We start from the raw sequence: 56,789 nt of genomic DNA on the forward strand, positions 1-56,789 counted from the left end.
CCCCGCGATCTCAATCGTCCCGCCATTCGTCGACGTTCCCTGCTGCGCCAAGCCGGTCGGCGCGACCGAACCCACAATTGCCGTCGCCGCCGTCGAAGCCGTGCTCGTCTGCGTCCCGTCCGCGCTCGTGTCCGTCGCCGTCAGATGATACGTCCCATCCGCAAACGTCGCCGTCGTCGCAAAGTCAAACGCCCCGCCCGCTCCCGCGACGCCGGAGCCAACCAGGGTCGCGCCGTTGTAAAGCTTGATCGTATCGCCGGACGCATCCCCCATTCCCGCGATCTCAATCGTCCCGCCATTCGTCGACGTTCCCTGCTGCGCAAGGCCCGTCGGCGCGAGCGAACCCACAATCGCCGTCGCCGCCGTCGAAGCCGTGCTCGTCTCCGTCCCGTCCGCGCTCGTGTCGACCGCCGTCACGCTATACGAGCCATCCACGAAAGGCCCAGGCGCCGTGATGTCGAACGTCCCGCCAACCCCCGCAGTCCCGCTGACCGTGGCGACCGTCGTCGCCCCGCTCTTGAACACAAGCGTGATCGTATCCCCGGACGCATCGCCCGTCCCCGCGATCTCAATCGTCCCGCCGTTGGTCGAGGTTCCCTGCTGCGCAAGACCCGTCGGCGCTACTGAGCCGACAGCGACCGAAAACGCCAGCGAGGCGGGGATTGTCGGATTCGATGAATTCGTCTCCATCGCCGTGAATGTATGCGCCCCGTCGGCAAAGTCGGCCGTCGTCGTGATGTCGAAAGTGTCGCCCGCGGTGACGATACCGGTTCCGACGATCGTCGTCGTGCTGCCGTCCGCGTAAAGGTTGATGGTGTCGCCCGAGGTCAATCCCGTTCCATCGAGCCGCACCGCGCCGCCGTTGACCGGCGTGCCGACCAAAGTCGTGATCTGCGGCCCGAACGCGGCGTCGACATTGGTGGTGAAAGAATTGCTATCGTTCGTATTCCCGCCAGCATCGTCGTTGAACGACCAAGTCAGGGTGCGCGCACCGTTGTTGGGGCTCACAGCCTTGAATTGCACTTCGTCGAGCGCATTCTGAAACTGCGCGGCGGTGGCGCCGCTGGCGCCTGTCAGCGTCAGCGTCGCGGTTTCATTGCCTGTGACAGTGATGGTCGTTCCCAGGATTGTGCTGCCCGACAGATCGGCGGAAGGGATAAAGAGCTCGTCGCCAGACAGCGATCCGCTGCTGATCGTCACCGTCGCGACCGGAGCGCCGCCGAGGGTGTTGTTATCGGCTACGGTCAGGCTGGAATCGGCTGTGACCGGGCCGCTGGTCGAGGTCACGGTCGGGGCAGGCGTGACCGCCCCGGCAAGCACGGCCGTCATAAACACGTCGAGCGCGCTGGCGCTGCCGGCGGCGCTCATTTGGCCGTTGGCGTCGATCACCGACCACGCGACGGTGCGGGTCTTGTCGGCGCCGAGATTGGTCGGATCGCCGGCGAAGCTATAGGTGACGCTCTGAAGCGCCGTCTGGTAATCGGCCGCAGTGGCGGGGCCGGACAGCGTCAGCGTGTCGCCGCTTTGCGTAGCGGTGATAGTGTCGCCGCCAAAGATCTGGGTGTCCGTGCCATTGTGGAAGGTCAGCGTGTCGCCGGAGAGGTAGCCCGAGCTAATGGTCACCGTGGCGCTGTTGATGTCGGCGCCGGCCGGATCTGTGACCGTGATGCCGCCGTCGAGCGTCGCCGCGGCGCCGCCCTGGTAGAAGTCGACGGCGCCGCCGGTACCGCCGATGACCGGCCCCTTGACCAGGCCGATATCGAGCGTGCCGGTGGTGTCGTCGCCAGGATAGCCGGCAACGGTCGGATGCGGGCTGTCATAAGCGATGACGATGGGATTGGTGACGACAAAGCCGCCCGACAACTGGCCGTAATTGCGGCCGCCCAGATAATCGTCAGGCGTGGCGTCGACCACCGACGATGCATTGGAATAACCGCTCGGCAGAGCGTTGATCCGCACATAATAGCTTCCGGCCGCGAGGCCCGTGAGGTCGTAAACGCCGCTGCCGTTGGTCGTAACGGTTCCCATCAGGGTGTTGGTCGCGCTGGCGAACACCGAGACAGAGACGCCGCTGATCGCACTGTCGCCGGCGTCGAGCAGGCCATCGGCGTTGGAATCGTCGAAAATCTCGCCGCTCAGCGTCAGAGAGTCGAGCGTGACGGTCGTCGTTGGGATTGTGACGGTCGTGAAGTTCCCGGTTACGCTGCCATTGGTATAGGTCGGGTTCACAATGAGCTGATCGCTCTGGGCGTTGACCGTGGCCTCCCAGCTTACGGTGACCGCGTCGCCGACCGGTATCGCGCTGATCTCGACGTTGGACAGGCTCTGCGCGAGGGCCGCGACCGTCCCGGTCGCGCCGCTGGTCTCGCTGACGTTGCCGCCATGCGGGTCGGTCGCGGTGGCGACGACATCCAGCGTGTCGCCGACGTCGGCCGCCGTCGCCCGATAGGTCTGGCCGGTGGCGCCGGAAATGTTCACGCCGTCGCGCTGCCACTGATAGGTGATCGTGGCGTCGCTGTTATCGGTGGTGGGAGTCGTCGCCGTAAGAACTTGGCCGACCTGGGCCGTCCCGCTGACGCCCGGCGGCGTCACGGTGAGATTATCGGCGACCGCTGCCGCGGTCGCGGCGCTCGCCACGGTGTCGACCAGGCCGTCGCTGTAGACCGACGTCTCGACGACGCGGAGCGTGGCGCCGATCTGGGCCTCGGTCAGCGTGAAGCTGGACGAGTTGGCGCCGGAGATATCGACCCATTCCCCGTTCGAGAAGGCTTCCTGCCACTGGAAGGCGGCGCTGGCGCCAAGCGCGGACGCGGACAGCGTAGCGCCTTCCGTGTCGGCGCCGAGGACGGTGGGCGTGCCGAAGGTCGGCCCGGTCGTCGGCGCCGTCGCGGACGGCGACGCGTCGCCGTAACCATTGCCGGTGACGGCAAGCGCAAAGTAGCCGCCTGTGTTGCTGGGTGTACTGTTGTTGTTTGCCAGAAAGGTCTCGACTTGCTGGCCGCTATCATCGCCCGGGCCGCCGTAGAGGCTGAGCACGCCGGCGGTCCCCGTCTCCGCGGTGAGATTTATTGCATCCGGCGTATGCGTATCCTCGTCTTGGGTTATTTCGATGTCGTCGCCGTTGGTACTGTTTATCTCGCTCTGAGGAACACTGATTGTATTCTGTTGGCTAGCGACGCTGCCGCCTATCGTCAGATCGAATGCATAGGAGTTGACCGCGCTATGGTTGGGGCCGGGTTCGACGTAGATGCCGACCTGCAAGGCCCCTTTTAGTGCGGCCGCGCTGCTTGGATCCTCGATGGTGTTACCGATCACGGTCGCATTCAAGGTACCGGCCGCGTTGCCAGTGGCGGCCAGGCCGCCTTGGAACTCGATGCCGTTGGTGGCAAATTCATAAATGTCATTGTTGGCCACCGTGGCGTTCATCGTGCCGCCGTTGAACTGGACCCAGAGCCCTATGCCACCCGAGGAGCCAAAGCCGTCTGTTGTCGAGGGGTTGTGAGTTCCCGCCGCGGCGCCGATCGTGTTGCCGCTGAAAGTGAGGTTGAGTGTCGCGGTGGTGGTGGGGGAACCGGCTTCGTCGTTGGCGACGATCACGGCGCTGCCGTTGGCGCCGGTGAATGCGTTGTTCTCGATGTCGAAGGTGCTGGTGGTATTGGAGACCGAACTGGCGATCGCCTCGACAATGCCCGAGCCGCCGTCGCCGCCCGATCCGCCGAGATCGTCGCCAACGGTATTGCCGGTGAACGTGAGATTGGAGCCGACCGCGGCAGTGCTGTTGACGTCGAAATAGAAATTGCTGCCGCTGGCGACCCCGGTCCAGGTGCTGTTGGTCACCGTGGCGTTGATGATCGAGATGCCGTCCGGATCGATGTAGACATTCTGATCGCCGGTCGTCGCATTGTTGTCGCGGAACGTGTCGCTGTTCAGCGTCAGGTCCAGCGAGCCGCTCCAATCGAACACGTCGACGTTGTCGTAATAGCCGCCGCTGATGGTCGAGTTGGTGATCGAGGCGACGCCGGTAATGCCGTTGACGACGCTTTGCCCAGTATATTCGCCGCTGCCGAAGACAACGCTGCCTTCGCCGACTGCGCTGCCGTTGGCGCCGTTGACCACCGTGTGGTCCATACTGAAATTGGTGACGATCGTACCATAGATGCCGTCGTAGGCCAGACCGTTGAGCTGCATATAGGCGATCGACACATCGGCCGTATCGTTCAGATAGATGCCGGCGCCGCTGGTCGCGCTGCTGCCGGTCTTGTTCTCGATGGTCCCGCCTGAGCCGGCGGTCGAGCCGTCGCCGGTGACGGTCAGGCCGCCGCTAAAGCCGGTGCTGTCGAGGATGATGCCGTCGCCGGAACTGCCAGTGCCCGTGCCGTCCGAGATAGATTTGAACGTCACACCGCTCGAGCCGATGGTGGTATTGGCGATGTCGAGCGCCGTGCCCGACGTTGTATCGAGGGTGTTGCTGGCGCCGGTGATGTTCACCGTGCCGCCATCGGTCAACAAGATGCCTGTTCCCGAGCCGGTGCTGACGACGATGTTGGACATCGTCAGCGTACCAACAGTGCCATCAGCAACGATGCCGTCGCCCGAACCAGTGTCGGTGATATTGATGCCGCTGATCGTGTTGCCCAAATAAGTTGGCGAGTTGCTGGTGTTCAGCGCCACCGCGTTGCCGCTTGACACCGTAAAAGTCGTGCTGCCGCTGCCAGCGCCGATCAGCTGTTCGCCGCTCGCCAGCGTGATGCCGCTGCCCGAATAGGTCCCGGCAGCGACCGTGATCGTGTTGTCGACGCCGGCCGACGAATCGGCCGCGGCGGTGGTGACAGCTTTCTCGATCGTTTTGAACGGGCTTGCGGCCGTGCCGGTTCCGGCAGTGTCGCTGCCGGTGGCGCCGTTGACGTACCAGTCCGGCGCGCTCACGGTCAGCGTCACGGTCGCGGTCTGATCGCTGTTCCCTGCCGCGTCATGCGCGGTATAGGTGAACGTCGCCGTGCCGGAATATCCGGTGTCGGGCGTGTAGGTGAAGCTGCCGTCGCTGTTGAGCACGACCGTGCCGTGCGTCGCGGCGTCGCTTTGCACCAGATTGGTCGCGGTCAGCGTATCGCCGTTGAACTCGATGTCATTGGCCAGCACGCCATGGACGGCGCTCTCCGTAATCGGCGTATTGCCAACAAGCGCATAGGAATCGCTGACCGCGATCGGCGTGATCTCCACCGAATTCGCGACCACCGTCAGACCGTTGGCGGTCTCGCTGAACGCAACGCCGCTGGCCGCGCTAGCGCCCGTATTGGTGAGGGTGACCTCGCTCGTCACCGTATCGCCCGGGCTGACGCCGCCGTCGCTGTCGGCGTCGAATGTCAGCGTGGTGGTGATCGACGACGCCGTCACCGTCGTATTGGCGAGCAATCCGTCATAATTGGCCAGCGCGGCGGCGGTGAACGGCGTGTCCGCGTCAATCGCGCCGGTCGAGGCGTCGAGCGTCCAATTCTCGAAAGTCCCGTTGGTCGTGTGCAGCGTCCCGATATCTTGGCTCGACGCCGCGACATGGGCGCCGCCGGCATAGGCGGAGAGATCGGCAATGAATTGCTGGCCCCCGGCGCCCCCGGCGGTATCGCAACCATAGAGAAGAATATCGCCGCTCGGCGCCAGCGATTTGCCGATCGCCGCGAGATATTGCGCCTCGCCGGCGAGGTTGGAATCGGTGAGATTCAAGGAGCCGACCGTGAACTCGCCCTGCTGGCCGTGGCCGACGATCGAGATCGACGAGAGATGGGTGAGATCGTTGGCGGCGAGGATGTCGGCGATCTGCTGCAGGCCGTCCTGGTTAGAATTGAGGACGTAGACCTGTTCGCCGGCCTTGACGCCGCTGAGGAGGTCCTGCAGGTCCGGAACCTGCGCGTCGATGAAAACGACCTCGTGGATGGGCGAATCGTTCTTCGGAGCGGGGCTCGCTGTCGCGGCGTCGAAATTTGCATGATTGCCGCCAAAGACCGGCTGGACCGGCGCGGCTACGGACGTCGCGGGCTGATAGCCGAGCCACGCCTGGTGATTTTGTCCCGCGGTCGGATTCGAATGATCGCCGCCGAGCCCATCGTGATGATGGTGAGCCGCCGCCGCGGTGGCGGCTGCCGCGCCGTCGTACATGATGCGCGGCTCAAGCGGCATGAAGCCCACCGCGCGTCGAGCGCGGCGGCGCGGCGGCTTATACCCCCCATCATTGAAGATGCTCAAGTCCCTGCCCCCGCCACTGCGAACCCGCCGCCCCCCCGGTTGGCTCGCTTCTCATTCGTTCGACGACTTTATTTAAGCTTCATGGGACGGAGGTGAGGTCGCCTTCCCGCGTTGGCCTCACTTTTTTAACCTACCATCCCCCGCCGCGAATACAAGAAGGGGTTAAAAAGTGGTAAATAATACTCGCAGAGAGCGGAAAATCGTAGCGTATTGAGGCTCGCTAAAATTCAGGATTCGACGCCGAATTCATTCAGGAGCGGTCCGAGCTGGCCAGCGTGGGCGCGCCAGCCGCCGACCGAATCGCGATAGATTGGCCGGCGCACCTGAGGTCGTGACGGCTCGGCGCGTTTCGTAAAAGGCGCTGCAGCGCTCGTCCCATTCGAGACCGCAATAGGCGACGAGGCGGCGCGCCTCAGCCGGGAAATCCGCGACCGGCGCCTCGTATTGGACCTCGAGCATCGCGCCCTCGGGAAGCACGGAACGCCAATGGGCCATGAGTTCGGCATAGGCCCGGTAATAGCGGCCGAGCTCGGCAAGGTCGCAAGCAAAAGGCAGATCGCCGCCAAAATACCTGAAAAAGCACGACAGACAGGCGCCGGCCGGGTTCCGCCGCACATGGACGATGCGCGCGTTCGGCAGCGCGGGACGGCTAGGACAACGAATCGCGGCCAGACGCTTCTGGACACGAGATTCACCAGGCTGGCGCATGACCTGGTCTCGCAGTTTCGAATTGTGTGCGAGAGATTTTTAAGGCCGCTAAGCGCTGTTCCAAAGGAGCGGGCTTTACAATTTGAGCCTGGGACAATTTTGACGCAAACATTGAGGTCATCGGGGAGCCTCGGCGTCCCGATTGTCACAAAACTTAATATCATCGGGCGCGACGATTGATGCGCACCTCTGATATTGAATTGCCGTCGCGATGATAGCCCCCCAGCCCGTCGCGGCCTGGGCCGCCGCGGACAATCAGTACGTGGCGGCCCGCCTGCGCCTGCGCCATCGATAAGCCCGGCGCTACGAATACGAGGGCCCCCCTGCGACTCAAGGAGGCGACGAGATGACCATTGCGCCTGCGCGGATCAAGGCCGCGCGCGGCGTCTTGGGCTGGACTCAAGCCGAGTTAGCCCGCCGATCCAACGCACCCAGTTCCGTCATCGCGCTTCTTGAAACCCGCAAGCGGTTGCCGGCCCCAGCAGTTCTTGATGACCTCAGGAGCCCTTTGGACTCCTTCGGAATCAAGTTCGTCGAAGGCGAATCCGACGTGAAATTACCGAGGGGCGATCATGAGAATGCGGCCCCGGCGGTCTGACCAAGAGCGCCAAAGCGCGACGACATTCTATCTCTGCCTCGTCGTCGTCGCATTGAGCAGCTTGCTCGCTGTCGCTTTGGCTCAGCGTTTTTGGTGATGGCTGAATATGCGTGCTCGAGCGATCCGAATGCCGATTTGAATCGACCAGCCTCTCAGGACCAAGACAGCTCGCAGAGCCGGCAAACCGCTACGTGCGCTGGCGAAAGCAAATTGCGAGCCAACGCGCACAAGCCAGATCGCGCACCGCACCGCTTACGCTGGGATTGGCCTATCGTACGCGATTTAGTCGCGCTGTAATCGAGAGCGGCTAAGCGTTTCTAACTAGAAATGCAGCGTAATTTTTTTCCATTGATCGAATTGCGCCACATATTGGGGCGGTACGTGAAGGGGGTTGCATTTTGTCACTGCGCGCACCGCGCTATCGGCGTAGGGGCGCCATACGGGATCTATCGGAGGATTCACGAGCCGGGGCGCCGTTGCGAGCGAGCCGTCGACTTTATGGACGACCCTAATTTCTGCGCCATATTTTTCGCCTGAAGGGAGGTTCGCCGGCGGCGTCCAGCATCTCAGATATGAGGCGATGAACCAATTCTCGAGCGCCGGGTCCCGCGCCGCCGAGATCGACCTCGCCAAGGCGACATTCGTCGGAGTGGTCGACGCTTTGTTGTCCTTGTCCGGGCTTGGCGGCGCTGAGGCGACCGCCTGATTTTGGCGGGGACTTTGGGTCTCCGATTGCGCCACAGCAGTCTGCCCCGCCTGCGCGAGCGCTGTGGGGTCAATGTGATGCGCCCCCGACCCACCGGACCCGAAATAGCCAAATAGACAGAAACCGATCAAGGCTGCAACGGGCAACGCGACAAACAGCCCAGCGTATCTCGGACTGCGCGCGATCAATGTCGCGAAGGCCGCGATGGGGCCAAGTGAGATCAGAAGTTTGGCCGGCGAAGCTTTCTTGCGCGATCTGAAGCCGGAATTCGGCGGATGACGTGCAGCCAATTCGCATTTCCTTTCTCAACCAGGCATTGAGTCGCTCTCGCCGCGCTCATGCGAACGCAGGCCGCTCAGAACTTGGCGCTCCGGCGGGCTCGGAACGTTCCGGATGCGAGTTTCATCCGGAGAATTTGGACTCCATTCGTTTAAAAATTGGCGCCTAAGATCGAGCGAAGGCGTTCTCGGGCATTTTCATCGAACGGCGACACCGACAAATTCGCGAACATCGATCACGATGTCTTCCATACGGGCGCGCCGGCGCTCAGCGACGGCCTGACCTGGTTTGACTGCACGGTACATCGGGTCGACGCGGGAGACCCCATGGTTCTCTTCGGACGCGTCGAAGCTTTTGCTGCAACCTCGCTAAAGCCGCTCGCATTTTGCCGGGGGCAGTATGCCGAAGTGAAGGCTCCGCGGCCCTCACTTCGCACTGTCAAAGGTTGACGATGCAACATCCGCAACGGCGATCGCCGGCATTGAACTCATGCATCGGATCAAAAAGAGTCAGTTCAAACTCGGCCAGCTTCGCGCCAAGAGCAAAACCGCACCTGAGATTTGGAATGCGGCGCTCACCGCGTGATCGCCGATGACTTCCAAGCCGCGGATCGGCTCGACCTCCAACGTTTGCGCCACAACCTCGGATCCCGCGATGGTCGCCATGCGGTCGCTCGTGGCGACATCACGTCGCAGCGTCAATCAAATTATATCGTATCTATTTGATTTTGCTGGTGCCGCAAGAGGGATTCGAACCCCCGACCCCCTCATTACGAATGAGGTGCTCTACCAGCTGAGCTATTGCGGCATTCCAATGGGTTAGCTTCTTTTGGAGCTATGCCCAGGCGCTTCATAGGCGCCGACCTTAATTAAGGCGACGCGGACGCGGCCTTATAGGACAATGCTGGACGGGTCGGCAAGCCTTCAAACGCCGCTCGGCGCTGCGATCTCCGCTTGGTATGGAAGAAACGATTGACGCAGGACGCCTGCCGCCGCTTAGAGCCCGATCGTGCTGGCGGCGGAAAGGACTCCGCCGGCCGTAATCGGCAGAACCCCAGAACCCTCCGCCCTGCCCCACTAAGACTACTGGAACAGTTTCAAGATAAGCTGGCTGCTCTGGTTGGCGATCGACAGCGACTGGACGCCGAGCTGCTGCTGCGTCTGCAGGGCCTGCAGGCGGGTTGAGGCCTGGTTCATGTCGGCGTCGACGAGGGCGCCGATGCCGGTCGTGTAATTGTCCGACAGCGCGGAATTGAAAGTCGCCGCATTGGTCAGGGTGTTGGTGATGGAGCCGATGATCGAGGAATAGCTCGTGATCGCCGTCAACGCCGCGCTGACATCCGTCATCTGCTGAGCCGCCGCCGTCGTGCTCGTGACGATATTCGTCAGGTTAGTCGTGCCCTGGGTGAACAGACCAGCCGCTGGCGTCGTCGTGACGCTGACGCTGAGCGAGCCGCCGCCCGTTCCCGCAAGAGCGATCGTGGTCGCATTGCCGTTGGCGTCGAGACCGCTGTAGGTGGTGGTGGTGGTCACGCCGGAGAGGCTCTTGGAGGAGACCGTGGTGGAATCCGCGGTTGTCGTGATCGCGTCGACGCCATAGCTGGCGGTGTAGGTATTGGCGACGAGAGCCGCGATGCCGGCGATGGTGGTGGCGTTGGTCACATTGGGTTGCACGGTCGTCGATGCGACGCCGCCGGTACCGGTCAGAGCCTGCGCCGCCAACGAAATGGTGTCGAAGCTGGCGACGCCGGCGCCGCTCACATTATAGCCGGAGACAAAGCTCAGCGCGCCTGTCTGGCTACCGTCGAGCAAGTTGACGCCGCTGTACGAGGCGCTGTTGACCGCCGAGGTCAACTGCTGGCCGAGCGACTGCAGGGTGGTGTTGAGCGTGGCGATCGTGGCGCTGTCCGAACTCGGATTTTCCGCTTCGCCAAGAACGGTCTGGATGCTCTGGATGGTGGTGATGACATTGTTGATCGCCGCTGTCGCGGCGCCCAGGATCGACTGGCTCTGGGCGATCGAATCATTGACCGCGCCAAGGACGCCGGTGTCGGACGACATGCTCTGGGCGATCGACCAATAGGCCGCGTTGTCCGACGCGCTAGCGACCTTCAAGCCGGTGGAAATCTGATTCTGGGTCGTCGCCAGATTCTGCTGCGTCATATTGAGCGACTGCAATGCCGTAAGGGCGGCTGAATTTGTAAGAAGTGAAGACATGGATGGCTTCCCCAGACCCTGAATGACTCGCGCTGGCGCCGCGAATCGGCTTGACGATCTAAAATCCCGGCTCTTCGTTTTTCCTGACGTTCGCACGGCCCGATCCGGCGCGCGGCGTCAATGTGTCGATCCGGCACACCTGTTATTGGTTATTAACCTTAATACTTGGTTAATTTGGGGTTTTTGCCGTAACGCGCCGCAACATTTCTGCGCTCGGACCGATTGGGGCGCCCATCGCCGTCGCCCGCCGGGGACGGAGCGAGAGGAAGCGGCATTTTCATTTCTGAAAATAGGAATTTATGCTAATCTTCTTGTCTCTATTTCCAAAGCGCGCTTCCATGGAGGAACGGTTTGATCGGCCCGTCCCATTCACCAGAAAGCTTGATCGTCTGGTCAAGGCGCACGGCTCACGCCAATGCCGCCCCGGCGGCGCCGATGGGCGCGCTGCAAGGCGCGTCGCGCCTGTTCCACGCCCCGAAAACGCGATGGGGAAGGCAAAACGGGCTTAACCCATTGATATCGCTCGTTTCGCGGATGGAAATGCGCTTCCGCGCCGGCGAGAATCAAGGACTTAGCGAGGATTTTGTTGGGTCCTTCGAGCGCCCCGGCTATTCCCCGGCTATTCCATCGCCAGTCTCTGCGCCGTTCCGCTCTGGAGGCGATGGCGCGCCTGAGGCCCGGCGACGAAGCGCCTGCCGCTTCATGAAAAAAGCCGGAATCCGCTTCGTTTGGCAGCGGCCGGCGGCGCGCCGGGGTCGTCCGGCGGTTTGGGGGGGATATCGGGAAGCGCGGGGGCGTCGACTTTCGGGCTGACGGGGATCGGCGCGGCGTCGACGACCAACGGCGCCAAAATCGTGGTCGCGATCGCCGGAACCGGCTCGACGATATCCTCCGCCTCCCTGGAGGGCCCGACAAGCGCCGGGGCCGCGGCGACTGGCAAAGGCGCGTCCGGCGCGCTCAGGCGCTCCTCGGGGGTGCGCCAGACGAAGGCGTCGAGCTTGCCGGCCGGCGAGACGGGCGCCCAGAGGTCGCTGACAAAACCGTCGGCGATCCAGGCGCGATCGCGCGGCGCGCGCGCGGCGCGCGCCAGCCATTCGCGCACGGCGCCGGGCGCGCCCTGCGTCTCCTCGAGATCGGCCATCAGCAGGCACGCGCGGACGCTGGGCCGTCCCGACGCGGCCTCCGGATCGAGCAGGGGCGCGACGGCCGCGCGCGCGCTGTCAAAATCGCGCGCCTCGAGCGCGGCGCGCGCGATCGTCAACCGGCTTTCGGGATCATTGGGGGCGAGGCGCGCGAGACCGCGCGCGCGCGTCAGGCGGTCGGCGGCCGAATCGCCGGGCCGCATCCGCAAATAGGCGGCGGCGAGGTCGGGATGCGGCGTCTTTTCGTAGGCCGTCTCGAGGATCCTGGCGGCGCGGCGGTAATCGCCGGCGGCGGCGGTCAGGCGCCCGTTCAGCGCCGCGGCGGGGACGAGGCCCGGCGCCAGACGCGTCGCCTCCTGCGCGAGCGCCAGCGCGGCCTGCGGCTCGCGCTCCGCGCGCTCCTGCGCGATCGCGGTCTTGAGCACCGCCCGCAGGCGATTGGCGGCAGGCTTGTCGATCAGCTTGGCCGCGGCGTTGGTCTCGACCGCCGCCAGCGCGCCCGCCCAATCGCCGCGCGCCGCGCGGTCGTCGAGAACCGCCTGGCCCGCCCAGGGAAGAGCCGCGTGTTTGTGCGCCTGGGCCGCATAATCGAGAGCGGCCTCATGGTCGCCGCGCCGGCGCGCCTCCACATGCAGGCCGCGCAAGCCGAGCGCATGCGTGTGGCTGCCGTCCAGCATGTCCTTGAACGCCAACTCGGCGCCCGCGCGGTCGCCGGCCAGTTGCGCCGCTTGCGCGCGCAAGAGACGCGTCAACGGCTCCGCGCCGATCAGCCGGTGCGCTTCGGCCGCATGGCGGCTCGCCGCGCGCGCATCGCCCGAGCCGACCGCCACCATGCCGCGCGACAAGGCTGCAAAGCCCTTCTCACGGCGGCGCGCCCTTTTGGCCAGCGAGACCAACGAGGGAATGCGGAAAACAAACCGGATGATCCCCCAGAGGAATGCGATGACGATCGCCAGCACAACCACAGCCAACGTCGCATAAAAAAGCGACGTTTCCACGTGATATCGCGGCAAATTGAGCGTAACCAGCCCGGGCTGATCGGCGAACCACGCCAGACCGAGACCAGCCAGACAGAGCAGCGCGAGAAACACCAACAGGCGAACCATATCTTCTCCGCTTACAGATCAGCTTTATGCCGCGCGCCGGCCAATGGGGAAGCAAGCAAAGAGCTCGCCAAAGTCAAAGCCAATCGGACGTTTCAATTCTTCGTCGAGGCGAGCAGCCCCATCGCATCGTCAAGAACGCTCTGCGCCGCCTTGTCGGCGTCAAGCCGGGATTGGGCTGCGCTCGCCCATTCCTGCGAAGCCTGCCGAGCGGATTCGGGCAAGCGCGCCCAGGCCGCGACAGCCGGCGCGATCTCGCCGCGCCCGAGCGCCGCGCGAATCTGCGAAACCAGCGCCGCTGGATCATCGCCCGCGACCTCGCCGACTGGCGTCACGCGCACCACCTTGCTCATATTGGCGAGCAGCCGATCCACCACGCCGCCAGAGCTTTGCGGAGCCGTCGCCGCCAGAATGGCGGGCGCTATCTTTCCGAAATCGATCGCCAGGACGCTCGCCGTCGGCGCGCCTTTTTCGGCCAACGGCTTCAAAATCGCCAGTTTGGCGGGATCGGCGCCCAAATGCTCCAGCGCCGTTTGCTCCAACGCGAAGGGAGCGCCGGCGCCAAGACGATCGATCAAAGCTTGCGCGACCACGGCCAGACCCGCGCCATCGCGGCGCGGGGCGGCGGGTTCGGCGGGGACGCGGTTCTCGCTCTTGGGCGCGGCGAGCGCGCTCTCAAGCTTATCGAGTCTCTGATTGAGCGGCGTAAGATCGACGGGGGGATGATCGAGCGCGCCCAGACCCGCTTCCAGCTTGCCGACGCGGCCTTCGAGCCCGCTGGCGTCCGCGCTTGGCTGAATAGCCGGCGCGGCGGCGCCCGCGGCTCCATTCGCGCTATTGGCGGCTGCGGTCGCCAGCGCGAGCGCCTTGGCCGCATCGTCGCGGGCTGCTTGCGCCGCGGCAAGCGCATCTTTGTTGGTGTCCGCTGCGGCCTTGGCGCTGAGCGCCGCCGATTCCAACGCCGCGATGCGTTGCCCATAGGCGGCCGTCGCGGCTTTGGCGGGCGCGCCGCTCAACGTCGCTTCAAGCGCGCCGACGCGCTTGTCCAGCGCAGCGAGCGCCGGGGGCGGATTTCGCTCGAGATTTTCGAGCCGCGAAACGACATCGGGGTCGGCGGCGGACCGTTGCCCGAGAAACCACAGCCCGGCGGCGGCGACAACGGCGCCGACAATGGCGCCAATCGCCGCCGACAGGATCGGACGCGCTCCGGCGGGCGGCGGTTCAGCAGGCGGCGGTTCGGCGGGCGGCTCCCCGGCAGGCTCCCGATCGACAGCCATCGCCTCAACGACAGGAGGCGCTTCGACGCTCTCCGGCGTCTCAACGGCCTCGCCCTCGATAACGACCGGCGGCTCCGGCCGCCGGTCGCGATTGGGAGTCGCGGCGCCGTCAAGATCGGGGGGCTGGTCCTGGCTCGTCTCGTCCGCCATGCGCTCGTTTCCTTGCTCGCCCCATCCTATAAGGGAGGCGGCAAGGGAAGGAAACCCGCGCCGGACGCGCCCTTTGGACGCGCCGAATCAGGCCGAGAGTTTCGCCGCGATCTGCGCGACATGAGCGCCCTGAAAACGCGCCGCCTCAAGCTCGACCGCCGAAGGCTGACGAGAGCCGTCGGGGCCGGCGATCGTCGAGGCGCCATAGGGCGAGGCGCCCTTGACCTCTTCATGGCCGAATTGCCCGCTGAATGTATAAGGCAGTCCGACATAGATCATGCCGAGATGAAGAATTGTCGGGATGAACGTCAGGATCGTCGATTCCTGGCCGCCATGCTGCGTCGCCGACGACGTGAAAACCGAAGCGACCTTGCCCACAAGCTTGTTCTGGAACCAGAGGCCGCCGGCCTGATCGAGGAAATTGCGCATCTGCGCCGCCATATTGCCAAAGCGTGTCGGCGTCCCGAAGATGATCGCGTCATAATTGGCGAGTTCGTCGATGGTGGCGAGCGGGGCCGCCTGATCGATCTTGAAATGCGAGGATTTCGCAACTTCGGGAGGCACGAGTTCGGGGACGCGCTTGACATCGACCTGCGCCCCGGCGCCGCGCGCGCCTTCGGCCGCCGCATGGGCCATCGTCTCGATATGGCCATAGCTCGAATAATAGAGGACGAGAACTTTCGTCATGATCTGCTCCTAAGAAATTCTGGTCGCTAAGCTCAGCGCATCGATCAGCAGGGATTCCTGTGCGCCAGCCGCGACGACAATCCGCTTTGCGCCGATCGAGCGCAATGGCTCGGCCGCATCCTTCGATATGCAGCCATGCAATGTCGCGCGCAGGCCTTCGCCAAGGCCGGCGCGTTCGGCCAATGCAATGGTCAGTTCAGCGCTGCGGCGCGAATAATGCAACGCCGCAGCGCAGGAGGCGAACGTCTGCGTCTCACTGGCGCTCCATGCGGGCCGCGCCTCGGCGGCATAGACTTCGATGGCGACGACGCCGTGCCCGGCGGCGCAGAGGACTGATTCGATGTCGCTTTTGCGATCGCGCGCGGCCAGGTAAAGAAAGCGCGACGGGCGCGGCCGCGCGGCCAGCAGCGCCGCCAGCGAGCGCGCGTCGGCGGCGATCTCATCGGTCCCGGCGAATCCGGCGGCCAGCGCGGCCGCGGCTGTCCGTTCGCCCGCGACATAGAGCCTGAGCTTGGCCAAACGGTCGCGCGCCTCCGCCGAAAGGAAGGCGAAGGCGTTGGCGCTTGTCGCGATGACGGCGTCGAAATTCTCGTCGGGCGGCTCGGCGCCCGTCGCCACAATTTGCATGACAGGCGCAAAAGCCGGCTCGAACCCCCGCGCGCGCAACAGCGTCGCGCTTCGTTCAGCGGCGGCGATCGGCCGCATCAGGGCGACGCGAAGGCTCAACGCGGGGCCATGACAAGCGGCGCCAGGGGCTGCGATCGCGCGGGCGGCCGCGACAAGTTTTGGATCAGGGGTCGCAATCGCGCTCCAACTGGACTATTCGCCTTAAGATGCAGGGCTGCAATGATTATAGGATGCGACCGCGCGGCGCGAAAGCGAAGCGCCTCGCCATGGAGTTTGCGGAACCAAAATGCGCGTTCTGGGCATAGAGACGACTTGCGACGAAACCGCCGCGGCGGTTGTCAGGCTCCGTCCCGAAGGGGGCGGAGAAATTCTCAGCGACGAGGTGATGAGCCAGATCGCCGCCCATGCCGCCTATGGCGGCGTCGTGCCGGAGATCGCGGCGCGCGCGCATATCGACGCCATCGACCATCTGGTCGCGCGGGCGCTGAAAAGGGCGAAACTTGAGGTCAAGGATCTCGACGGGATCGCCGCGGCGGCCGGCCCCGGCCTCATCGGCGGCGTGCTGGTCGGGCTGATGACGGGCAAAGGCCTCGCTCTGGCGGCGCGCAAACCCTTTGTGGCGGTCAATCATCTGGAGGCTCATGCGCTGACCGCGCGCCTCACCGACAATGTCGCGTTCCCTTATCTGCTGTTGCTCGCCTCGGGCGGACACACCCAGATTCTGGGCGTAAGAGGCGTGGGCGACTTCGACCGGCTCGGGACGACGATGGATGACGCCATAGGCGAAGCGTTCGACAAGACGGCCAAAATGCTCGGCCTGCCCTATCCCGGCGGACCCGCGATAGAAGCGAGCGCGAGGGCGGGCGACCCGACGCGCTTTGCCCTGCCGCGCCCGCTGCTTGGCCGCCCCAACGCGGATTTTTCGCTGTCCGGCCTGAAAACCGCGACGCGCCTCGCCGCCGAGAGCGTTGCGCCGCTGCGGCCGCAAGATATCGCCGATCTCTGCGCGTCTTTCCAGGCGGCCGTCGTCGACGTGATCGAAGACAGGATGCGGGTCGGCCTCAAACTGTTCCAGGAAAGAGCGGGCGCGCCGCACGCCTTGGTGATTGCCGGGGGCGTAGCGGCCAACGGGGCGATTCGCGAGGCGCTCGCGCGTTTCTGCGCCCAAGCGGGCATCAGACTGGTCGCTCCCCCGCAGAATCTATGCACGGACAATGGCGCGATGATCGCTTGGGCGGGAATCGAGCGCCTCCGGCTCGGCCTTAAAGACGATCTTGGCGTCGCGGCCCGCCCACGCTGGCCGCTCGACCCCAAGGTCGAACGATCGCTCAACGGCAAGGCGTGAGGGCCACGGTGGAGGCGGCGTTTTGAATCCCATTTCGACGATTGGCGTCGCCGGCGCCGGCGCATGGGGCGTCGCATTAGCCAATGTCGCGGCGGGCGCCGGGCGGCGCGTGATCCTTTGGGGGCGCGGCGCGGACGCGATGCGGGGCCTCGTTCAAACCCGTCAGAGCGCGCATTTGCCGAGCGCCGCCCTCGCGAGCAGCGTTGTCGTCAGCGCGGACATCGGCGCCCTCGCGCAATGCGAGGCGGCGCTCGTCGTCGTTCCAGCTCAGGCCACGCGCCTTGTCGCCGATCAATTGGCCCGTATCCTGCCAAGCGGCGCGCCGCTGGTGGCATGCGCGAAAGGCATCGAACTTGGCTCCGACCTGTTCATGACGGAGGTTCTCGCGCAGGCGGCGCCGGGCCGCCCCGCCGCGATTCTTTCCGGACCGAGCTTCGCCAGCGACGTCGCCGCCGGCTTGCCCACGGCCGTGACGCTCGCCTGCGCGGACGAGCCGCGGGCGCGCGCGCTCGCGCTGGCCCTGAATAGCCCTAGCTTCCGGCTCTATCACTCGACCGATGTGCGCGGCGTCGAGATCGGCGGCGCCGCGAAGAATGTTCTCGCGATCGCCTGCGGCATCGCTTCCGGCCTCGGACTGGGACCGAGCGCGGGCGCGGCGTTGATCGCGCGCGGTTTTGCGGAACTGTCGCGTTTTGGCGCCGCCTTCGGGGCGCGGCCGCAAACGCTGATGGGTCTGTCGGGTCTTGGCGACCTTGTGCTGACCTGCACATCGCCGCAATCGCGCAATTTTGCATTTGGCGTGGCGTTGGGGCGCGGGAAAAGCGCAGCGGAAGCCTCCGCCGGCAAGCTCGCCGAGGGCGCGACAACCGCCCGCGCGCTGCTGGAAATGGCCCGCGCGCGCGGCGTCGAAATGCCGATCGCCGCCAGCGTGGAGGCGGTGATGAAAGGCGAGCAGGATGTGCGCGCGGCCGTCGGCGCGCTGCTTGCGCGGCCGGCCAGAGCGGAAGACTGAACTTGAACTTTACGGGCGAGCGACGTTCCAATAGCCTGCGCCGCGAACGGGAAACGCCTATGGCTCACTGGCTCTTCAAAAGCGAACCTTCCGCCTGGTCTTTCGCGCAGCAGATTGAAGCAGGCGCCAAGGGCACGACCTGGAACGGCGTGCGCAATCATGCGGCCAAGCTGAATATGATGGCGATGAAGCTCGGCGAACAGGGGTTCTTCTATCATTCCAACGAAGGCAAGGCGGTCGTCGGCATCGTCGAGGTCATCAAGCTCTATCATCCCGATCCCACCGACGAGACGGGCAAATTCGGCATGGTCGACATCCGCGCGGTCCGCGCCCTGCCCCATGAAGTGACGCTTGAGGCCGTCAAGGCTGAAAAGCGCCTCGCCGAAATGGCGCTGGTGAAACTTTCCCGCCTTTCCGTCCAGCCGGTGACGGAGGTGGAGTGGAAGATTGTTTGCAAGATGGGCGGATTGTGAAGGTCGACGAGCGGGTGCTGCGATCGATCCATGGGTTAGACCAAAGGATCATGAGGCGCCGCTTGTCGCAAATCAGCCATCTTTGACATAATAGCTGAAGCAGCGAGCAAGACGCGCACGAAGCGCGACGCCCAGGGAGGTGCAGATTGTCCGGCAAGGTGTATGACGTTCCCGCGCAATGGGAGAAGCGCGCCTGGGTCGACGAGGCGAGTTATCAGGAGCTTTACGCCCGCTCGATCAAGGACCCCGATGGGTTCTGGGGCGAGCAAGGCAAGCGCATCGACTGGTTCAAGCCCTTCGCCAAAGTCAAGCGCACGTCGTTCGACTCCAAGAACGTCTCGATCAAATGGTACGAAGACGGGCTGACCAACGTCGCCCATAATTGCATCGATCGTCATCTGCCCAAGCGCGCGCAACAAACCGCTATTCTGTGGGAAGGCGACGATCCCGCCGAGTCGAGGCGCATCACCTACGCGGAGTTGCACGTCCAGGTCTCGCGCCTCGCCAATGTGTTGCGCGCGCACGACGTCAAAAAAGGCGACCGCGTCACAATCTATATGCCGATGATCCCCGAAGCCGCCTACGCCATGCTGGCTTGCGCGCGGATCGGCGCGATCCATTCCGTCGTGTTCGGCGGTTTTTCACCCGATGCGCTCGCCGGCCGCATTCAAGGCGCGGAATCCGCCGTGGTGATCACGGCGGACGAGGGCCTGCGCGGGGGCCGCAAGGTGCCGCTCAAGGCCAATGTCGATATCGCGGCTGACAAGGCCGGCTGCGTCAAACATGTGCTGGTCGTTAAGCGCACCGGCGACGAGGTCGCCTGGAATCCCGTTCGCGACGTGTGGCTCAACGAGGCGATGGAGCGCGCCTCGGACGATTGCCCGCCCGAACATATGGGCGCCGAAGATCCGCTGTTCATCCTCTACACCTCTGGATCGACCGGCGCGCCCAAGGGCGTCGTGCATACGACCGGCGGCTATCTCGTGTTCGCCTCGATGACCCATCAATATGTCTTCGACTATCACGAAGGCGACATTTACTGGTGCACGGCCGATGTCGGCTGGGTGACAGGGCACAGCTATATCGTCTATGGCCCGCTCGCCAATGGCGCGACGACGCTGATGTTCGAGGGCATTCCCAATTACCCGACGACCAGCCGTTTCTGGGAAGTCGTCGACAAGCACAAGGTCAACATATTTTATACCGCGCCGACCGCCATCCGGGCGTTGATGGGTGGAGGCGAAGCGCCCGTCAGAAAGACCAGCCGCGCCTCTTTGCGTCTGCTCGGCTCGGTCGGCGAGCCGATCAACCCTGAAGCGTGGGAATGGTATCACCGCGTTGTCGGCGACAACCGCTGCCCGATCGTCGACACCTGGTGGCAGACCGAGACCGGCGGCATTCTCATCACGCCACTGCCCGGCGCGACGAAGCTGAAGCCGGGTTCCGCGACGCTACCGTTCTTTGGCGTGCAGCCGCAAATCGTCGACGCTGACGGCGTCGTGCTCAACGGCGCCGCCGAAGGCAATCTTGTCATCGCCGATTCCTGGCCCGGCCAGATGCGCACGGTCTATGGCGACCACGAGCGCTTCGTGCAGACCTATTTCAAGACCTATCCCGGCAAATATTTCACCGGCGACGGCTGCCGGCGCGATGAGGACGGTTATTACTGGATCACCGGCCGCGTCGACGACGTCATCAATGTCTCGGGCCATCGCATGGGCACGGCGGAAGTCGAGAGCGCGCTGGTCGCGCACGCCCAGGTGTCGGAAGCCGCGGTCGTCGGCTATCCCCACGACATCAAGGGCCAGGGGATCTACGCCTATGTCACATTGATGGCGGGCACGGAGCCCACCGAAGCTTTGCGTAAAGAGCTGATCGGCTGGGTGCGCAAGGAAATCGGCCCCATCGCCTCGCCCGACCTCATCCAGTTCGCTCCGGGCTTGCCCAAGACGCGCTCGGGCAAGATCATGCGCCGCATCCTGCGCAAGATCGCCGAAAACGAATATGGCGCGCTCGGCGACACCTCGACTCTCGCCGACCCCGGCGTGGTGACCGACCTGATCGACAACAGGCAGAACAGAGGGAAGAGTTAGATCGCTGCGCGGGGCGCTATGCGCCGCGCCGATCCTCCAATTGCGCGATATAAGCGGACAACGAGGCGGGCAGGCCGACGGAAGTCTTGGCGGCGGGCCGCTTGAACGAGCCGAGGGGCGCCTTGCGGGGCGCCAGCGCGATCAGCGCTTCGGCCTGTTTAACCGCCGCGGCGATGGGATCGATGATCGGCGCGGGAATTCTCTCACGCACTTTCCGCGCAAGCCCGGCGAGCGGTGCACCGGCAAAAATAATCGAGTCGGCGTCCTGAGCCTCGATGGCGCCCTTGGCGAGCGCCACCAGCGCCTCAAGATTCTCATCCTGAACATCGGCGATCGACGTGAAAGACTGGTCGAGACCATAAATTCCGGCGCAGCGCCCAGTCAGGCCGTGCATCTCGACGCAATCGCGATACCAGCCGTTGAAAGCCGTCGAAAGAGCGACAAGAGCAAAGCGCTGGCCGAGCATGCAAGCCGTCAGCATCGCGGCTTCCGATATCCCAATTACCGGTATGTCAAACAATTCGCGCGCACCAAGCAAGCCTGGATCGCCGTAAGCGGCGATAACGACCGCATCGACGCTGCGATGCGCCTCGGCGATCATTTCGAGCACGATCGCGCCGCCGATCTGCGCTTCGGCGCGCGTCGAAATATACGGCAGGCCACGTTTTGCAGTCATGGGAACCAGTTCCGTCCCCGCGGCCGCCACGGATTGGCTAGCCTCAATCATCAAGGCCGTGACCGATTCGGTGGTGTTGGGATTCAAAACCAAAATGCGCAAAGGCGCCTCCGCTTGAATGTTTACCGCTTTCGTGTGGCGTATCGAGAGGACCGAATGGCCATCCTTTGTTGCGGCGCTATGAGGAGCCTTCCCAAGCGCGCTCGAGCCATGCCGCCGCTTTCAGGAGACGCGCATCCTGGCGCGTTCCGGCGACGAGTTGGACGCCGAGCGGCAGGCCCCCGGCGCCTTTCAATAGCGGCAGCGTGATGGCGGGCGCGCCGATCAGCGTCCAGATTGTCGCGAAAATCGGGTCGCCGGTTCCCTCCGAGACAAACGGCGCGACGCCGCAAGCGGCGGGCGTCAGGACGGCGTCATAGGCAGCCGCGAGTGCGTCGAACAAACGCCTCAGCTCTTCACGGGCGGCAAACGCATCGAGCAATTCGACGGCGGAAATGCTTCGCCCATGCTCGATGATGCGCACCAGCACATCCGCCATCAGCGAGCGTGCGCTGGCGAAATCCTCGCGATAAGCACGGGCGATGCCGGAATCCATGATGACGCCCAAAATTTCCACCGCGCTATCGAAGGCGGACGGCAAATCGACAACATCGACCTCAGCATCCAACTGACTCGCGAAGGCCTCGTAAGCGTCGCGCGTCTGCGAATCGGCGCGGCGCCAATATGGACCGCGCACGAAGGCGAAGCGCGGGCGAGGCCCTTTCTGGAGCGCCGCCTCCAGCAATCCGGCCGCCGATGAACCCAAAGTCTGCTCGTCGCCGGTCTCTTCGCCGCCGATCGTCTCGACGACCAGAGCGGCGTCCGCGACGTTGCGCGCGACGATCCCGGGATGGTCGAGAAGAGTCGATTGTTTCAATATTCCGGTGCGGGGCAGCAAGCCGAGACCGGGTTTATAGCCAACAACGCCGCAGAATGACGCCGGCCGGATTATCGAACCGTTCGTCTGCGTCGCGAGCGCGACCGGCGCCATTCCAGCGGCGACGGCGGCGGCCGAACCGCTTGAAGATCCCCCTGGCGTGCGCGCGATATCCAGTGGATTGCGCGTCGGCCCCGCTACATACACCGCATGCTCCGACGTGACCGTCTTGCCGAGGATGATCGCCCCGGCGGATCTGAGCCGAGCGACGATCGTCGCATCGGCTTTGGGCCGTCGCCCCTTATGGATCGGCGTGCCGTATTCGGTCGGCATATCGGCCGTGTCGATGATGTCTTTGACGCCGATCGGCAAGCCATGCAGCGATCCAAGAGTGGCCCCGCTCGCACGGAATTTGTCCGCCCGCGCCGCATCGGACATCGCCTTGTCGCGATCGATCCATGCCCAGGCGCGGACCGCGGATTCGCATGTCTCGATGCGGGCGAGATAGGCGGCCATCACATCGGTCGCGCGCCATGCGCCCGAGCTAAGCCCGCTCGTCAATTCCCTTGCCGAAAGCCGCAACAATTCTCTCGTCATCGAATCACCGGCGTTGCGAAGGAGGAGCCCAGGCGAGCAGACGGGCGGAGAGCCGGCCAATCGCCCAATAGCTGATCGACGTGTAGAGAATGAACAACAAGGCGATGAAAAACATGCGGTCGAGATAGGCGAATTGCTGGGCGTAGACGATGATGAAGCCCAATCCCGACTGGGCGCCCAGATATTCGGCGCCGAGCACGGCGCTCCAGCCCGCGCCCAGACTGAGCAGAATCGTCGAGCGCATTGCGGGGAAAATCGCCGGCAGAATCACAGTCCGGTAGAGCGTCCACCGCGAAGCGCCGAGGGAGCGCGCATTGTCGATGTAGATCTGCGGCACATTGCGCACGGCATTGACCGCGCCGGCGAAGACGATAACCGCGATGCCATAGGCGACAAACAGAACTTCGCCAAGAAAATACGTGCCGAACCAAAGCTGAAACAACGGCACCATCGCCAGAAGCGGCAACGTCCGCAGAAACTGCAGTGGCCAATCGAACAGCCGGCGCGTCCACCGCGACCACGACACTGCGAGCCCCAACAACAAGCCAACCGCGCCGCCCAGCAAGAGGCCGAGCGCCATCCGCCCGATGGTGTCGGCCGAATGCGAGAGAACGGAAAGGAGCGCCGCAAGATAAGATCGTTCGGCGCCGTCGGCGACAGTGGGAACGCCGAGGCCGCCCTGCCAATAGTCTGAAAGCGTCAGGAACGTCTTGGTGAAGAGAATCTGCCAGCCGGCGATCATCGGTTCTCCGGGCTGGGCTTCGACCGTGTAGACCATCGACAGAATCTGCCAGATCACGGCGAGCGCCAGGAACACCGCCACGGAAATCCATCGACCGCGCCGCGCGCGCGTCGTCGCAATCATACCCCAGCCTCATGGCTCGCGGCGATCCTCGAGGCCGCTGACCCCTCTTCGAGGCCGAGATGGGCCAGTAGCTTGCGTTTGATGGCGACCATATCCGGCAGCAACAGGCTATCGACGGTGCGCGGTCGTTCGGCGGTCACCGCGAGATCGTCGACCTGGCGCCCGCTGTGAAAAACCAAAATGCGGTCGGCGAGCGCCAGCGCCTCGTCGACGTCATGCGTAACGAATAGAATGGTGCGGCGCGCGGCGGATCCGCCCTCGTCCCACAAGTTGAGCAGGACGGACTGAAGCTGGCGCCGCGTGACATAGTCGAGCGCGCCGAACGGTTCGTCGAGCAACAAGACGCGGCCGCCATTGGCGAACACCGTGGCGATCGCCACGCGCTTGAGCATGCCGCCAGACAATTCACGCGGCCACGCTCTTTCGACATGCGCAAGGCCGACACGTGCGAGATAGGTGCGCGCGATGTCGCGACGCTGCGCGGCGGCGACGCCTCTGCATTTGAGGCCATATTCGACATTGTCGATGACGCGCATCCAGGGAAACACGCTGTCTTTCTGGAACACCATGCCACGCTCGCGGCCTGGGCCCGAGATTTCCTTTCCCGCGACAGCGATGCCGCCGTCGGAGGGTTCGAGCAGACCGGCCACCATCTGCAGCAGCGTGCTCTTGCCGCAGCCGGACGGACCGACAAGACAGACGAACTCCCCCTCCTCGACAACGACGGAGACATCCTGAACGGCTTTAACCGTTTGGCCATCCGCGCGTTTGAACGATCGATTGACATGAACGAGTTCAATCATGCGAGAATCGACGCGAGTGTTCATGCCATACCTCTAACGCGCCGAGGCGCTCCAACTCGCGGCGCGCGAGACCGCCAAAGCGGCGAGCGCGTCGACAATGATCGCCGTTAGCCCGAGCGCGAGCAGCGTCGCCATAATGCCCTGCGGGTCCGTGGCGCCGGCAAGCGCTTCGAGCACTTTGCCGACGCCCGATTGCGAGCCGAGCAATTCCGCGATCGCCTCAAGGCCCCAGGCGCCCGCCAACGCGATTCTGAGGCCGCCGAGGATTTCTGGAACCGTCGCGGGCACGAGAATGTCGCGCACCATCTGGCGTGGCGTGGCGCCAAGCGTGCGCGCGGATTCTTCGTAAACAGGATCGAGATTGGTCGCGGCGCGTTGCGCGAACACATAAAGGATAACCGCGACATAAAAGACGACGAGGCAGACGGCGCTCGCGCGCCCAACGCCGAACCAGATCAAAAGAAATGGCGCGGCGACGAGGATAGGCACCGTGCCCGCCGTCATCATGATGGGGTCGACGATGGCGCGCATCAGGCCGAAGCGGGCGGAAAGCAGGCCGGTCAAAATGCCAATGACCGATCCTGCAATCACCGCGACGGCGACATTCTCAGCGGTGTAGATGAGGTTGCCATAGAGATTGGCCTCGCTGACCCCGTAATACGAAAGCGCCGGCGCAGACAGGAAATCAGCAAACAGGCGCTCCACGACCCCGAGCGGCGTCGGCAGGATGATCGCGGGCAAGCGGAGCGTCAGCGATTGCCAGATAGCGACGAAGAGGATCACGCCGGCGATCTGGAAGGGATCAAGGGCCGCCAGCATGGTTTTCAGCCGGGAAAAGAGCGAACCCGATAGGTCGGACTGCGTCTTTGATCGAGCGGTCAAACTCATCCGATTGCGCCTCTCACGAACGTCACTATTTACTGCGAAGCCGCGAGCGCCAGGCGATAGGCGTCGAGGAAGTCATAGTCGGCGTAGAACGTTTTCGCCTTGTCGGCCAAAGCCTGCTTGTCCGAAGCAAGCGTCATGCCTTTGAGCTTGGCCATCAGATCATCGGTCTTCGCCCGGTAATCGACAAGCTGCTTCCAGATCGGGCCGCCCCAGACGACATCGTCCGGCGTGACCTTGCCGGCCGGGATGATGCCGTGCGCTTCAAAGTCCTTGATGATCGCGCTCCAGACATTGGCGTAATAAACCGTGCTGTCCTTGTCGTCGTAATATTGCTTGTCGGCGTCGAACGTCGTGAAGGGATGCAGGATGTTGACGGTGCTCTCAACGCCCTTGCCGTCGAGACTCGTTCCGGCGAACGAGTTCAGATAAGGAGCCTGAAGCTCATAAAGCGAGGGGTCGGCTTTGGTCGCGTCGATGATCCGCCAGACAACCGACATGAAGCGCAGAACCGTGTTCTGATGGGCGTTGACATAGTCGGAATTGGCGCCGAGACCGACGATGCCGATCAGCGGCTCGATCGGCGATTCAACGCCGCCGGGGCCGTATTTGATGAGATCGCCGATGTCGACGAGATTGGTCCAACCGTCCTGACGCAGGGTGTAGACGATCGGCGCGCCCTCTGGATTGACGAAATCCTCACGGCCCGCCTTGGCGAGCACCAGCGATTTTGCGTCGTCCACGACCTCGAGCTTGAAATCAGCGCCGGAGGTCTTGTTGATATATTCCTCAAAGGCGCGATCGCTGAGCTGCGGCGCCCCGACCAGCGTCTTGCCCTTCATCGGCGCGAGCGTCGCTTTCAGCGCCGCATCGAAACTCAGGCCGTCGGCGATATATTCCTTGAACGTCTTCAGTTTGAGCTTGGGATTGGCGAGGATCGCATTAGCGAGGAAATTATCGGTGAAGCCGATGCATTTGAGCTTGTTCGCGTCCTTGTATGTCGGCAGCATCAGCGGACAGAATTCGGAGATCAAATCGAGTTGCCCGTTGAGCAGGAGCGTCGTCACGTTCGAGTCATTAGCCTTCAACCCATAGGGCGCCGGATCGAAGCTGATGCCGACGTCGGAGAACCAGCCCTTCTTCATGCCGATGATGTAGAATGTATTGTCGGCATAGGGCCGCATGCCGAACTTGATCGTCGCCGCCGGAATTTCGACCCCGGCCTCGGGAGCGGCGGGAACGAACCGGTCTTCAGCCGATGCGGCGTGCGGCGGGGCCAGCGCCGCCAGACCGATCAGGCCGGCAGCGAGAACCGAAGCGCCTCGCCGTTCAATGGGCTCAGCAATTCTCTGGAAGAATGTTTTCATTGCAGTCTCCTGGTTGTCAGGCCCATTGGCGGCCCTCAGATGCTTGCTTTCAGGAACCCGCTGACCGATGCGCACCCAGGCGGCGGGGGACGAGACGCTGCGCCAAACGCAGCCATGGCTTAGACGGCAACCCCTTGCATCCACCGTGCCAACGATAGCGTTGATATTAGTAGATTGATATTATAAGAGTTTTCCGATAGCGATCATAAGAATGCATGCAAAAACTGTAATTTCTGCATGCAAAAATATCAGAAACTGTTCAACTTGCTCAACATCTGGGCACAAGAGCTGACGCATAAGATGACGACTGAAAACATCTTGAAACGGCGGCCGCCGACCGAAAGGCCAGCGCCCAATGTGGAGAAGCGGCCGGCGCGGCAACGCCCGTTACATGAAGCGGCGGTGGATCGTCTGCGCGACATGATCATCGAAGGCGATCTTGCGGTGGGCGAAAGGTTGCATGAATTCAATCTGGCCGAAGCGCTCAACGTGTCGCGGACGCCTGTGCGCGAGGCCGTCAAGCTGCTTGCGACGGAGGGATTGGTGGAGCTTCTGCCAGGCCGCGGCGCCCGCGTCGCGGCGCTGTCCGCCAAAACGATCAGCGAGCTTCTTGAGGTGATCGGCGGCATCGAACGCCACGCTTGCGAACTCGCGGCCGAGCGCATGACGTCGCGCGAACTCGCCAGGCTCCAGCGCATGCATGAGCGCATGGCGCTCCATCATCAGGCTGGCAATCTCCATGAATATTTCAAGCTCAATAACGAGATCCACGTCGCCATCGTCGCTGCCGCCAAGAACGCCATTCTGGAGGCGACCCACGCCTCGCTGATACTCAAGGCAAGGCGCGGCCGTCACGCGGCTTTGGCCTCACAGGCGCGTTGGACCGAGGCGATGGCTGAACACGATCTCCTGATGAAAGCCTTTGCCGAACGCGACGGCCGCAAGGCGGGCGAGATCATGTTCCAGCATGACCTGCGCACCGGCGAAGTGGTCCGGCAGATGCTGAAAGCTTCGGAGGGTCATTAGCGCTGTCCGCGCCCATGCAGGAACGCTTCGAAGGCGCGCAGCGTCGCGTCCGACACGTAATGTTCGATGCCCTCGGCGTCGGCCTCCGCCGCCTCGCGCGGCGCTCCGACGGCGATCAGGAGATCAACGACGAGCCGATGGCGCTGACGCACGCTATTGGCCATAGCGAGGCCCGCTTCGGTCAGAAATATCCCGCGATAGGGGCGCGCCGTCGCGAGCCCTTCGCGCTTCAGCCGCGCAATGGTCTTGCTGGCGGTCGGATGGGCGACGCCAAGCCGGCGCGCGATGTCGGTGGTACGCGCTTCGCCATTGGCGGCGATCAGGTCGGCGATCAGTTCGGTATAGTCTTCAAGCATCGAGGCCGAGCGCGCTGAACGCGCCTTGCTGAAGCGGTCGGCCTGCACGGGCTCGGTCGCCAGTTCCGTGCTGGCGGATGCCGAACTCTTGCTGCGCTTTTTCGTAACCAAACCGCCCCCGCTCGCGACCCGCCGCAACGTTATGCCTTCGGCCGCCGTGACAATATGTGATCGCGCTTCTTGATATGCAGCCTTGGCTGCAAAATGCAACTGCGGTTTTGCCGGACGACGGCGTCCAGCCCTGGCGCAGTTTCACAGCCTATTGACTATGGTGTAGCAATGGCTACATTGTGCAGGAGAGACGTTAAGGAGCCTGAGGATGACGATGAGCGAGGTCATGGCGCGAACGGGGATTACGGATCGCACCGTCGAGGGCATTCGCGATGTGCTGGCGGGCAAGGCGCGTCGGTTCAGCCCGCTGCTGTTCGCCGGGCCGGCGGTGATCGCCTCGATCGCCTATATGGACCCCGGCAATTTCGCCACCAATATCCAGGCGGGTTCGAAATACGGCTATGCGCTGCTCTGGGTCGTGCTCGCCGCCAATATCATCGCCATGCTGTTCCAGGCTTTGTCAGCCAAGCTCGGCATCGTTACGGGGCGCAACCTCGCCGAACTCTGCCGCGAACATTTTCCCAAGCCCGTCGTCTACGCCTTGTGGATCGTCAGCGAAGTGGCGGCGATGGCGACCGATCTTGCCGAATTCCTCGGCGGCGCCATCGGCCTTTCCCTGTTGCTGCACATCCCGTTGATCCTCGGCATGGCGGTCACGGCGGTGCTGACCTATGCGATCCTAATGTTCGATCGACGCGGCTTTCGCCCGATGGAGATCATCATTGGCAGTCTCGTCGGCGTGATTGCGATTTGCTATCTCCTCGAAATGTTTGTCGCACCGATCGATTGGGGCGCGGCCACATTCCATACGTTCGCGCCGCAACTGCCTGACGCCGGCGCCCTGACGATCGCGGTCGGCATCGTCGGCGCGACGATCATGCCGCATGCGATCTTCCTGCATTCCGGCCTGACGCAGGCGCGCGCGCCGGCGCGCGACGACGGCGAGCGACGCAAACTCGTGCGCTTTTCCAACATCGAAGTGGTCATCGCGCTCGGCGTCGCGGGCCTCGTCAATATGGCCATGCTGCTGATGGCGGCGAGCGCCTTTCACGAGGGTCATAGCGACGTCGCCGAAATCGAGACCGCCTATGCGACGCTGACGCCGCTGCTCGGCGCGGGCGCGGCAGGCGTGTTCATGGTCTCGCTGCTGGCCTCGGGCCTGTCGAGTTCGGCGGTCGGCACGATGGCGGGGCAAATGATCATGCAGGGCTTTGTCGGCTTCCGCATTCCGATCATCATTCGCCGTCTCGTCACGATGATCCCCGCTTTCATCGTCGTCGCGCTCGGCGTTAATTCGACCAGTGCGCTGGTCGTCAGCCAAGTGATCCTCAGCCTCGCCCTGCCCGCGCCCGTCATCGCTTTGCTGATGTTCACGCGCCGCAAAGACATCATGGGCGCTTTCGCCAACAGCCGCCTGACCAATGTCGCCGCGATCCTCGGAACGCTGCTCATTCTTGTGCTGAACACAATCCTACTGCTGCAGGCTTTCGGCGTGGACATTCCGGGGCTGCCGAGTAGCTGAGGCCAAAGCTCTCACCGGGCGACTCTTCGGTTGCGCTGATTTTACGAACCACGTACCTCATGGCCGAATTTGGCCCGGCTATGACGAAGACGAGACTGCCAGCGGCAGATGACGCTCATCATCATGGCGGGCGGAGCGCCGCTATTGCACGCCGACGAAGACCCTGAAATCGCGCGTCAAATAAGAATGACGGTCGCGGTGCGGAGCCTTTTCGACCGCTTCGCGTTATTGAGCCGCGACTTCCAATCCGTCGCACTTCACCCATCGCCATTGAGGCGCAAACGGAAGGAAAAGTCATGTCTATACGTCAATTATTGAGCTACTCGGCCGCCACCGTCGTCGGCGCCGGGGCAATATTGGCCTCCGTAGCCAGCACCCAGGCGACGATGCTGCCAGTTACGCATTACGCCGCGTCCAACGTTCAACGTGTCGACTGCGCGGTCGGCGCGCATATCGGGCCGCTCGGCGCGTGCGTTATCGGCACCGATAACCCGCCGCCTGTCGTGGTTCAACATGACCAGGCCCCCGTCGTGATCGAACGGCGCGCCGCCGACGCCCCGCCGCCCGACGCGAACGGCTGTGCGTCCAAGTCCGTCACCAGGACGGACGGAATGGGCAACAGCGAAACCAAGACCAAGACCGATTGCTGATATTCGGGCATCCACGGTCTCAGCCGCTCGCGGATAGCCGCGAGCGGCGAGTGGCGCATCGGCAAAACTCACCAGGCGATGAGGGGCGCGCGGCGGAGCCATGTATCGTCGGTCAGTTGCTGAACGACGAATTTGGCGACATCCGCCCGCGCGATGCTCCCGCCATGGATATCTGAGAGATCGGTTTGCGCGCGCACCGAGCCTTTGGCGGGCTTATCGTTCAAAACCACGGGCCGCACCAGCACCCAGTCGAGATCGCTGGCGCGCACGACAGCCTCCTGGCGATCCTTGTCCGCATAGACCTTGCGAAGGAACAGCGGCATGACCAACATGTCGAAAGCCAGGCCGCCGTGTCCGCGGCTGTCGCCGGCGCCCAGGCCCGTGATGCAGACGAGACGGCGGACTTTGCCGCCATCCATCGCCCGCACAAGCGCACGCGTCGCGGTTGAAAGAAGCGTGACTTCCTTGAACGGACTCACCGGCGTGCCCAGAGAGCTGATCACAGCGTCGCAGCCGACAAGGGCGCGCGACAGAACCGCTTCGTCGCGCGCGTCGCCCTCGACGAGTTCGGCGCCGGCCAGTCCCTCCGCCTTCGCTTTCGAGCGCACCAGCGCCACGACGGAATGACCCTGCGCCGTCGCTTCGCGCAGGATTTCACGGCCTGTGCCACCCGTCGCGCCCAGAACCAGGACCTTCATACCAGAAACTCCGTACGATATTGGGCGGCGAGCGCCTTTGCGCGTTCGCGGCGCTCGGTCAGCTCAGCCGGGTTGAGTTTTGGCGGTCGCGCCGCGCGGCTAGCGATAGGATCGCCGACGGCCATGAAATATTCCTCCTGGCCCGGCGGCGCGCATAGGCACAGAAGATGCGCGGGCTTGTCCGATTTGTTCTTGAACGCGTGCGGCGCATTGGCGGGGATGTTCACAGTGACGCCGGCGCCCGCCTTGTGAGTCTCGCCACGGAAAGTCAGCTCGATCTCGCCTTCGAGGATCGTGAACATCTCCTCAAAATCGTGACGGTGCGGTGGCGGTCCGCCGCCAGGCGGCACAAGCATGTCGATCAGGCAATAGCGGCCGCCCGTCTCAGCGCCCGTCAACAGGATCGTATAGGCGCCGCCCGCCAGCGAGATGTGGCGCATGTTCGGATCGTCAAGATCGGAAACCGCGAGTCGGCGATGGGGATCGTCGGCGGGGATCTCATTTGTGGAAGGGGCGGCGCCGGGGGCGATATCGGTCATCAATATTCCTTCATGATGAGGAACGTAGGGCCACGCTCGAAGCCTGGCGGCCGCAGTTTGAAGGCGTTAGGCGCATCCCGCAATCTTCATGGCGACCGATGAGTCGCTTCCTGGCGCAATCGGCTCACCGGATCGGCTTCGAAGGGGTTTCGGCGAAATGCCAGAGCACCCCTGAGGGATCAGACACATAGGCGACATTCAGCCCCCAGCTCTCCAACTTCGGGGGGCTGGGCGCCTGGACGTCAAAATGTGACGAAAGATCGAGCTCTTTTATGTGCCACCACCATCTTTGAAGGTCGTCGACCAGGACATGCATCATGAAATTCGCGGCCCATTGTTCAACATAATAGTTTTGCAACAAGAACGCATGTTGCTCCAAGCGAATCTCGGCGAGGCCTTCGCCAAGGGGATGCACTTCGAAACCAAGCGCCGAATAGAATTTCTGGCTGACGGAAAAGTCTCTGGCCGGCACGAAAGGACGAAGCTGTCTCACAGTTAGACCCGGGGCTTCGCCAGCGATCATTTCCTCATCCTCCATGGGCGAAAAAACATGGAGTGTCCCGACAAGCGAGGCGGAAATGGGGCGGCGCTTCGCTTTGCTTCGGTTGGCCGAAACCGAATTGCGGGCCCATTCCGCGCGCGTTAAGCTTGATACCGTTTTGGCTAATGTGGCGCCCTCGATGAACAAACGAGAACCCGAACGATCCGGCTGCGTCGCCGGCCAATGCCTGTGCGGCGCGGTCCATATCGAGATTGGCTTTCCCGCACGCTGGGCTTGGCACGATCACACGCGCGCCAGCCGGATCGCGCATGGCGCGGCTTACGCTACTTATGTCGGGAGCTGGCGCAAGCGTTTCCGCGTCACCGAAGGCGAGGACGAGATCGCGCGCCACGAAGACAAGGCGACGCGCACGGCGCGCAGCTTTTGCCGCCGCTGCGGCACGCCGCTGTTCTACGAGCGCGCGCATTCGCCGCATATGGTCAATGTTCCACGCGCGCTGTTCGATCAACGAACCGGCCGCGAGCCGCGCTATCATGTGGGGATCGACGAGCTGCGCGACTGGACCTATGCGGGCGAGCCGCTCGCGCCGCTCAAGGGTTTTCCGGGAATCGTCTGGGAGCGTCCGACGCGCAAGAAGCATCGCCAGAGAGCCGCGATGTTCTGAAGCGGGGCGCCACACGCCGCGCGCGTTTACTGCGCCAATTTTTCCGGCCGCAATGGTTTCGACGCCAGCCTCGATCCATTTCTGCCAATCGGTGGATTCGTTGCGCTCGCGCGTTCGATCGCCAGCAGGGCGGCGCGATTGTCGCCCGGCATCGGCGCTTGCATCAGGGCGACAAAATCCTCGCGCGCGAAGGGCAAATGTTTCTGTCCCTGAAACACCACGAAGCCTTTTGGCGTCATGACGGAATCGCCTTTGCGCAGCGTCAGGTCGTGCAGCAGGGAGCGGCTGTAGCCTTGGGCGATCGAGCGATGGCACGTGCAAGTGTTATCCAAAATCGTTCGGTTGCGGAGCGCAACGGGCAGCGCGGTATAAGGAGCGCCGGTCGTGGAGACCGCGTCTTCGATCCTGTCTGAACCGGTGGGCTCAATATAAAGGGCGGTCGGCGCGTCCGGACAGGTCTCCTCGCAGCTCGCCTCATGGCCGGCCAAATCTGCGCTGCTGGAAACGGGAGCGATGGGGAAGAATGCGCCGTCGCAAAGCCTGACGCAGACGGAGCGGCCCGACATCAGAGTGGCGCCCGCCACCATAGTTTTGCTTTTGTGCGCCGGCGATATGTCCAGCGCCGCCGCCGGGCTCGAAGCAGTCGCGGAAGGCGCGGAGCCGCCAGAATTGGTCAGGAATTCGACGGCAGAATTGGTCGCCGGGCCGCGAGCCGCCGCGCCCTTGCCGCCGGGCTGAACGACCGCCCATCCAGCCGCCGCGAGGGCCGCGCCAACCATGAATGCGGCCAGCGTTCGGCGGTGGCGGCGACGCGAGGGGGGGTGAATCGCGGCATATCGGGACGGAATCTTTGAGGAATGATCGATCAAAGCAGCCTCCCGACGTAAGAAACGCAACAGAATTGAGACTTACGGTCCGCTTTCACCCAACAAATTATCCGTCCTGCGCGAGATCGCACAATCAAAGAAACGTTATTTGGTTACCCGACTCGCGAAACTTTGAGCGTCATTTAAAGCGCAAACCTTGGCGAAGATTATGCTTTGAATTTGCAACAGATTTATGCAGCGGGAAAATAAGGTTAAACGCGCCGGTCGAACTTGTTGAAAATGCCTTGAATTGCGCATACTGGCGGAGCATTCAATCGATCGAATGCGGAACGGGACAGTCGGCGATCCCCACCTTCGGGGTCACTTGCGCATGCACGGGTCAAGGTTCGGCCCTGTTTCGCCAGTATCGCTTTGTCTCATTGACTTTGGCGAAGCCAGCGTCCCCTTTTGTGGGGAGATGCTCCAGGGAGTGCAAAGCCGATGGTTCTTGCTCGCTTTATGAAAATGACGCCGCTGAGAACCGCGGCGCTCGCCGGCGCGGCGGCGATAATGCTTGGCGGCGCGCCGGCGCGCGCCGCGCAATGTGGCGACAATGGCGACGGGTTCGATGCCTGGCTCGCCTCGTTCAAGCAGGAGGCGAGAAGCCAGGGCATTTCCCCATCGGCGATCGAATCCGCGCTCGCCGACGTCTCCTACGACGAATCGGTTATTTCGCATGATCGCGGCCAAAGGGCCTTCCATCAGAGTCTCGAGCAGTTCTCCGCGCGAAGGGTGACTGCCTATAGCGTCAAGAAGGGCAAGAGCCTGCTACAGCGCTACGCCGGCCCGCTGCATCGGATAGAACAGCGCTATGGCGTGCCAGGATCCGTGCTGGTGGCGATTTGGGGGTTGGAGACGAGTTTTGGCGCCGGCTCCGGCAACTTCCAGAGCTTCAGCGCGCTCGCCACGCTAGCCTATGATTGCCGCAGGTCGGAGCGCTTTCATGCGGAATTGCTGGATGCGCTGAGAATCGTGCAACGCGGCGATCTACAGCCTTCGGAAATGCGCGGCGCCTGGGCCGGCGAAATCGGCCAGACCCAATTCATGCCCTCGTCCTACTTGAAATACGCCGTCGGCATTGATGGCGGCGCCGGCGATCTGATCAACAATCCCGCCGACGCTCTCGCTTCGACCGCCAATTTCCTGCACGCTAACGGCTGGCGCGGCGGCGCCGGCTGGGACGAGGGTCAGCCGAATTTCGCCGCCCTGCTGGAATGGAACAAGGCGCCGGTCTACGCCAAGACCATCGCGCTTTTCGCCGACAGGTTGGCGGCCGCGGCAGGGAACGATAACGACCAATAGGCCAGGAGACGCAGGTCGGGATTTGGGAGCGACAGGGCGCCAAATTGGCGCGCTGATCGGTGTCGCTGGCAATGCGTGGAGGAAACATCCGCATGCTTCTATCGAATTATCTTTTCTTCACCACCGCCTGCGAGCAGGCGCTCGACTTTTATTCGCAATGCGGTTTGGGAAAAACTGTTGAAGCGATGCGCTATGGCGCCAATGGCGCGCCGGTGAAAAACGAAGCGATGCGCGGCAAAATCATGCATGCGAAATTCGAAGGGCCGGGCGTTCTTTTCTACGCTTCCGACAATGACGACGCCGAACCGATGCGCGGTTCGGCGCATATCCTCATGATGGACGATCGCGATCAGACCAGGCAATTTTTTGATCGTCTGGCCCAGGGCGGAAAAATCACAACCCCGCTCGGAATACAGCCCTGGGGCGCCTATTATGGCAAGCTGACCGATAAATTTGGCGTCCAGTGGATGCTGAATTGTCCGGTGTGAGCGGCGCTCGGGCGACGGCGAACAAGGGCGGCCATCAGAAATAGCGAGCGAGGTTTTTCCGTATCCTGTCCAACGGCGCCTCGCCCGGCGCCGGCGGTTCGAAGGCCCTGCCGGCGATGGTTTCGAAAGCGCGGATATAGACCTGCGTCGTCTGCGCAATCAGCGCGTCGGGAATTTCGGGGATTGGCTCTTTGTAGGGATCGCAGCGCGCGGCGACCCAGTTGCGCACGAAATCCTTGTCGAAGCTCTCAGGCCTTTCGCCCCTCGCGAAGCGCTCAGGATAAGTCGCCGCAAACCAATAGCGGCTGCTGTCGGGCGTGTGGATTTCGTCCGCGAGCACGATACGACCTTCTCGATCCGTGCCGAATTCGTATTTCGTGTCGGCGAGGATGAGCCCGCGCTCGCGCGCCATCGCCTGGCCGCGCGCGAAGAGCGCCAAGGCGTGACCGGATGCCGTTCGCCATTGCGCCTCCGTCAAGAGCCCGCTGCTCATGATTTCTTCCGCAGATAGCGGCTCGTCATGCCCGCCGTCGAAAGCCTTGCTTGTCGGCGTGACGATCGCTTCGGGCAGCGCCTGGTTGTCGCGCAATCCATCGGGAAAGCGGGCGCCGTACATCTCCCGCTGGCCTTGCTTGTACAGGGTGAGGAGCGACGTGCCGGTGGCGCCGGCGAGATAGCCGCGCACGATGAACTCCACCGGCAGGATGTCGAGCCTTTGCCCGACGACGACGTTGGGATCGGGATATTCGAGCGCATGGTTCGGGCAGAGATCGGCCGTTTTCTCGAACCAGAAGCGCGCCATCTGCGTCAGCACCTGACCTTTCAGGGGAATCGACGCGATGGCGCGGTCGAAGGCGCTGAGGCGGTCGGTTGCGATGATGATGCGGCGCCCGTCCGGCAGATCGTAATTCTCGCGGACCTTGCCGCGATAATAATTCGGCAATTCCGCGATCACCGCTTCGTGGATCGGTTGAAACCCGGACATGGACGGCATCGCTTCATGAGGGCTGGGAGGGTGATCAGAGCGGCGTTTGTTTGCCGCTCCTCGTTCCTTCTAGCCAAAAGCATGGCCGCACGCCATTACCGTCATGGCCACGCTTTGCTGGTCATGACGGCCGAGGTTCACAGACGGACTTCACTCGGTCGGCGTCGCATCGGCCTGTTGCGGGGCGCCCTGCAGCACGACGACGGTGGCGCCGACTTTGGCGCGTTCGTAGAGGTCGATGACGTCGTCGTTGGTCATGCGGATGCAGCCCGAGGAAACCGCTTGGCCGATCGTGTCGGGCTCGTTCGAGCCATGGATGCGATACAGCGTTCCCGCAAGATACATCGCGCGGGCGCCGAGCGGATTGTCGATGCCGCCTTCCATATGGGCCGGCAGGTCGGGGTGCCGGCGCAGCATCTGGGCGGGCGGCGTCCAGTCGGGCCATTCGCGCTTCATCGCGATATGCGAGACGCCGGACCATGCAAAGCCCGGGCGGCCGACGCCAATGCCGTAGCGGATCGCCTGATGGTCGGGCAATATGAAATAGAGCCGCCGCTCGCTGGTGTCGATCACGATGGAGCCGGGCCGGTAGGAACCGTCATAGGCGATTGTTTCGCGGGGGATCGGGGCGGCAAGCGGACGGTCGTCGGCGTAATTATCCGTCTGCGGCGGGTAGGAGAAAACGCCGATGTCCGGCAATGCGGACGCGCTGGTCGAAAAGGCGAGCAGGCCGGCAAGAATGCCGACGCCAAGGCATAAATTGCGAACCATTTGTCAACCCTCCGATCAACAAGCCCATATGATTCATAAACGAGGAAGCGCGATCTTGGTTCCCAAGATCGATCGCGGCTCCGCTTGGCTGTTACGGGATGGTTGGACAAGGCTCCGGCCGGCGTTGATTACACGCGCGGTGTCCGGACTTCATACTTCAAGCCATTCCTTGCGAATGGCCGAGGCGGCTTCGAGCGCCGCGGGCGTGCCTTCGTAGACGATCTTGCCGTGCCCCATGACATAGAGCCTCTTGCTGATTCTCAGGGCGATCGCGAGCTTCTGTTCAACCAGCAGTATCGCGACGCCGCGCTTGGCGATCTCCTCCAGGAGGCGGCCGACATGCTCCACCATCAATGGCGAAAGACCTTCGGTCGGCTCATCGATCATGATAAGGTCCGGATCCCCCATCAGCGTCCGGCAAATCGTCAGCATTTGCTGCTCGCCGCCGGAGAGAACGCCGCCCGGCGTATCGGCGCGCTCTTCGAGCCGCGGAAACATGCCGAACATGTCCGGCATCGTCCAGCGCCGAGCGCCCTTGCCGCCTTTTTCTCCGAGCATCAGGTTTTGCCGCACGGTCAGCGCGGGAAAGATGTCGCGCGTTTCCGGGACATAGCCCAGCCCCTTGCGCGCGATCTGGTGCGGCTTCAGGCCGGCGATCTGTTCGCCCTTGAAGCGGATCGAACCCTTGGGCGGCACGTCGCCCATGATCGCCTTGATCGTCGTCGAGCGCCCGACGCCGTTGCGCCCGAGCAGGCTGACGATCTCGCCCTCGCCGACGCTGAAGGTGGCGCCATGCAAAATATGGCTCTTGCCGTAATAGGCGTGGAGGTCCCCGACTTCGAGCAGGCGCGCCCTCATCAATGGCCTGCCTGTCCGAGATAAGCCTCGCGCACGGCGTCGTTCTCACGAATGCGGGCCGGCGTGTCGCAGGCGATGATCTGGCCATAGACCAGCACGGAGATGCGGTCGGCCAGGCCGAAAACCACGCCCATGTCATGTTCTACCATGACGAGGGTCTTGCCCTCCGTGACCTTGCGGATCAGCGCCACCGCCTGTTCGGTCTCGGTGTTGTTCATGCCCGCCGTCGGTTCGTCCAGCATGATCACATCGGCGTCGCCGGCGATCGTCACGCCGATCTCCAGCGCGCGCTGCTCGGCGTAGCTCAACACGCCCGCGGGCGCATCGCGCCGCGCCGTCAGCCCAATGCGCTCCATCAGCGATTCGGCGCGCGCACGGGCGTCGCGCAGTCCCTCGATGCGCGTCCAGAACGAATATTTGTGGCCAAGCGACCACAACGCGGCGCAGCGCAGATTCTCGTAAACCGACAATTTTGGAAAAATATTCGTGACCTGAAAACTGCGCGCGAGGCCGCGCCGGTTGATCTCATAAGGGCGCAGCCCGCCGATGCGTTCGCCGTTCAGCCGAATCTCGCCCGAGGTCGGCTTCAGGCGGCCGCTGATGAGGTGAAACAATGTCGATTTGCCCGCGCCATTGGGGCCGATGATGGCGTGACGCTCGCCCGCCGCAACCTCAAGCGAAAGGCCGCGAATGATCTGCGTCAAGCCGAAGCTCTTATGCAGGTCGACGAGCGAGAGCGCCGCGCTCATGCCGCCGCCGCCCGGTTGAGCCGCGCGGCGACGACGCCCCAGGCGTCTCCGACTCGCGGCCAGAGCAGCCGGCCGAGGCCGATCCCGGCGCCAAGCAGCAGCAACGCGACAAGCCACGGCGCCATCGAAGCCGCATCGACGTCAACGCCAAAGAGGCGCATCGCCGAGCCTTCGTCAAGCGCCTGGTCGAACAGATGATGCGCGAGTTCGACAATCATGACGGCGCCGATCAGGCCCGCGGCGAACGCCGGCGCGATCAGCGCATAGGCGGGCGCCAGCCGCCACAATTCGCCCCGGCGCGCCGCCTCGGCATGCAACATCAGCCAACCCGCCACGCCGCCGGGCGCATAGAGCACCACCGCGATAAAAAGCAGGCCGAAATAGAGCTGCCAGGCGCTCGTCAGGTCGGAAAGCGTGATCTGCAGAAACGTCATGATCACCGCCCCGATGATCGGACCGAAGAAAAAGCCGGCCCCGCCGACATAGGCCATCACAAGGACCAGGCTCGATTGTTGCGCGCCGAGCTGCTGGGCGTTCATGATCTCGAAATTGAGCACCGCCAGCCCGCCGGCGACGCCCGCGAAAAAGGCGGCGAAGCAGAAGGAGATGAAACGCAACATGCGCGGGGAATAGCCGATGAACTCGGCGCGTTCGGGATTGTCGCGCACCGCGTTGCACATGCGCCCGAACGGCGTGCGCGTCAGCGCATACATTGCAACGATGCAGACGAAGCACCAGACCGCGACGAGATAATAGACTTCAATCTGCGGGCCGAACTTGTGCCCGAAGAACGGCGCCAGCTTGGTGCGGTTGGTGGTGATCCCCTCCTCGCCGCCAAAGAAGCTGCGCAAGATAAAGGAGCTCGACGAAACGAGCTCGCCGAGGCCGAGCGAGATCATCGAAAAGACGATGCCCGCGCGCTTGGTCGAGACGAGGCCGAACAGGGCTCCGAACGCCAATCCCGCGAGGCCGCCGATAAGGGGAAGGAATGGCGCGGGCAGGTTGAGCTTTGCGTGGATGATCGCGTTCATCGCATGGATCGTGACGAAACCGCCCAGGCCGTAATAGACGGCGTGGCCAAAGGACAGCAAACCCGTCTGGCCGAGCAAAATATTGTAAGACAGGGCGAAAATGATCATCACGCCCATCACGCTCATCATCGTCAGCGCCGACGCCGATGGGAACGCCTGCGGCGCCAGCGCAAACAGCAGGGCCAGAAGCAACCAAGGCGAGAGCGCCCGCAGGATCGTCGAGGTCATGTTTCGCGCGTTCCCATCAGCCCGGTGGGACGCAAGATCAGCATCAGGACGAGCAGCGCATAGGGGATGATCGGCGCCAGTTGCGCGATCGTCACTTGCCACAGGTCGCCCAGCAACGGCGGCGCATTCGCGCCGAAAGCCTCGGCGAGGGAATAATTCATCGCCACGGCGAAGGTTTGCACCACACCGATCAACAGGGATGCGAAAAAGGCGCCCTGCAGCGACCCCAGCCCGCCAACGACGATAACGACGAACAGGATCGGCCCGAGGGAACTCGCCATCGACGGCTGCGTCACCAAGGCGGGGCCGGCGATCACGCCGGCAAGTCCCGCCAGCGCGGCGCCCACGCCGAACACGATCATGAAAATGCGGGGCACGTTATGGCCCAGCATCGCGACCGTATCGGGATGCGTCAGCGCGGCCTGGACGATCAGCCCGATTCGCGTGCGGGTGAGGATCGCCAGCAGAAACACAAACATCGCAATCGCCGTCAGCAGCATGAACATGCGATAGGCGGGATAAGTGGTGTCCAGCAGGCGAAACGCGACGAAATCGAGCGAGGGCGGCACGCGATAGTCCACCGGCAATTTGCCCCAGAACATTTGCGTGAGTTCTTCGATGATAAAGGCGAGCCCAAAGGTGAACAGCAGCTCGGAGACGTGGCCGAACTTATGCACGCGCCTCAGGCCGTAGCGCTCGACCAATGCGCCGAGCGCCCCCACCAACAGCGGCGCGACGAAGAAGCTAGGCCAGAAGCCGAGGCGCCGGCTGATCTCGAAGCCGAAATAGGCGCCCAGCATATAGAAGCTGGCATGAGCGAAATTGAGCACGCCCATCATGCTGAAGATCAGTGTCAGGCCGCTCGCCATCATGAAAAGCAGCATGCCGTAAAGCACGCCGTTGAGCGTCGAGAATATGACGAGCTGCAGCATCGTAAGCCAACCGACTGGAGAAGCGCGCGGACGGCGCCGGACGGATGGCGCCGTCCGGCGGCGAGAATTACGGACGCTCCATCTTGCAGGTGGTCGGCAAGATCGTATCCGCGCCCTTCACCACGCCTTGAGTCTTCCAGCCCCAGCCCGTGCCTTCCTCATCGAATTTGGCGCCCGGATCGAGCGGCCCGAAGCTGCCGATGTAGATGTCCTGGAAGAGCTGATGATCGTCCTTGCGCATTGTGGCGGGATCGCCGTCGAGGGCCTCCGTCGACATGCCCTCCAATTGCGCGGCGACGGATTTTGCGTCGTCGGCCTTGGCCTGGGTGATCGCCATGGCGAGCATACGCATCTCGTTCACGGCGCGCGGATACCAAAGGCCGATGCCGACTTTGGCGCGAAAATCGGTCTCGAACTTTTGCGCGGCGGCCGGCGCCGAATTCGGCAGGCCTTCATTGATCTGGAACACCCGATGCGACAGGCCGGTCTGCTTGATCGCGGTCGGTCCGCCGGCGCCGCCGGCATAATAGGTGTACCAGTCCGTCTGCAGGCCGGCGTCGGCCGCGGCCTTCAACAGAAGCGCGATGTCCTGGCCCCAATTGCCGGTGATGACCGCGTCCGCGCCAGAAGCCTTGATCTTGGCGATGTAAGGCGAAAAATCGGTGATTTTGAGCAGCGGGTGCAGTTCGTCGCCAACGATCTCGATATCGGGACGCTTCTCTTTCAGCATCGCTCGAGCCTGGGTGCGCACGGACTGACCGAAAGAATAGTCCTGGTTGATCAGGTAGATTTTCTTGACGTTCGGCCGATCCTTCAAATAGGTCGTCAACGCCGCCATCTTGATGTCGGAATTCGCGTCCCAGCGAAAATGCCAATAGGAACATTTGTCATTGGTCAGAACAGGATCGACCGCGGCATAATTGAGATAGAGCATCTCCTTGCCAGGATTGCGATCGTTGAATTTGGTCACCCAATCGGACAAGGCGACGCCGACTGATGAGCCGTTTCCCTGAGTGATGATGCGGATGCCCTGATCCGCGGCTTTCTGCGCCTGGATGAGGCTTTCCTGCGCATTCGTCTTATTGTCCAGGCCGACAATTTCGACCTTCTTGCCATTCAGCCCGCCGGCGGCGTTGATCTGCTCGGCGAGGTACTGGAAGGTCTTCAGACCGCCTTCGCCGACGGAGGCGCCGCCCCCGGACAAAGGATCGATGTAGCCGATCTTGATCGTATCGTCGGCGAACGCCGGAACGGCGATAAGACCAACCGCCAGCGCGAAGCCGGCCACCTTGAATTGCATGGCGTCCTCCTATGCCGGCCTTTTGCAAGCTTGGCCGGTCATGCCCCAAGTTATGGGGCGTTCTTCATTATTGTCCAGCCATTTGTGGAACGCCGCCTCGCGGAGATGAGACGCTCTGTCTGCACATTTAGTCTAAGATGGTTGATCGTATTACTTATCGAGAATCGACGTGCCTGAAAAAGAGGCGCGCACGGCGACGACCACGAATGCGGCGGCGCTGACAGCTCGGCGCGAACAACCCTCGTCCCGACCCGACATCGCGCCACGGAGGACGGCCCTCAATCGCTCAACACCCCGTCACAATCGGCGACAGGACGATATGGCCGTCTTTGGTCTGGTAGAGGTACTGCACCTGTCCGCCCAGACGCACAAACGTCGCCATGATCGGCTCGCTGCAAACCGAGCCGCGCATGTTCGATTCCACCTGCGAAGCAAGATCGCGCGCGGACATGCCGGAGGCATGCGAGGAGGCGTCAAACTCCGATTTGCTGAGTCCCCAGTTCGCTGTGATGACAACGCGCGTCCCCACCGCCCCGACCTTGGTGAAGATAACGTTCGTCTTCATCTGGATGGGCAGCAATTGCGCGATTTTGGCCTGCAAGGCGCGCGCTTTTTCGCAGACATTCAGATGAGCGTCCTGAGAAAAACAGTCTTTGCCGTCTTGCGCGGCGGCGGCGCCGATCGTCATCGACGCAGCGAGCGTCAGCATATTTCTGCGCCAATGGTTTGCTGCGAGCGTTCGGCCCCGCTTGAGCGAAACGCTTGGCCGTCTCGGGCTCCATCCGATGATGCAGCGCCGTACGGCCACGCGCGCCAGACCGCCCCGCCCTACCTCAGTTCCGCCGTAAACCGCTGGATTTTCCGGCATGCGTCCTCCAGCACCGCGGTCGAGGTCGCGTAGGAGATACGGAAGTTCGGGCCGAGGCCGAAGGCCGAGCCATGCACCACAGCGACGCCCTGCGCCTCCAGCAATTCAGAGACGAAATCCTCGTCCGATTGAATAACCTTGCCGGACGGGCCTTTCTTGCCGATCGCCCCCGCGCAGGAGGGATAGACATAGAAGGCGCCTTCCGGCGAAGGGCATTTCAAATGCTGCGCCTGGTTGAGCATGGAGACGACGAGATCGCGCCGCTCCTCGAACGCCTTGCGACGCACAGGGATGAAATCCTGCGGCCCGTTCAGCGCCTCGACCGAAGCCCATTGCGCGATCGTGCAGGCGCCGGATGTCTGCTGACCCTGCACCATATCCATCGCCTTGATGAGCTCGGCCGGGCCGGCGGCATAGCCGATGCGCCAGCCGGTCATCGCATAGGCTTTCGACACGCCGTTCATCGTCAGCGTGCGATCCATCAGGCCGGGCTCGACCTGCGCCGGCGTCGTGAACACGAAGTCGCCATAGACGAGATGCTCGTACATATCGTCGGTCAGCACCCAGACCTGGGGATGACGCATCAGCACATCGGTCAACGCCTTCAATTCGTCGCGCGTATAGGCGGCGCCGGACGGGTTCGAGGGCGAGTTCAGCACCAGCCATTTCGTGCGCGGCGTGATCGCGCGCTCGAGGTCCTCGGGCTGGAGCTTGAACGAATGCGCCATCGTCGTGGCGACGAACACCGGCTCGCCGCCATTGATCAGCACCATGTCGGGATAGCTGACCCAATAAGGCGCGGGGATAATGACTTCATCGCCCTTGTTGAGGGTGGTCAAAAACGCGTTGTAGAGGATCTGCTTGCCGCCGGTGCCGACGACCGTTTGGGCGGCCTTATAGTCGAGGCCGTTTTCGCGCTTGAACTTGGCCGCGATCGCCTCGCGCAGGGGCATGATGCCAAGCACCGGGGGATATTTGGTGTCGCCGCGTTCGATCGCCGCAATCCCCGCCTTCTTGATGTTGTCGGGCGTGTCGAAATCGGGCTCGCCGACTGACAGGGAAATAACATCGCGGCCCTGCGCTTTCAAATCGCGCGCCTTTTGCGTCACCGCGATGGTCGCAGAAGGCTTCACGCGGGCAAGGGCGTCGGCGATAAAGGCCATGATCTTGGGGTCCTGATGGGGTCGAAGGGGTTCGAAAGCGGCGCACCATAGTTTCAGGCGCGGGGGGCCGCAACCCTGCTACGCCACTTCAATATCCGTGTAGACGAAGTCATTTCCCTTGAAGAGCAGCGACAGGTCGCGCTCCCGCGCGCAGGCATAGGCGAAGCAATCGCCCATGTTGAGGCTGGCTTTATGTTTTCCGCGACCGAAGCGCCCGAACGTTCGGGCGGCCTCTCGCGCAATTCCGACTGTGATGTCAATCATGCTGGCGCGAGCCTCGTCAACGAAGAGAGCGACTAGCTTCTCCGCGTCCTCGATGGAGCAGGCGCGTTGGCGCGCGAGACCTGTTGTGGCTTCATAGACAACGAAAGGCGACACATAAATTTCGCGCGCCTGGGCGAGACGCGCGGAAAGCGAAAGCCGGTCCGGTTCGTCGGCGATGATCGCGATGATCGCCGAAGCGTCGACGAACATTACGCATCCCCCGACATTTCATCAAAAAACGCTTTGTCGGCCGCCAGACCGGTTTCGGGAAACGTCTGGTATCGAGCCGAAATGGCCGCAAGACGGTCGATCAAAGACGCTCCGCCCTGAATGCGCCGGTGCTCATTTTCAACGGCTTCAAGAATCGTGTCGGTCAAGGTCTTGTGCTTGAGCTTGGCCAAACGGCGCACCGCGGCGTCAACCACCTTGCTTCTCACCGAAAAAGCCACTCTATAACTCCTTGTCTATACGAGCATATAGAAACGTATATACACCTGACGGCATGCGCCCGCAACCGCGCTGGTCTTTTCTGGAGTGTGCGCTTACATAGGCCTTGCGGAGCTGTGGGGTTCGTCAGGACACTTTTCCCCGGGGCCATACGATCCCAACGGGAGCTGTCCCTGGCCTTGTCCGTGGACTTGGTCATATGGCGCCCACCTACTTACGTAGGTACCCGGGATCACCGTCCAACGGCCATCGCGGCCCCGCGCTTTTCTTTTCGGATTGATCCCCAGAGATGCCGACAGCCCCCGCCGCCCGCAAGGACAGCTTGCGCCAACAAGCCTTGCAGCGGCGCCGCGCGCTCGATTCCAAAGTCCGGGAATCGTTCTCCGCCCGTCTTGCCGAGGAGGGCCTGGCCATCGCGCGGCGGATCGGCGCGCGCGCCGTATCGGCGTTCTTCCCTATTCGCGGTGAGCCTGACACGCTGCCGCTGCTCGCAGCACTCGCGGCGCACGGCTTTTGCACTGGGCTGCCAACCACGGTCTCACGCGCCGCCCCCCTCGTCTTCCGGCAATGGCGTCCCGGCGATCTCACCATTCCCGGCGCGATGAAAGTTCCAGAGCCCCTCGCGAGCGCCAAGGCGCTCGATCCCGACCTGCTTTTCGTGCCCCTCGCCTGTTTCGACCGTCGCGGCCACCGCATCGGCTATGGCGCGGGCCATTATGATCGAACCCTGGCCGCGCTGCGCGCCGCTGGACCTGTCACGGCCGTCGGAGTCGCTTACGACGCCGCGCAGGCGCCCGCCATTCCCGACGAGCCCCATGATCAGCGCCTCGATTTCATTCTGACGGAGCGCGAATTGATCGATTGCAGGGACGGCTGAACCGATGCGTCTTCTCTTTGTCGGCGATGTCGTCGGACGATCCGGCCGCACCGTTCTTCTCACGCAATTGCCGCTGCTGCGCGCCCGATGGCGGCTCGATTTTGTCATCGTCAACGGCGAGAACGCCGCCGGTGGATTCGGCATCACCGAAGCGATCTGCGAGGAATTCCTCGACGCCGGCGCCGACGCCGTCACGCTCGGCAATCACGCCTTCGACCAGCGCGAGGCGCTCGTCTATATCGAACGCCAGCCGAGGCTGATCCGCCCGGCCAATTTTCCGCCGGGCACGCCGGGGCGCGGCGCCAATCTGATCGAGGCGGCCAATGGCGCCAAAGTGCTCGTCGTCAATATGATGGGCCGCGTCTTCATGGACGCGCTCGACGATCCCTTCGCGCGCATCGAACAGGAACTGAGCGCCTGCCCGCTGGGCCTCGCCTGCGACGCGGCGGTGATCGACTTCCATGCCGAAGCGACCAGCGAAAAACAGGCTTTTGGGCATTTTGTCGATGGGCGCGCCAGTCTGGTGGTGGGCACCCACACCCATACGCCCAGCGCCGATCATCGCATCCTGCAAGGGGGCACCGCCTATGCGACGGAGGCAGGCATGACCGGCGATTACGATTCGGTCATCGGCATGGACAAGGAGGAGCCGCTGCGCCGCTTCACGCGGCGCATTCCGTCGGGCCGTTTCGAGCCCGCCAGCGGCCCGGCGACGCTGAGCGGCGTGGCGGTGGAGATCGGCCCCAAGGGCCTCGCCCGAAAAATCGCGCCCGTGCGGATCGGCGGGCGGCTCGCGCCGGCCGAACCGGATTTCTGGGGAGCCGATCAGAACGGATAGATCGTGCCTCTGACGCGGATTCGGGCTCACGCCCAACCTAGAGTCATGAGCCGGTAGCGGGTCGTCGCCCCTTCAAGGCGTCGCCCTTGAGATCTGGCGCATCCCGTAAATATGACCCGTCGACCTATCGACCGGCGACCTGTAATATCGCGTCGGGATTTTCCTGCTGATGGCCTAGACATTGTCCAATTGTCCTAGCCCGCGACGTCATGGGAGTGCGCCTTGGCCCCATCTCACGGTTCACAGTCACGCCGCGGATGGACGCTCGTCATTATCCTGGCGGCGGTCGCGCTCGGCGGCTATTTCGGCTGGCGGCATTTCACCGGAAACGGCGCAGAGATAGCGGCCTCGGACGCCGCCAATAAAGGCCAGCCGCAGCCCACGGCCATTCCGGTGACCATCGCACAGGCGCAAACGGCCGACTTTCCGGTCTATTTGAATGGGCTAGGCACGGTGGAGCCTTACGACACCGTCACAGTCAACAGCCGGGTCGATGGCGAGATTGTCAAGATCGGTTTCAGACAGGGGCAGATGGTCAAGGAAGGCGATGTTCTCGCCGAGATTGATCCGCGACCCTATCAGGCGGCGCTCGACCAGGCCCAGGCCAAAAAAGCGCAGGACGAGGCGAACCTCAAGAATGCGCAGCTCAACCTCGAACGCTACAACACGCTCGCCAAACAAGACTTCGCCTCACGCCAGCAGCTCGACACGCAGCAGGCGATGGTCGATCAACTGACCGCACAGATCAAGGGCGACCAGGCGGCGGTCGACAACGCCCAGACGCAACTCGACTATACGACGATCAAGTCGCCGCTGGCCGGGAAAACGGGCTTTCGCCTTGTCGACCCCGGCAATATCGTGCATGCGAGCGCCACCACGGGCATTGTAACGATCGTCAAATTGCAGCCGATCTCCGTCGTGTTCACAGCGCCCGAAGAGGATGTGCCGCAGATCAACAAGGCGCTCGCCGCGGGGGCTGTGCCTGTCACTGCGCTAAGCTCGGACGGGTTGAAGACGCTGTCGCAGGGCCATCTTGCTCTCGTCAACAACGCTGTCGACCAGGCGAGCGGCGACATCCGCATGAAGGCCACCTTCGCCAACGAGGATAACGTCCTGTGGCCCGGCCTGTCGGTGGCGACGCGCCTGCTGGTTGATACGCTGAAGCAAGTCGTCGTCGTGCCCGAAGGCGCGGTAGAGCGCGGACCAAACGGGCTTTATGCCTTTGTGGTCGGCGACGATAACAAGGTTGAGATACGCGACATCAAGGTCAGCCAGGAAGGGAACGGGCAGTCGGTGGTCTCACAGGGATTGACCGCCGGTCAAAAAGTTGTGACCGCGGGCCAATACCGATTGAAGCAAGGCGCCCTGGTCGAACCGACCGACGCGACTTCTTCCGCTACGGCTCAAAACGCGGCGCCGAATGCGCCGGCCAAGGCGCCCTGATCATGGCGGGCGGCATCTCCGCGCCGTTCATTCGGCTGCCTATCGCGACCTCCCTTCTGATGGTCGGCATTCTGTTCGTCGGCATCATCGCCTATCCAAAATTGCCGGTGGCGCCGCTGCCGCAGGTCGATTTCCCGACCATTCAGGTGTCGGCCCAGCTTCCCGGCGCCAGCCCTGACACGATGGCCTCTTCCGTGGCCCAACCGCTCGAGACGCAATTTGCGCAGATATCGGGCGTCTCCGAGATGACCTCCGTCAGCACGCTTGGGTCGACCCAGATCACCATTCAGTTCGACCTCGACCGCAACATCGACGGCGCCTCCAACGACGTGCAGGGGGCGATCAACGCCGCCGGCGGCCAATTGCCCAAGGATCTTCCGAGCCCACCGACCTATCGCAAGGTGAATCCCGCCGACTCGCCTGTTCTTCTGCTCGGCGCGACCTCCGACACGCTGCCGTTGACCGAAGTCGACGACAATGTCGAGACCAAGCTCGCCCAGCAAATCAGCCAGGTTCCGGGCGTCGCCCAGGTCACCATCGGCGGACAGCAGAAGCCGGCCATCCGTATTCAGCTTGATCCGGCCAAACTCGTCGCCAAGGGGCTGTCGCTCGAAGATGTACGCATACCCCTCTCGGTCGTCACCGTGGATAACCCAAAGGGCACGATCTACAGCGGCAATCGCGCGTTCACGATCTACACCAACGACCAATTGATCAAATCCAAGGACTGGAACGACGTCATCGTCGCCTATCGTAACGGCGGCGCATTGCGAGTGCGCGATATCGGCCAGGCGGTGACTGGTCCGCAGGACACGACGCAGGCCGCCTGGGCCGACGGCAAGCGGGCCATCTTCCTGGTTATTTATAAGCAGCCAGGCGCCAATGTCATCGATACGGTCGACAAGATACTGGCCGAACTGCCGCACATAAAGGCGTCGATGCCGCCGGCGATCAATGTCTTCACCTTGAGCGACCGTACGCAAACGATACGCGCCGCCGTCCAGGACGTGCAGTTCACGTTGCTGCTGACGATCGCGCTCGTGGTGATGGTGATCTTCATTTTCCTACGCAACTTGTGGGCCACCATTATCCCGAGCGTAACGGTGCCGTTGGCGTTGCTCGGCGCCTGTTCGCTGATGTGGGTGGCGGGCTATACGCTCGACAATCTGTCGCTGATGGCGTTGACGATTTCGGTGGGCTTCGTCGTCGACGATGCGATCGTCATGCTCGAGAACATCACCCGCTATATCGAAGAGGGCGAGGCGCCGTTGGCGGCGGCGTTGAAGGGCTCAAGCGAGATCGGCTTCACCATCATGTCGATCAGCGTTTCACTGATCGCGGTGCTGATTCCCCTGCTGCTGATGGGCGGCATCATCGGGCGGTTGTTCCGCGAATTCGCGGTGACCCTGTCGATGACCATCGTCGTTTCAGCCGCGGTGTCGCTGACCTTGACGCCGATGATGGCCTCGCGCTTCCTGAAACCCCACAACGAGACCCATCACGGACGTCTCTACGCGTTGAGCGAACGCGGCTTCGACGCCCTGCTTAAAGGCTATGAGCGCGGTCTCGACTTCGTGCTCAAATTCCGCTTCCTGACGCTGCTCACGTTCCTCGCGACGGTGGCGCTATCGATCTATTTGTTCATCATCGTCCCGAAGGGCTTCTTTCCCCAGCAGGATACGGGGTTGCTCACCGGCATATCCGAGGCCGCGCAAGACATTTCCGTCGCCGACATGATGCGCCATCAGGTTGAACTCGGCGAGATCGTCCAGAAAGATCCAGCCGTCGCGCATGTGGCGATGTCGATAGGAGGCGCGGGAAACCCATCCAATAACGGCCGGATGTTCGTCACTTTGAAGCCGCGCGATCAGCGCACCGTCAACGCCGACCAGATCATCGCGCGCTTGCGGCCGCAACTCGACAAGGTCGAAGGCGCGAAATTATTCCTTCAATCCGCGCAGGACGTGCGCGTTGGCGGGCGATCTACGCGCACCCAGTATCAGTACACCTTGCAAGATTCCGATATCAACGAGCTCAACGAATGGGCGCCCAAGCTGCTCGCCAAGATGCAGAGCTTGCCTGAACTGCGCGACGTGGCGACGGATCAGGAAACGGCGGGCACGACGCTGACAGTGACTTTCGACCGCGATCAGGCCTCGCGTTTCGGACTGACCGCGCAGACGATCGACGATACGCTCTACGACGCCTTCGGCCAGCGCCAGATCGCCCAATATTTTACACAGCTCTCAAGCTACGAAGTGATTATGGAGGTCTTGCCAAGCCTGCAAAAGGACATGGCGACGCTCGACAAGATATTCCTGAAATCGCCGACGACGGGCGGCGAAGCGCCGCTTTCGACCTTTGCGAAATGGACGACGACGCCGGTCCAGCCGCTATCGATCAGCCACCAGGGTCAGTTCCCGGCGACCACGATCAGCTTCAATCTCGCGCAAGGCGTCGCGCTCGGTCAGGCGACGGACGCGATCCAGCGCATCCAGGACGAAATGAAACTGCCGGCCTCCGTCAGCACCAGCTTCCAGGGCACAGCCCAGGCGTTCCAGGATTCGCTTTCATCGGTGCCGCTCCTGATCCTGGCGGCGCTGGTGGTCGTCTACCTGATCCTTGGCATCCTCTATGAAAGCTACATTCACCCGTTGACGATTCTTTCGACTCTGCCTTCGGCAGGCGTCGGCGCCCTGGCGATGCTGATGTTGTTTCATTTCGACTTCAGCCTGATCGCGCTGATCGGCATCATCCTGCTCATCGGCATCGTGAAGAAGAACGGCATCATGCTCGTCGATTTCGCCATCGTCGCCGAGCGCGACGACCATTTGTCGGCGCATGACGCCATTCGCCGCGCCGCGCTCTTGCGTTTCCGGCCGATCATGATGACCACCATGGCGGCGATGCTCGGCGGCATACCGCTGATGCTGGGGACGGGCACCGGCTCGGAAATCAGGCAGCCGCTCGGCTATGCCATGGTCGGCGGCCTCATCGTCAGCCAGGCGCTGACCCTGTTCACGACGCCGGTGATCTATCTCTACCTCGACCAATTGTCCGATTGGATTCTAAGCTGGCGCAAGGCCGCCCCCAAGGACAAGCCAGACACAGCCCCGAAGGACGACGCCGTCGCCGCCTCGCCTTCCGTCCCCTCATGATCCGACGCAGAGGCCCAGTCTTCCCATCCTGATCCCGCCAGCGTATAGGTCGCCGTTTTCAATCAGGCGCCGCAGGCGCATCGTTCGGGGCGGGAAATGGCCGGTCATAGCCAATTCAAGAATATCATGCATAAGAAGGGCAAGCAGGACGCGATCCGCTCCAAGCTCTTCTCCAAACTGGCGCGGGAAATCACCGTCGCCGCCAAAATGGGTCTGCCCGACCCCGCGATGAATGCGCGTCTGCGCGCCGCGGTGATCGACGCGCGGGCTGAGAACATGCCCAAGGACAATATCGATCGCGCGATCAAGAAGGCGTCGGGCAGCGAAAGCGAGAACTACGACGAAGTGCGTTACGAAGGTTATGCGCCCGGCGGCGTCGCGGTCATCGTCGAGGCGCTGACCGACAATCGCAACCGCACGGCCGGCGACGTGCGCTCGAACTTCACCAAAGCAGGCGGCGCGCTCGCCGAAACCGGCGCCGTCTCGTTCATGTTCGATCGCGTCGGCCTCATCCTGTTCGACAAATCCGTCGCTTCGGACGATGCGATGCTGGAGGCGGCGATCGAGGCGGGCGCGGACGACGTGGTGTCCAGCGCGGACGGCCACGAGGTGATAACGGCGCTGGAATCCTTGCGCGACGCACAGAAGGCGCTGGAGGCGAAGTTTGGCGAGCCGCGCAAGGCGTCCCTTGTCTGGCGGCCGCAAAATACGATCGCGGTCGACGACGAATCAGGCGAGAAAATCCTCAAGCTGGTCGGCGCGCTGGAAGAAAACGACGACGTCCAGAACGTCTACGCCAATTTCGAAATCTCCGACGCGCTCATGGCGAAACTGCAGGGTTAGGCCGTAAGGCCCGCTTCAATAAAAATCCGCGAAAGCGGAGGTCGCTTTCGCGGATCGGGATTGCGCGTCGCCGCCAATCGATTCACATCAGGCGGGATCCCTGTCTTCGCGTTGCGCTTACCAGCCGCAACGCAGATGACCCCAACGATTGCGCCAGCAATGGCGGTGATGATGCCACCAGACTTTCTGAATTTGCCCCGAAGCATAGGGTTGCTCGAGCGAGGGCGACGCCAGCGTGAAGGCCGATGCCGGGGCCATCGAGAATGTCAACATTGCAGCGCCCGCAAGAGCGGCCAATGAGCAGCTTACCAATTTACGTGACAGCACGGTGTTCTCCTTCGCAGTTCACGAAACGGTGAAAGAAGAACACGCAAGAGATGAACGGAAGATGAAGCAAGAGGCGCCCGTGCGCAGCCGCGGCGCCAGACAGCCGCAAGGCTCATCGCCGTCCGGCCGTGACGCCGACAAGGACGCCTAGCGCGTCGAGCGCCACGCGCAGACGGTCGGTAACGATCGCGTCGGCGCGCCAAACGGTCGTCACCTCGGCAATATGGGCGCGGCAGTCGCGAACGCCGCCTCCTTCGATGACGATGCGCCGCACAATAGGCCAGGCGGCGGGGCCGGCGAGTCTCTGGGCCTCACGCAATTTGTCGCGCGCATGGAGCGCTATTTCGGTCGTCGGCAGGCCCGACCGCGGCCCGAAGCCGCCGCCACCGATTCGCTCTGGCGCGACGGCGCGCAAGGAATCGAGACACGCGCGCTGATGCAGCCGGCGAAGCGCTTCGCCGATCAGCCAGCGCAAATCGTTGAGCCGAGAATCATGGGGGGCCAGCGCGCGATGAACGCGCATGACGTCGAAGGGATCATCGATGCGGCGCGGGCGATCGATCCCGCGCTCCGTCGATTGTCCGCTCTCGGCCGCGCGGGCGAGGCGTTCCGGGGTGGCGTCGAGCTTTGCGTCAACGGCGGGCGGCGTTTTGGAATGGTGGGCGGCCTTTCGCTTCTTCATCGCACAAGCTCCGCACAAAGCGCGCCCGGAGAGGTGCAAAACGAACTGGTCGGCTCGGGCGAAAGGCGCGCAGGGACCGAACGTCGCGGCACGATGACATCGGGCGGCGCGCAGCCGTGAGCGCTTTGCAGATCGCGGAGATGCGCGGCGCAAGCGCCCGCGCTTTCGCTACGTGGGGTCTGGCTTCTGGGCGCGCGTCGGCGCGCGCGGGCGTTGCCCATCGCTTGGCTCCAATCGGGTTTGAGACAGTAAGACGCGGTTCGGTGACGCGTTCACGTTATGTTCTATATTTCCGAACTTTTTGTCAAGAAATATTTCTGAAATTCATGATTGCCATTTGTTCTGAAAAGCAGAATAGTCTTGAAATGACAGTCGATTGGATTCGCAAAGCGCTTGTGGAAACCGGCAAGACCCGCAGCGGCCTGGCCAAGGCCCTGGGGCGTTCGCCCTCAGCGGTGACCGACCTGCTCAACGGCTCACGCCGCTTGCGCGCCGAGGAAATCGCCGTCGCCGTCGAATATCTCGGCGTCGAGCCGCCGCGCCTTGTGGGCGGCGGGCGGGCGCCGCCGCGCGATGGGCGCGTGCCGCTGGTCGGCTATGTCGGCGCGGGCGCGGTGGCTCATTTCTACTCCGACGGACAGGGGCCGTTCGACGAAGTGCCGGCGCCCGATGCGGCAAGCGGCCATACGGTGGCCGTGCAAATACGCGGACATTCGCTTGGCGCCCTGTTCGACAATTGGTTGGTGTTCTACGACGATGTGCGCGATCCGCCCGGCGATGACCTTGTAGGGCGCATGTGCGTATGCGGATTGGCGGATGGGCGGATTCTCATCAAAGCGCTCAAACGCAGCCAGAGCGCCGGCCTGTGGAACCTTCTCTCCAATCTGGAGCCGCCGATCTACGACGTCGCTCTCGACTGGGCCGCAGTCGTGCGCGAAATGCGGCCGCGATAGCAGCGTGACCTTTTCGCAATGAATCAGGAAAAACAAACCCGACGCGCGATGCCTGCCGATCAGCACCGGAAGCGCGTCCGGTGAGCCCTCCCGATGCTGTTGAAATCGCACGCAGGCTGATCGCGCGACGTTCGGTGACGCCGGCCGACGACGGCGCATTGCCCTATCTGCGCGGGCTGCTCGAGGCGGCTGGCTTCGCGGCTGAAATTGTTTCCTTCGCCGAACCCGGCATGGCGACGATCGACAATCTCTATGCGCGCATCGGCGCTGAGTCGCCGCATATCGTGTTCGCCGGTCATACCGATGTGGTGCCGACCGGCGATCCCAACAAATGGCGGTTCGATCCGTTCTCGGGCGAAGTCGCCGAGGGCATGGTCTGGGGCCGCGGCGCCTGCGACATGAAAGGCGGCCTCGCCGCGGCGGTCGCCGCCGCGTTGCGCGTCGTCGACGGCGGCGGCCTCAAGGGTTCGATCAGCTTTCTCGTCACGGGCGATGAAGAAGGGCCGGCTGTCAACGGCACGGTGAAATTGCTCGAATGGGCGCGCGCGAAAGGCGAGCTTTTCGATCATTGCATCCTTGGCGAGCCAACCAGCCGTGAAAAGCTCGGCGATATGATGAAGAACGGACGGCGTGGCTCGCTCACAGGGCGCCTGACCTTGCTCGGCAAACAGGGCCATGTCGCCTATCCCCATCTTGCCCGCAATCCGATCCGCGCCTTGGCGCCGATTCTCGCTTGTCTGCAGGCGCCCGCGCTCGACGCGGGAACTTCATCGTTCGAGGCGTCCAATCTCGAAATCATCAGCGTCGATGTCGGCAATGGCGCGACGAATGTCATTCCAGGCGAAGTCCGCCTTGTCTTCAATGTCCGCTTCAATGATTTGTGGTCGCCCGAGAGCTTGAGCGGAGAGATCGAAAAGCGAATCGAGGGCGCAGCCCATGGCGCAAGCTACGATCTCAAATTCGATTCCACCAACGCGGTCGCGTTTCTCACGCCAAGCGGCGCTTTCACGACGCTCCTGAGCGATGCGGTCGAGGATATCGTCGGGCGCCGGCCTGTTCTCTCGACGAGCGGGGGCACCTCGGATGCGCGCTTCATCAAAACGGCCTGCCCGGTTGTCGAACTCGGGCTTGTCGGCCAGACGATGCATGGCGTTGACGAGCGCGCCTCCATCGAAGACATCGAAATGCTGGCGCGCGTTTACGAGCGCGCGCTGACGCTTTATTTCCCGGCGTTCGCGCGGAAATAGTCGCCCCGGACTGAACGACGCCTTCGACAACCCAAACCCGTCGGCGAGCCGCCGCTTCGCCCGCCATGACCGCTTCCGGGCGAATGTAGGGCCGGGCGCAATACTCCTTAGCCTTTCCTCAAGACTCGCGCCCCAGCAGGCGCGCCATTTCCGCCTCGAGCGAATCCAATCCGGCGAAAGGGTCGCCCTTAGCGCCGGCGGCGGGCGCCGGCGGCGCTGGAGGGTTCGGGGCCTTCTGAGCAGACGCAGCAGGCGGCGGCATAGGAATGACCAGCGACTTCGTCGGCGCCGCGGGAGGGGTCGACGGCCCGGACGAAACGACGATCGGGGGGGGCAAAGGCGACGGTTTGGGCGTCGGAGGCGGAGGCGCGCCCGGCCGCAACGGCAAGACCAAAGGCTTGGCTGGCGCGCGGGTTTCGACGGGGTCGATCGCAGGCTGAACCTTGGGGGCGTTGGGGGCGATAGTCGGCGCGGCAGTCTGTTGCGGCGGCTGCGCTGGAATTTGCGGCGGCTTGGGCGGCGGGACGGGAGCCGGCTCAGGTCGAATCGCGGCGCGAACAGGCGCGGGAATGACGACAGGCGCCGGCTGCGTCACGGACCGAAGCGGCGGTATCGTCGGCGCGGCGGCGGCTTTCGTGGGCGCTTGCGCCTGGACTGGCATTGGCGCCGGCGTCGCTGGTTTGGGCGCGGCTGGCGCGGCCCCCGAGGACGTGGCGGCCTCCTTATCGCGCGGCTGGGCCTGTTCGCGCGGCAGGGCCTGAGGTTGCGCCCGTACGATTTGCGACTCGACGACAATGTCGTTAGGGCCGCCGATCATCAAGAGATGCTCGACATTGTCGCGCCGCACAATGACAAGCTGGCGTTGCCCGTCCAGAGAAAAAGCGTCGACCAGGCCCAACCGCGGCTGACGCGCCTTGCCGCCGCCTGAAAAGCGCAACCGATGGCCAAACAACACGCGATAGGCGACGATCAGTATAGCAATGGCGACGATCGCTATTCCCACCAGCGCCGCGATTTGCAGTAGGGGTTTGTCGCCAAGCGGAAGATTAGTTAACCATTGCATGCGCTATCCTAATATCCCAAGCATTCGCCTTGCGTCTTCGGAAACGACGCCCCTTGGAGCGTTCAAAAACGTCCATATCAGATGAAGCGGCGGCGCGCGACTGGCGACATGCTCCTATCACAATTTTGGACGCAGACCGCCGATTTATTCGGTTAAAAAGCCGCCCATCCGCCTCGCGGCGGACCCGGGACGCCGGAACCTCGTTGCAAAGGCGCCCCCGGAGCCGCATTCTTGTCGAATCGGCCCGTTCGGCGAATAACGCCGCGTCGAGAGCGA

At 63.2% G+C, this 56,789-nt stretch carries 52 protein-coding genes, 1 tRNA gene and 1 other RNA gene; 22 read left to right on the forward strand and 32 right to left on the reverse strand.

The annotated features are described in order from the left end of the window. Together GSQ90_RS31600 and GSQ90_RS31605 are read right to left on the reverse strand one after the other, a co-directional pair. On the reverse strand, positions 1–6,171 hold a 6,171-nt coding region (locus tag GSQ90_RS31600; protein WP_210255032.1), incomplete at its 3' end, for a DUF4347 domain-containing protein. 312 nt (positions 6,172–6,483) lie between these two features. Then, on the reverse strand, positions 6,484–6,945 hold the full coding sequence (locus GSQ90_RS31605) for a sulfotransferase (RefSeq protein WP_210255033.1): 462 nt from the start codon (positions 6,943–6,945) through the stop codon (positions 6,484–6,486). A 346-nt stretch (positions 6,946–7,291) separates the two neighbouring features. Here GSQ90_RS31605 and GSQ90_RS31610 point away from each other — a divergent pair, with 346 nt between their 5' ends. From GSQ90_RS31610 to GSQ90_RS31615, 3 genes are all read left to right on the forward strand, one after another. After that, on the forward strand, positions 7,292–7,543 hold the full coding sequence (locus GSQ90_RS31610; RefSeq protein WP_158818955.1) for a helix-turn-helix transcriptional regulator: 252 nt from the start codon (positions 7,292–7,294) through the stop codon (positions 7,541–7,543). A gap of 580 nt (positions 7,544–8,123) precedes the next feature. After that, entirely contained in the window at positions 8,124–8,249 is a 126-nt protein-coding gene (locus GSQ90_RS32760) for a hypothetical protein (protein ID WP_256366646.1), read from the forward strand. 437 nt (positions 8,250–8,686) lie between these two features. Next, positions 8,687–8,977, forward strand: a complete 291-nt coding sequence (locus GSQ90_RS31615; RefSeq protein ID WP_158818956.1) for a flavin reductase family protein — start codon at positions 8,687–8,689, stop codon at positions 8,975–8,977. A gap of 282 nt (positions 8,978–9,259) precedes the next feature. On the opposite strand, the gene GSQ90_RS31620 is transcribed toward GSQ90_RS31615, so the two are convergent. The 6 genes from GSQ90_RS31620 to GSQ90_RS31645 form a co-directional block, all read right to left on the reverse strand. Next, a tRNA-Thr gene (locus GSQ90_RS31620) sits at positions 9,260–9,335 on the reverse strand. 275 nt (positions 9,336–9,610) lie between these two features. Continuing rightward, complete coding sequence (locus tag GSQ90_RS31625; RefSeq protein ID WP_158818957.1) at positions 9,611–10,744, reverse strand: flagellin; 1,134 nt, start codon at positions 10,742–10,744, stop codon at positions 9,611–9,613. A 700-nt stretch (positions 10,745–11,444) separates the two neighbouring features. Beyond that, positions 11,445–12,992 (reverse strand): heme biosynthesis protein HemY, encoded by a 1,548-nt coding sequence (locus GSQ90_RS31630; RefSeq protein ID WP_158818958.1) that lies wholly within the window; start codon positions 12,990–12,992, stop codon positions 11,445–11,447. Positions 12,993–13,084: 92 nt separating this feature from the next. After that, positions 13,085–14,416, reverse strand: a complete 1,332-nt coding sequence (locus GSQ90_RS31635) for a COG4223 family protein (protein ID WP_158818959.1) — start codon at positions 14,414–14,416, stop codon at positions 13,085–13,087. A gap of 87 nt (positions 14,417–14,503) precedes the next feature. Beyond that, complete coding sequence (wrbA, locus tag GSQ90_RS31640) at positions 14,504–15,103, reverse strand: NAD(P)H:quinone oxidoreductase (RefSeq protein WP_158818960.1); 600 nt, start codon at positions 15,101–15,103, stop codon at positions 14,504–14,506. A gap of 9 nt (positions 15,104–15,112) precedes the next feature. Further along, positions 15,113–15,829, reverse strand: a complete 717-nt coding sequence (locus GSQ90_RS31645) for a uroporphyrinogen-III synthase (protein ID WP_158818961.1) — start codon at positions 15,827–15,829, stop codon at positions 15,113–15,115. 187 nt (positions 15,830–16,016) lie between these two features. Between GSQ90_RS31645 and tsaD the strand changes: the two genes are divergently transcribed. The 4 genes from tsaD to acs all read left to right on the forward strand — a co-directional run bounded on the left by tsaD (position 16,017) and on the right by acs (position 20,653). Further along, complete coding sequence (gene tsaD, locus GSQ90_RS31650; RefSeq protein ID WP_158818962.1) at positions 16,017–17,075, forward strand: tRNA (adenosine(37)-N6)-threonylcarbamoyltransferase complex transferase subunit TsaD; 1,059 nt, start codon at positions 16,017–16,019, stop codon at positions 17,073–17,075. Between the two features lie 22 nt (positions 17,076–17,097). Beyond that, positions 17,098–18,087: an NAD(P)H-dependent glycerol-3-phosphate dehydrogenase gene (locus tag GSQ90_RS31655; RefSeq protein ID WP_158818963.1), complete on the forward strand. Its 990-nt coding sequence runs from the start codon at positions 17,098–17,100 to the stop codon at positions 18,085–18,087. A gap of 59 nt (positions 18,088–18,146) precedes the next feature. Beyond that, positions 18,147–18,560: an EVE domain-containing protein gene (locus GSQ90_RS31660; RefSeq protein WP_158818964.1), complete on the forward strand. Its 414-nt coding sequence runs from the start codon at positions 18,147–18,149 to the stop codon at positions 18,558–18,560. A 146-nt stretch (positions 18,561–18,706) separates the two neighbouring features. Then, on the forward strand, positions 18,707–20,653 hold the full coding sequence (gene acs, locus GSQ90_RS31665) for an acetate--CoA ligase (RefSeq protein ID WP_158818965.1): 1,947 nt from the start codon (positions 18,707–18,709) through the stop codon (positions 20,651–20,653). 16 nt (positions 20,654–20,669) lie between these two features. On the opposite strand, the gene GSQ90_RS31670 is transcribed toward acs, so the two are convergent. From GSQ90_RS31670 to GSQ90_RS31695, 6 genes are all read right to left on the reverse strand, one after another. Beyond that, a complete protein-coding gene (locus GSQ90_RS31670) occupies positions 20,670–21,431 on the reverse strand; it encodes an aspartate/glutamate racemase family protein (protein ID WP_158818966.1) in 762 nt (253 codons plus the stop codon). A 76-nt stretch (positions 21,432–21,507) separates the two neighbouring features. Then, positions 21,508–22,842: an amidase gene (locus GSQ90_RS31675; protein WP_158818967.1), complete on the reverse strand. Its 1,335-nt coding sequence runs from the start codon at positions 22,840–22,842 to the stop codon at positions 21,508–21,510. A gap of 4 nt (positions 22,843–22,846) precedes the next feature. Next, the gene (locus tag GSQ90_RS31680; protein ID WP_158818968.1) at positions 22,847–23,707 is read right to left on the reverse strand and encodes an ABC transporter permease; all 861 of its coding nucleotides are present in this window, start codon (positions 23,705–23,707) and stop codon (positions 22,847–22,849) included. Further along, entirely contained in the window at positions 23,704–24,534 is an 831-nt protein-coding gene (locus GSQ90_RS31685; RefSeq protein ID WP_158818969.1) for an ABC transporter ATP-binding protein, read from the reverse strand. The genes GSQ90_RS31680 and GSQ90_RS31685 overlap by 4 nt, the downstream gene beginning before the upstream one ends. Positions 24,535–24,543: 9 nt before the next feature. Continuing rightward, positions 24,544–25,398, reverse strand: coding sequence for an ABC transporter permease (locus GSQ90_RS31690; protein ID WP_158818970.1), 855 nt, complete (start codon positions 25,396–25,398; stop codon positions 24,544–24,546). A 29-nt stretch (positions 25,399–25,427) separates the two neighbouring features. Continuing rightward, positions 25,428–26,762, reverse strand: coding sequence for a hypothetical protein (locus tag GSQ90_RS31695; protein ID WP_158818971.1), 1,335 nt, complete (start codon positions 26,760–26,762; stop codon positions 25,428–25,430). A 237-nt stretch (positions 26,763–26,999) separates the two neighbouring features. Here GSQ90_RS31695 and GSQ90_RS31700 point away from each other — a divergent pair, with 237 nt between their 5' ends. Beyond that, positions 27,000–27,788: a GntR family transcriptional regulator gene (locus tag GSQ90_RS31700; RefSeq protein WP_158818972.1), complete on the forward strand. Its 789-nt coding sequence runs from the start codon at positions 27,000–27,002 to the stop codon at positions 27,786–27,788. Here GSQ90_RS31700 and mntR read toward each other — a convergent pair. Next, positions 27,785–28,255: a manganese-binding transcriptional regulator MntR gene (mntR, locus tag GSQ90_RS31705; RefSeq protein ID WP_158818973.1), complete on the reverse strand. Its 471-nt coding sequence runs from the start codon at positions 28,253–28,255 to the stop codon at positions 27,785–27,787. The two genes, GSQ90_RS31700 and mntR, sit on opposite strands and share 4 nt — an antisense overlap. A 214-nt stretch (positions 28,256–28,469) precedes the next feature. Here mntR and GSQ90_RS31710 point away from each other — a divergent pair, with 214 nt between their 5' ends. Together GSQ90_RS31710 and GSQ90_RS31715 are read left to right on the forward strand one after the other, a co-directional pair. Next, the gene (locus tag GSQ90_RS31710; protein WP_158819037.1) at positions 28,470–29,777 is read left to right on the forward strand and encodes an Nramp family divalent metal transporter; all 1,308 of its coding nucleotides are present in this window, start codon (positions 28,470–28,472) and stop codon (positions 29,775–29,777) included. A 296-nt stretch (positions 29,778–30,073) separates the two neighbouring features. Then, the gene (locus tag GSQ90_RS31715; RefSeq protein WP_158818974.1) at positions 30,074–30,427 is read left to right on the forward strand and encodes a hypothetical protein; all 354 of its coding nucleotides are present in this window, start codon (positions 30,074–30,076) and stop codon (positions 30,425–30,427) included. A gap of 68 nt (positions 30,428–30,495) precedes the next feature. Here the strand turns inward: GSQ90_RS31715 and GSQ90_RS31720 are convergent, their stop codons facing one another. From GSQ90_RS31720 to GSQ90_RS31730, 3 genes are all read right to left on the reverse strand, one after another. Then, positions 30,496–31,125, reverse strand: a complete 630-nt coding sequence (locus tag GSQ90_RS31720) for an NAD(P)-dependent oxidoreductase (protein WP_158818975.1) — start codon at positions 31,123–31,125, stop codon at positions 30,496–30,498. After that, on the reverse strand, positions 31,122–31,664 hold the full coding sequence (locus GSQ90_RS31725) for a cupin domain-containing protein (RefSeq protein ID WP_158818976.1): 543 nt from the start codon (positions 31,662–31,664) through the stop codon (positions 31,122–31,124). The genes GSQ90_RS31720 and GSQ90_RS31725 overlap by 4 nt, the downstream gene beginning before the upstream one ends. A gap of 124 nt (positions 31,665–31,788) precedes the next feature. Next, entirely contained in the window at positions 31,789–32,187 is a 399-nt protein-coding gene (locus GSQ90_RS31730; protein ID WP_158818977.1) for a glyoxalase, read from the reverse strand. A gap of 157 nt (positions 32,188–32,344) precedes the next feature. On the opposite strand from GSQ90_RS31730, the gene GSQ90_RS31735 reads away from it, so the two are divergent. Further along, entirely contained in the window at positions 32,345–32,830 is a 486-nt protein-coding gene (locus GSQ90_RS31735) for a GFA family protein (RefSeq protein ID WP_158818978.1), read from the forward strand. A gap of 26 nt (positions 32,831–32,856) precedes the next feature. On the opposite strand, the gene GSQ90_RS31740 is transcribed toward GSQ90_RS31735, so the two are convergent. Then, positions 32,857–33,609 (reverse strand): DUF2865 domain-containing protein, encoded by a 753-nt coding sequence (locus tag GSQ90_RS31740; RefSeq protein WP_158818979.1) that lies wholly within the window; start codon positions 33,607–33,609, stop codon positions 32,857–32,859. 552 nt (positions 33,610–34,161) lie between these two features. On the opposite strand from GSQ90_RS31740, the gene GSQ90_RS31745 reads away from it, so the two are divergent. Together GSQ90_RS31745 and GSQ90_RS31750 are read left to right on the forward strand one after the other, a co-directional pair. Continuing rightward, positions 34,162–34,998, forward strand: a complete 837-nt coding sequence (locus GSQ90_RS31745; protein ID WP_158819038.1) for a lytic transglycosylase domain-containing protein — start codon at positions 34,162–34,164, stop codon at positions 34,996–34,998. A gap of 92 nt (positions 34,999–35,090) precedes the next feature. After that, on the forward strand, positions 35,091–35,486 hold the full coding sequence (locus GSQ90_RS31750; protein WP_158818980.1) for a VOC family protein: 396 nt from the start codon (positions 35,091–35,093) through the stop codon (positions 35,484–35,486). A 34-nt stretch (positions 35,487–35,520) separates the two neighbouring features. Here GSQ90_RS31750 and GSQ90_RS31755 read toward each other — a convergent pair whose 3' ends face one another. The 11 genes from GSQ90_RS31755 to GSQ90_RS31805 all read right to left on the reverse strand — a co-directional run bounded on the left by GSQ90_RS31755 (position 35,521) and on the right by GSQ90_RS31805 (position 45,084). Then, entirely contained in the window at positions 35,521–36,471 is a 951-nt protein-coding gene (locus GSQ90_RS31755; RefSeq protein ID WP_158818981.1) for a phosphoribosylaminoimidazolesuccinocarboxamide synthase, read from the reverse strand. Positions 36,472–36,621: 150 nt separating this feature from the next. Then, positions 36,622–37,242 carry a L,D-transpeptidase gene (locus GSQ90_RS31760; protein WP_158818982.1) on the reverse strand — a complete coding sequence of 207 codons (621 nt, stop codon included), beginning with the start codon at positions 37,240–37,242 and terminating at the stop codon, positions 36,622–36,624. 150 nt (positions 37,243–37,392) lie between these two features. Next, complete coding sequence (locus GSQ90_RS31765; protein WP_158819039.1) at positions 37,393–38,088, reverse strand: ABC transporter ATP-binding protein; 696 nt, start codon at positions 38,086–38,088, stop codon at positions 37,393–37,395. Positions 38,089–38,099: 11 nt separating this feature from the next. Further along, positions 38,100–38,849 (reverse strand): ABC transporter ATP-binding protein, encoded by a 750-nt coding sequence (locus tag GSQ90_RS31770; protein ID WP_158818983.1) that lies wholly within the window; start codon positions 38,847–38,849, stop codon positions 38,100–38,102. Continuing rightward, on the reverse strand, positions 38,846–40,108 hold the full coding sequence (locus GSQ90_RS31775) for a branched-chain amino acid ABC transporter permease (RefSeq protein WP_158818984.1): 1,263 nt from the start codon (positions 40,106–40,108) through the stop codon (positions 38,846–38,848). Before GSQ90_RS31775 ends, GSQ90_RS31770 begins: the two co-directional genes overlap by 4 nt. Then, positions 40,105–41,040, reverse strand: coding sequence for a branched-chain amino acid ABC transporter permease (locus tag GSQ90_RS31780; protein WP_158818985.1), 936 nt, complete (start codon positions 41,038–41,040; stop codon positions 40,105–40,107). The genes GSQ90_RS31775 and GSQ90_RS31780 overlap by 4 nt, the downstream gene beginning before the upstream one ends. A 67-nt stretch (positions 41,041–41,107) precedes the next feature. Next, the gene (locus GSQ90_RS31785) at positions 41,108–42,340 is read right to left on the reverse strand and encodes a branched-chain amino acid ABC transporter substrate-binding protein (protein ID WP_158818986.1); all 1,233 of its coding nucleotides are present in this window, start codon (positions 42,338–42,340) and stop codon (positions 41,108–41,110) included. A 286-nt stretch (positions 42,341–42,626) separates the two neighbouring features. Beyond that, positions 42,627–43,049, reverse strand: a complete 423-nt coding sequence (locus tag GSQ90_RS31790) for a hypothetical protein (protein WP_158818987.1) — start codon at positions 43,047–43,049, stop codon at positions 42,627–42,629. A gap of 119 nt (positions 43,050–43,168) precedes the next feature. Then, positions 43,169–44,371 (reverse strand): pyridoxal phosphate-dependent aminotransferase, encoded by a 1,203-nt coding sequence (locus tag GSQ90_RS31795; protein WP_158818988.1) that lies wholly within the window; start codon positions 44,369–44,371, stop codon positions 43,169–43,171. Positions 44,372–44,449: 78 nt separating this feature from the next. After that, positions 44,450–44,845, reverse strand: a complete 396-nt coding sequence (locus tag GSQ90_RS31800) for a type II toxin-antitoxin system VapC family toxin (protein ID WP_158818989.1) — start codon at positions 44,843–44,845, stop codon at positions 44,450–44,452. After that, positions 44,845–45,084 carry a type II toxin-antitoxin system VapB family antitoxin gene (locus GSQ90_RS31805; protein ID WP_158818990.1) on the reverse strand — a complete coding sequence of 80 codons (240 nt, stop codon included), beginning with the start codon at positions 45,082–45,084 and terminating at the stop codon, positions 44,845–44,847. The genes GSQ90_RS31800 and GSQ90_RS31805 overlap by 1 nt, the downstream gene beginning before the upstream one ends. 106 nt (positions 45,085–45,190) lie before the next feature. Between GSQ90_RS31805 and ssrS the strand changes: the two genes are divergently transcribed. From ssrS to GSQ90_RS31840, 7 genes are all read left to right on the forward strand, one after another. After that, positions 45,191–45,344: non-coding RNA, 6S RNA (gene ssrS / locus GSQ90_RS31810), on the forward strand. Positions 45,345–45,371: 27 nt separating this feature from the next. After that, positions 45,372–45,959, forward strand: coding sequence for a 5-formyltetrahydrofolate cyclo-ligase (locus GSQ90_RS31815; RefSeq protein WP_158818991.1), 588 nt, complete (start codon positions 45,372–45,374; stop codon positions 45,957–45,959). A 4-nt stretch (positions 45,960–45,963) separates the two neighbouring features. Beyond that, positions 45,964–46,797, forward strand: coding sequence for a TIGR00282 family metallophosphoesterase (locus GSQ90_RS31820; RefSeq protein ID WP_158818992.1), 834 nt, complete (start codon positions 45,964–45,966; stop codon positions 46,795–46,797). 222 nt (positions 46,798–47,019) lie between these two features. Further along, the gene (locus tag GSQ90_RS31825) at positions 47,020–48,240 is read left to right on the forward strand and encodes an efflux RND transporter periplasmic adaptor subunit (RefSeq protein ID WP_246731866.1); all 1,221 of its coding nucleotides are present in this window, start codon (positions 47,020–47,022) and stop codon (positions 48,238–48,240) included. A gap of 2 nt (positions 48,241–48,242) precedes the next feature. Then, on the forward strand, positions 48,243–51,398 hold the full coding sequence (locus tag GSQ90_RS31830; protein WP_158818993.1) for an efflux RND transporter permease subunit: 3,156 nt from the start codon (positions 48,243–48,245) through the stop codon (positions 51,396–51,398). 96 nt (positions 51,399–51,494) lie between these two features. Then, a complete protein-coding gene (locus GSQ90_RS31835; protein ID WP_158818994.1) occupies positions 51,495–52,241 on the forward strand; it encodes a YebC/PmpR family DNA-binding transcriptional regulator in 747 nt (248 codons plus the stop codon). 235 nt (positions 52,242–52,476) lie between these two features. After that, positions 52,477–52,719: a hypothetical protein gene (locus tag GSQ90_RS31840; protein ID WP_158818995.1), complete on the forward strand. Its 243-nt coding sequence runs from the start codon at positions 52,477–52,479 to the stop codon at positions 52,717–52,719. Here the strand turns inward: GSQ90_RS31840 and GSQ90_RS31845 are convergent. Then, complete coding sequence (locus GSQ90_RS31845; RefSeq protein ID WP_158818996.1) at positions 52,681–53,250, reverse strand: hypothetical protein; 570 nt, start codon at positions 53,248–53,250, stop codon at positions 52,681–52,683. The two genes, GSQ90_RS31840 and GSQ90_RS31845, sit on opposite strands and share 39 nt — an antisense overlap. 365 nt (positions 53,251–53,615) lie before the next feature. Between GSQ90_RS31845 and GSQ90_RS31850 the strand changes: the two genes are divergently transcribed. Further along, the gene (locus GSQ90_RS31850; protein ID WP_158818997.1) at positions 53,616–54,203 is read left to right on the forward strand and encodes a helix-turn-helix transcriptional regulator; all 588 of its coding nucleotides are present in this window, start codon (positions 53,616–53,618) and stop codon (positions 54,201–54,203) included. A gap of 80 nt (positions 54,204–54,283) precedes the next feature. Continuing rightward, positions 54,284–55,450, forward strand: a complete 1,167-nt coding sequence (gene dapE, locus GSQ90_RS31855) for a succinyl-diaminopimelate desuccinylase (protein ID WP_158818998.1) — start codon at positions 54,284–54,286, stop codon at positions 55,448–55,450. Between the two features lie 118 nt (positions 55,451–55,568). Here the strand turns inward: dapE and GSQ90_RS31860 are convergent, their stop codons facing one another. Continuing rightward, positions 55,569–56,513: a flagellar biosynthetic protein FliO gene (locus tag GSQ90_RS31860; RefSeq protein ID WP_158818999.1), complete on the reverse strand. Its 945-nt coding sequence runs from the start codon at positions 56,511–56,513 to the stop codon at positions 55,569–55,571. Between the last annotated feature and the right edge of the window lie 276 nt (positions 56,514–56,789).

Source organism: Methylocapsa sp. S129, assembly GCF_009765995.1.
In the GTDB taxonomy this organism is placed as follows: domain Bacteria; phylum Pseudomonadota; class Alphaproteobacteria; order Rhizobiales; family Beijerinckiaceae; genus Roseiarcus.

Excerpts from the sequence above, each read along its gene's own strand:
- GSQ90_RS31815 (WP_158818991.1), top strand. The coding sequence starts at position 45,372 with ATGCCGACAGCCCCCGCCGCCCGCAAGGACAGCTTGCGCCAACAAGCC.
- GSQ90_RS31675 (WP_158818967.1), bottom strand. The coding sequence starts at position 22,842 with ATGACGAGAGAATTGTTGCGGCTTTCGGCAAGGGAATTGACGAGCGGG.
- GSQ90_RS31755 (WP_158818981.1), bottom strand. The coding sequence starts at position 36,471 with ATGTCCGGGTTTCAACCGATCCACGAAGCGGTGATCGCGGAATTGCCG.
- GSQ90_RS31835 (WP_158818994.1), top strand. The coding sequence starts at position 51,495 with ATGGCCGGTCATAGCCAATTCAAGAATATCATGCATAAGAAGGGCAAG.
- wrbA (WP_158818960.1), bottom strand. The coding sequence starts at position 15,103 with ATGACGAAAGTTCTCGTCCTCTATTATTCGAGCTATGGCCATATCGAG.
- GSQ90_RS31830 (WP_158818993.1), top strand. The coding sequence starts at position 48,243 with ATGGCGGGCGGCATCTCCGCGCCGTTCATTCGGCTGCCTATCGCGACC.
- GSQ90_RS31795 (WP_158818988.1), bottom strand. The coding sequence starts at position 44,371 with ATGGCCTTTATCGCCGACGCCCTTGCCCGCGTGAAGCCTTCTGCGACC.
- GSQ90_RS31605 (WP_210255033.1), bottom strand. The coding sequence starts at position 6,945 with ATGCGCCAGCCTGGTGAATCTCGTGTCCAGAAGCGTCTGGCCGCGATT.
- GSQ90_RS31725 (WP_158818976.1), bottom strand. The coding sequence starts at position 31,664 with ATGACCGATATCGCCCCCGGCGCCGCCCCTTCCACAAATGAGATCCCC.
- GSQ90_RS31850 (WP_158818997.1), top strand. The coding sequence starts at position 53,616 with ATGACAGTCGATTGGATTCGCAAAGCGCTTGTGGAAACCGGCAAGACC.
- GSQ90_RS31800 (WP_158818989.1), bottom strand. The coding sequence starts at position 44,845 with ATGTTCGTCGACGCTTCGGCGATCATCGCGATCATCGCCGACGAACCG.
- GSQ90_RS31740 (WP_158818979.1), bottom strand. The coding sequence starts at position 33,609 with ATGGTTGGCGCGGCCCTCGCGGCGGCTGGATGGGCGGTCGTTCAGCCC.
- GSQ90_RS31860 (WP_158818999.1), bottom strand. The coding sequence starts at position 56,513 with ATGCAATGGTTAACTAATCTTCCGCTTGGCGACAAACCCCTACTGCAA.
- tsaD (WP_158818962.1), top strand. The coding sequence starts at position 16,017 with ATGCGCGTTCTGGGCATAGAGACGACTTGCGACGAAACCGCCGCGGCG.
- GSQ90_RS31630 (WP_158818958.1), bottom strand. The coding sequence starts at position 12,992 with ATGGTTCGCCTGTTGGTGTTTCTCGCGCTGCTCTGTCTGGCTGGTCTC.
- GSQ90_RS31760 (WP_158818982.1), bottom strand. The coding sequence starts at position 37,242 with ATGGTTCGCAATTTATGCCTTGGCGTCGGCATTCTTGCCGGCCTGCTC.
- GSQ90_RS31685 (WP_158818969.1), bottom strand. The coding sequence starts at position 24,534 with ATGAACACTCGCGTCGATTCTCGCATGATTGAACTCGTTCATGTCAAT.
- GSQ90_RS31790 (WP_158818987.1), bottom strand. The coding sequence starts at position 43,049 with ATGCTGACGCTCGCTGCGTCGATGACGATCGGCGCCGCCGCCGCGCAA.
- GSQ90_RS31720 (WP_158818975.1), bottom strand. The coding sequence starts at position 31,125 with ATGAAGGTCCTGGTTCTGGGCGCGACGGGTGGCACAGGCCGTGAAATC.
- GSQ90_RS31845 (WP_158818996.1), bottom strand. The coding sequence starts at position 53,250 with ATGAAGAAGCGAAAGGCCGCCCACCATTCCAAAACGCCGCCCGCCGTT.
- GSQ90_RS32760 (WP_256366646.1), top strand. The coding sequence starts at position 8,124 with ATGAACCAATTCTCGAGCGCCGGGTCCCGCGCCGCCGAGATCGACCTC.
- GSQ90_RS31695 (WP_158818971.1), bottom strand. The coding sequence starts at position 26,762 with ATGAAAACATTCTTCCAGAGAATTGCTGAGCCCATTGAACGGCGAGGC.
- GSQ90_RS31610 (WP_158818955.1), top strand. The coding sequence starts at position 7,292 with ATGACCATTGCGCCTGCGCGGATCAAGGCCGCGCGCGGCGTCTTGGGC.
- GSQ90_RS31745 (WP_158819038.1), top strand. The coding sequence starts at position 34,162 with ATGACGCCGCTGAGAACCGCGGCGCTCGCCGGCGCGGCGGCGATAATG.
- GSQ90_RS31715 (WP_158818974.1), top strand. The coding sequence starts at position 30,074 with ATGTCTATACGTCAATTATTGAGCTACTCGGCCGCCACCGTCGTCGGC.
- GSQ90_RS31820 (WP_158818992.1), top strand. The coding sequence starts at position 45,964 with ATGCGTCTTCTCTTTGTCGGCGATGTCGTCGGACGATCCGGCCGCACC.
- GSQ90_RS31710 (WP_158819037.1), top strand. The coding sequence starts at position 28,470 with ATGAGCGAGGTCATGGCGCGAACGGGGATTACGGATCGCACCGTCGAG.
- GSQ90_RS31770 (WP_158818983.1), bottom strand. The coding sequence starts at position 38,849 with ATGAGCGCGGCGCTCTCGCTCGTCGACCTGCATAAGAGCTTCGGCTTG.
- GSQ90_RS31700 (WP_158818972.1), top strand. The coding sequence starts at position 27,000 with ATGCAAAAATATCAGAAACTGTTCAACTTGCTCAACATCTGGGCACAA.
- GSQ90_RS31680 (WP_158818968.1), bottom strand. The coding sequence starts at position 23,707 with ATGATTGCGACGACGCGCGCGCGGCGCGGTCGATGGATTTCCGTGGCG.
- GSQ90_RS31625 (WP_158818957.1), bottom strand. The coding sequence starts at position 10,744 with ATGTCTTCACTTCTTACAAATTCAGCCGCCCTTACGGCATTGCAGTCG.
- GSQ90_RS31775 (WP_158818984.1), bottom strand. The coding sequence starts at position 40,108 with ATGACCTCGACGATCCTGCGGGCGCTCTCGCCTTGGTTGCTTCTGGCC.
- GSQ90_RS31635 (WP_158818959.1), bottom strand. The coding sequence starts at position 14,416 with ATGGCGGACGAGACGAGCCAGGACCAGCCCCCCGATCTTGACGGCGCC.
- GSQ90_RS31750 (WP_158818980.1), top strand. The coding sequence starts at position 35,091 with ATGCTTCTATCGAATTATCTTTTCTTCACCACCGCCTGCGAGCAGGCG.
- GSQ90_RS31785 (WP_158818986.1), bottom strand. The coding sequence starts at position 42,340 with ATGCAATTCAAGGTGGCCGGCTTCGCGCTGGCGGTTGGTCTTATCGCC.
- GSQ90_RS31735 (WP_158818978.1), top strand. The coding sequence starts at position 32,345 with ATGAACAAACGAGAACCCGAACGATCCGGCTGCGTCGCCGGCCAATGC.
- GSQ90_RS31780 (WP_158818985.1), bottom strand. The coding sequence starts at position 41,040 with ATGCTGCAGCTCGTCATATTCTCGACGCTCAACGGCGTGCTTTACGGC.
- GSQ90_RS31730 (WP_158818977.1), bottom strand. The coding sequence starts at position 32,187 with ATGATCGCTGGCGAAGCCCCGGGTCTAACTGTGAGACAGCTTCGTCCT.
- GSQ90_RS31660 (WP_158818964.1), top strand. The coding sequence starts at position 18,147 with ATGGCTCACTGGCTCTTCAAAAGCGAACCTTCCGCCTGGTCTTTCGCG.
- GSQ90_RS31690 (WP_158818970.1), bottom strand. The coding sequence starts at position 25,398 with ATGAGTTTGACCGCTCGATCAAAGACGCAGTCCGACCTATCGGGTTCG.